The organism is Mesomycoplasma sp. (assembly GCF_056854695.1).
Genome location: NZ_JBXGGF010000006.1, coordinates 1 through 49,256, shown reverse-complemented (window position 1 = coordinate 49,256; position 49,256 = coordinate 1). Strand labels below are relative to the sequence as shown.

At 30.0% G+C, this 49,256-nt stretch carries 53 protein-coding genes; 46 read left to right on the top strand and 7 right to left on the bottom strand.

Annotation, left to right across the window (positions count from 1 at the left end; all coding sequences use genetic code 4):
- Positions 1 to 212: 212 nt before the first annotated feature.
- Both ACJHWB_RS01665 and ACJHWB_RS01660 read right to left on the bottom strand, forming a co-directional pair.
- Positions 213 to 1,238 carry a hypothetical protein gene (locus ACJHWB_RS01665; protein ID WP_483132773.1) on the bottom strand — a complete coding sequence of 342 codons (1,026 nt, stop codon included), beginning with the start codon at positions 1,236 to 1,238 and terminating at the stop codon, positions 213 to 215.
- A 236-nt stretch (positions 1,239 to 1,474) separates the two neighbouring features.
- Positions 1,475 to 3,457 (bottom strand): Mhp366/Mhp367 family surface (lipo)protein, encoded by a 1,983-nt coding sequence (locus tag ACJHWB_RS01660; RefSeq protein WP_483132772.1) that lies wholly within the window; start codon positions 3,455 to 3,457, stop codon positions 1,475 to 1,477.
- Between the two features lie 143 nt (positions 3,458 to 3,600).
- Between ACJHWB_RS01660 and ACJHWB_RS01655 the strand changes: the two genes are divergently transcribed.
- Together ACJHWB_RS01655 and ACJHWB_RS01650 are read left to right on the top strand one after the other, a co-directional pair.
- On the top strand, positions 3,601 to 5,295 hold the full coding sequence (locus tag ACJHWB_RS01655; RefSeq protein WP_483132771.1) for an APC family permease: 1,695 nt from the start codon (positions 3,601 to 3,603) through the stop codon (positions 5,293 to 5,295).
- An 86-nt stretch (positions 5,296 to 5,381) separates the two neighbouring features.
- Positions 5,382 to 6,440, top strand: a complete 1,059-nt coding sequence (locus ACJHWB_RS01650; protein ID WP_483132770.1) for a DUF3137 domain-containing protein — start codon at positions 5,382 to 5,384, stop codon at positions 6,438 to 6,440.
- A gap of 64 nt (positions 6,441 to 6,504) precedes the next feature.
- Here the strand turns inward: ACJHWB_RS01650 and ACJHWB_RS01645 are convergent, their stop codons facing one another.
- From ACJHWB_RS01645 to ACJHWB_RS01635, 3 genes are all read right to left on the bottom strand, one after another.
- Positions 6,505 to 6,627: a hypothetical protein gene (locus tag ACJHWB_RS01645; RefSeq protein WP_483132769.1), complete on the bottom strand. Its 123-nt coding sequence runs from the start codon at positions 6,625 to 6,627 to the stop codon at positions 6,505 to 6,507.
- A 155-nt stretch (positions 6,628 to 6,782) separates the two neighbouring features.
- Positions 6,783 to 7,892, bottom strand: coding sequence for a tRNA 2-thiouridine(34) synthase MnmA (gene mnmA, locus ACJHWB_RS01640; RefSeq protein WP_483132768.1), 1,110 nt, complete (start codon positions 7,890 to 7,892; stop codon positions 6,783 to 6,785).
- Positions 7,885 to 8,784, bottom strand: a complete 900-nt coding sequence (locus ACJHWB_RS01635; protein WP_483132767.1) for an MAGa3780 family membrane protein — start codon at positions 8,782 to 8,784, stop codon at positions 7,885 to 7,887. The genes mnmA and ACJHWB_RS01635 overlap by 8 nt, the downstream gene beginning before the upstream one ends.
- Before the next feature lie 215 nt (positions 8,785 to 8,999).
- On the opposite strand from ACJHWB_RS01635, the gene ACJHWB_RS01630 reads away from it, so the two are divergent.
- The 36 genes from ACJHWB_RS01630 to rplQ all read left to right on the top strand — a co-directional run bounded on the left by ACJHWB_RS01630 (position 9,000) and on the right by rplQ (position 37,781).
- Positions 9,000 to 9,167, top strand: a complete 168-nt coding sequence (locus ACJHWB_RS01630; RefSeq protein ID WP_483132766.1) for a hypothetical protein — start codon at positions 9,000 to 9,002, stop codon at positions 9,165 to 9,167.
- Between the two features lie 87 nt (positions 9,168 to 9,254).
- The gene (locus tag ACJHWB_RS01625; RefSeq protein WP_483132765.1) at positions 9,255 to 10,352 is read left to right on the top strand and encodes an ABC transporter permease; all 1,098 of its coding nucleotides are present in this window, start codon (positions 9,255 to 9,257) and stop codon (positions 10,350 to 10,352) included.
- Complete coding sequence (locus tag ACJHWB_RS01620; protein WP_483132764.1) at positions 10,352 to 11,314, top strand: ABC transporter permease; 963 nt, start codon at positions 10,352 to 10,354, stop codon at positions 11,312 to 11,314. The genes ACJHWB_RS01625 and ACJHWB_RS01620 overlap by 1 nt, the downstream gene beginning before the upstream one ends.
- Positions 11,314 to 12,681: an ABC transporter ATP-binding protein gene (locus ACJHWB_RS01615; RefSeq protein WP_483132763.1), complete on the top strand. Its 1,368-nt coding sequence runs from the start codon at positions 11,314 to 11,316 to the stop codon at positions 12,679 to 12,681. The genes ACJHWB_RS01620 and ACJHWB_RS01615 overlap by 1 nt, the downstream gene beginning before the upstream one ends.
- Positions 12,681 to 14,048, top strand: a complete 1,368-nt coding sequence (locus tag ACJHWB_RS01610; RefSeq protein ID WP_483132762.1) for an ABC transporter ATP-binding protein — start codon at positions 12,681 to 12,683, stop codon at positions 14,046 to 14,048. Before ACJHWB_RS01615 ends, ACJHWB_RS01610 begins: the two co-directional genes overlap by 1 nt.
- The gene (locus tag ACJHWB_RS01605) at positions 14,048 to 20,212 is read left to right on the top strand and encodes a PDxFFG protein (protein ID WP_483132761.1); all 6,165 of its coding nucleotides are present in this window, start codon (positions 14,048 to 14,050) and stop codon (positions 20,210 to 20,212) included. Before ACJHWB_RS01610 ends, ACJHWB_RS01605 begins: the two co-directional genes overlap by 1 nt.
- A gap of 3 nt (positions 20,213 to 20,215) precedes the next feature.
- Positions 20,216 to 22,885, top strand: coding sequence for an ABC transporter substrate-binding protein (locus ACJHWB_RS01600; protein WP_483132760.1), 2,670 nt, complete (start codon positions 20,216 to 20,218; stop codon positions 22,883 to 22,885).
- Between the two features lie 338 nt (positions 22,886 to 23,223).
- On the top strand, positions 23,224 to 23,547 hold the full coding sequence (gene rpsJ, locus ACJHWB_RS01595; protein ID WP_483132759.1) for a 30S ribosomal protein S10: 324 nt from the start codon (positions 23,224 to 23,226) through the stop codon (positions 23,545 to 23,547).
- Entirely contained in the window at positions 23,547 to 24,230 is a 684-nt protein-coding gene (gene rplC / locus ACJHWB_RS01590) for a 50S ribosomal protein L3 (protein ID WP_483132758.1), read from the top strand. The genes rpsJ and rplC overlap by 1 nt, the downstream gene beginning before the upstream one ends.
- On the top strand, positions 24,223 to 24,897 hold the full coding sequence (gene rplD / locus ACJHWB_RS01585) for a 50S ribosomal protein L4 (RefSeq protein WP_483132757.1): 675 nt from the start codon (positions 24,223 to 24,225) through the stop codon (positions 24,895 to 24,897). Before rplC ends, rplD begins: the two co-directional genes overlap by 8 nt.
- A complete protein-coding gene (gene rplW / locus ACJHWB_RS01580) occupies positions 24,897 to 25,367 on the top strand; it encodes a 50S ribosomal protein L23 (protein WP_483132756.1) in 471 nt (156 codons plus the stop codon). Before rplD ends, rplW begins: the two co-directional genes overlap by 1 nt.
- A 2-nt stretch (positions 25,368 to 25,369) precedes the next feature.
- Entirely contained in the window at positions 25,370 to 26,215 is an 846-nt protein-coding gene (rplB, locus tag ACJHWB_RS01575) for a 50S ribosomal protein L2 (protein ID WP_483132755.1), read from the top strand.
- Positions 26,215 to 26,496: a 30S ribosomal protein S19 gene (rpsS, locus tag ACJHWB_RS01570; protein ID WP_022934730.1), complete on the top strand. Its 282-nt coding sequence runs from the start codon at positions 26,215 to 26,217 to the stop codon at positions 26,494 to 26,496. Before rplB ends, rpsS begins: the two co-directional genes overlap by 1 nt.
- A gap of 11 nt (positions 26,497 to 26,507) precedes the next feature.
- A complete protein-coding gene (gene rplV / locus ACJHWB_RS01565; RefSeq protein WP_483132754.1) occupies positions 26,508 to 26,885 on the top strand; it encodes a 50S ribosomal protein L22 in 378 nt (125 codons plus the stop codon).
- Positions 26,885 to 27,565, top strand: a complete 681-nt coding sequence (rpsC, locus tag ACJHWB_RS01560) for a 30S ribosomal protein S3 (RefSeq protein WP_483132753.1) — start codon at positions 26,885 to 26,887, stop codon at positions 27,563 to 27,565. Before rplV ends, rpsC begins: the two co-directional genes overlap by 1 nt.
- A gap of 2 nt (positions 27,566 to 27,567) precedes the next feature.
- Positions 27,568 to 28,005: a 50S ribosomal protein L16 gene (gene rplP / locus ACJHWB_RS01555; protein WP_483132752.1), complete on the top strand. Its 438-nt coding sequence runs from the start codon at positions 27,568 to 27,570 to the stop codon at positions 28,003 to 28,005.
- Positions 27,995 to 28,198: a 50S ribosomal protein L29 gene (gene rpmC, locus ACJHWB_RS01550; RefSeq protein ID WP_022934734.1), complete on the top strand. Its 204-nt coding sequence runs from the start codon at positions 27,995 to 27,997 to the stop codon at positions 28,196 to 28,198. The genes rplP and rpmC overlap by 11 nt, the downstream gene beginning before the upstream one ends.
- Complete coding sequence (gene rpsQ, locus ACJHWB_RS01545) at positions 28,198 to 28,494, top strand: 30S ribosomal protein S17 (RefSeq protein WP_483132751.1); 297 nt, start codon at positions 28,198 to 28,200, stop codon at positions 28,492 to 28,494. The genes rpmC and rpsQ overlap by 1 nt, the downstream gene beginning before the upstream one ends.
- Positions 28,494 to 28,862: a 50S ribosomal protein L14 gene (rplN, locus tag ACJHWB_RS01540; RefSeq protein WP_022934736.1), complete on the top strand. Its 369-nt coding sequence runs from the start codon at positions 28,494 to 28,496 to the stop codon at positions 28,860 to 28,862. Before rpsQ ends, rplN begins: the two co-directional genes overlap by 1 nt.
- A gap of 19 nt (positions 28,863 to 28,881) precedes the next feature.
- The gene (rplX, locus tag ACJHWB_RS01535) at positions 28,882 to 29,202 is read left to right on the top strand and encodes a 50S ribosomal protein L24 (protein ID WP_483132750.1); all 321 of its coding nucleotides are present in this window, start codon (positions 28,882 to 28,884) and stop codon (positions 29,200 to 29,202) included.
- Complete coding sequence (gene rplE, locus ACJHWB_RS01530) at positions 29,202 to 29,747, top strand: 50S ribosomal protein L5 (RefSeq protein ID WP_483132749.1); 546 nt, start codon at positions 29,202 to 29,204, stop codon at positions 29,745 to 29,747. Before rplX ends, rplE begins: the two co-directional genes overlap by 1 nt.
- A gap of 13 nt (positions 29,748 to 29,760) precedes the next feature.
- A complete protein-coding gene (locus ACJHWB_RS01525) occupies positions 29,761 to 29,946 on the top strand; it encodes a type Z 30S ribosomal protein S14 (RefSeq protein WP_022934739.1) in 186 nt (61 codons plus the stop codon).
- On the top strand, positions 29,946 to 30,341 hold the full coding sequence (gene rpsH / locus ACJHWB_RS01520; RefSeq protein ID WP_483132748.1) for a 30S ribosomal protein S8: 396 nt from the start codon (positions 29,946 to 29,948) through the stop codon (positions 30,339 to 30,341). Before ACJHWB_RS01525 ends, rpsH begins: the two co-directional genes overlap by 1 nt.
- A gap of 3 nt (positions 30,342 to 30,344) precedes the next feature.
- Entirely contained in the window at positions 30,345 to 30,884 is a 540-nt protein-coding gene (gene rplF, locus ACJHWB_RS01515) for a 50S ribosomal protein L6 (protein WP_483132747.1), read from the top strand.
- Between the two features lie 2 nt (positions 30,885 to 30,886).
- The gene (rplR, locus tag ACJHWB_RS01510) at positions 30,887 to 31,255 is read left to right on the top strand and encodes a 50S ribosomal protein L18 (protein ID WP_483132746.1); all 369 of its coding nucleotides are present in this window, start codon (positions 30,887 to 30,889) and stop codon (positions 31,253 to 31,255) included.
- On the top strand, positions 31,255 to 31,893 hold the full coding sequence (rpsE, locus tag ACJHWB_RS01505) for a 30S ribosomal protein S5 (protein WP_483132745.1): 639 nt from the start codon (positions 31,255 to 31,257) through the stop codon (positions 31,891 to 31,893). The genes rplR and rpsE overlap by 1 nt, the downstream gene beginning before the upstream one ends.
- A 94-nt stretch (positions 31,894 to 31,987) precedes the next feature.
- Positions 31,988 to 32,434, top strand: coding sequence for a 50S ribosomal protein L15 (gene rplO / locus ACJHWB_RS01500; protein ID WP_483132744.1), 447 nt, complete (start codon positions 31,988 to 31,990; stop codon positions 32,432 to 32,434).
- The gene (gene secY / locus ACJHWB_RS01495) at positions 32,434 to 33,837 is read left to right on the top strand and encodes a preprotein translocase subunit SecY (protein WP_483132743.1); all 1,404 of its coding nucleotides are present in this window, start codon (positions 32,434 to 32,436) and stop codon (positions 33,835 to 33,837) included. The genes rplO and secY overlap by 1 nt, the downstream gene beginning before the upstream one ends.
- Complete coding sequence (locus ACJHWB_RS01490; RefSeq protein ID WP_483132742.1) at positions 33,831 to 34,478, top strand: adenylate kinase family protein; 648 nt, start codon at positions 33,831 to 33,833, stop codon at positions 34,476 to 34,478. Before secY ends, ACJHWB_RS01490 begins: the two co-directional genes overlap by 7 nt.
- Positions 34,469 to 35,224, top strand: a complete 756-nt coding sequence (gene map / locus ACJHWB_RS01485) for a type I methionyl aminopeptidase (RefSeq protein WP_483132741.1) — start codon at positions 34,469 to 34,471, stop codon at positions 35,222 to 35,224. The genes ACJHWB_RS01490 and map overlap by 10 nt, the downstream gene beginning before the upstream one ends.
- Positions 35,225 to 35,446 carry a translation initiation factor IF-1 gene (gene infA / locus ACJHWB_RS01480; protein ID WP_483129852.1) on the top strand — a complete coding sequence of 74 codons (222 nt, stop codon included), beginning with the start codon at positions 35,225 to 35,227 and terminating at the stop codon, positions 35,444 to 35,446.
- Positions 35,447 to 35,454: 8 nt separating this feature from the next.
- Positions 35,455 to 35,568, top strand: a complete 114-nt coding sequence (gene rpmJ, locus ACJHWB_RS01475) for a 50S ribosomal protein L36 (RefSeq protein ID WP_022934749.1) — start codon at positions 35,455 to 35,457, stop codon at positions 35,566 to 35,568.
- A gap of 2 nt (positions 35,569 to 35,570) precedes the next feature.
- Entirely contained in the window at positions 35,571 to 35,981 is a 411-nt protein-coding gene (gene rpsM, locus ACJHWB_RS01470) for a 30S ribosomal protein S13 (RefSeq protein WP_483132740.1), read from the top strand.
- A 13-nt stretch (positions 35,982 to 35,994) separates the two neighbouring features.
- A complete protein-coding gene (gene rpsK / locus ACJHWB_RS01465; RefSeq protein ID WP_483132739.1) occupies positions 35,995 to 36,396 on the top strand; it encodes a 30S ribosomal protein S11 in 402 nt (133 codons plus the stop codon).
- Between the two features lie 9 nt (positions 36,397 to 36,405).
- Positions 36,406 to 37,407 carry a DNA-directed RNA polymerase subunit alpha gene (locus ACJHWB_RS01460; RefSeq protein ID WP_483132738.1) on the top strand — a complete coding sequence of 334 codons (1,002 nt, stop codon included), beginning with the start codon at positions 36,406 to 36,408 and terminating at the stop codon, positions 37,405 to 37,407.
- A gap of 2 nt (positions 37,408 to 37,409) precedes the next feature.
- Positions 37,410 to 37,781 (top strand): 50S ribosomal protein L17, encoded by a 372-nt coding sequence (rplQ, locus tag ACJHWB_RS01455; RefSeq protein ID WP_483132737.1) that lies wholly within the window; start codon positions 37,410 to 37,412, stop codon positions 37,779 to 37,781.
- A 90-nt stretch (positions 37,782 to 37,871) separates the two neighbouring features.
- Here rplQ and ACJHWB_RS01450 read toward each other — a convergent pair whose 3' ends face one another.
- Together ACJHWB_RS01450 and ACJHWB_RS01445 are read right to left on the bottom strand one after the other, a co-directional pair.
- Positions 37,872 to 39,611: an Mhp366/Mhp367 family surface (lipo)protein gene (locus ACJHWB_RS01450; protein ID WP_483132736.1), complete on the bottom strand. Its 1,740-nt coding sequence runs from the start codon at positions 39,609 to 39,611 to the stop codon at positions 37,872 to 37,874.
- Between the two features lie 84 nt (positions 39,612 to 39,695).
- Positions 39,696 to 40,154 (bottom strand): hypothetical protein, encoded by a 459-nt coding sequence (locus ACJHWB_RS01445; protein WP_483132735.1) that lies wholly within the window; start codon positions 40,152 to 40,154, stop codon positions 39,696 to 39,698.
- A 201-nt stretch (positions 40,155 to 40,355) separates the two neighbouring features.
- On the opposite strand from ACJHWB_RS01445, the gene ACJHWB_RS01440 reads away from it, so the two are divergent.
- The 8 genes from ACJHWB_RS01440 to ACJHWB_RS01405 form a co-directional block, all read left to right on the top strand.
- The gene (locus ACJHWB_RS01440; protein ID WP_483132774.1) at positions 40,356 to 41,054 is read left to right on the top strand and encodes a purine-nucleoside phosphorylase; all 699 of its coding nucleotides are present in this window, start codon (positions 40,356 to 40,358) and stop codon (positions 41,052 to 41,054) included.
- Entirely contained in the window at positions 41,054 to 42,349 is a 1,296-nt protein-coding gene (locus ACJHWB_RS01435) for a thymidine phosphorylase (protein WP_483132734.1), read from the top strand. The genes ACJHWB_RS01440 and ACJHWB_RS01435 overlap by 1 nt, the downstream gene beginning before the upstream one ends.
- Positions 42,349 to 43,011, top strand: coding sequence for a deoxyribose-phosphate aldolase (gene deoC / locus ACJHWB_RS01430; RefSeq protein WP_483132733.1), 663 nt, complete (start codon positions 42,349 to 42,351; stop codon positions 43,009 to 43,011). The genes ACJHWB_RS01435 and deoC overlap by 1 nt, the downstream gene beginning before the upstream one ends.
- On the top strand, positions 43,011 to 43,616 hold the full coding sequence (gene upp / locus ACJHWB_RS01425) for a uracil phosphoribosyltransferase (protein WP_483132732.1): 606 nt from the start codon (positions 43,011 to 43,013) through the stop codon (positions 43,614 to 43,616). Before deoC ends, upp begins: the two co-directional genes overlap by 1 nt.
- Before the next feature lie 27 nt (positions 43,617 to 43,643).
- Positions 43,644 to 44,375: an MPN527 family putative ECF transporter permease subunit gene (locus tag ACJHWB_RS01420; RefSeq protein ID WP_483132731.1), complete on the top strand. Its 732-nt coding sequence runs from the start codon at positions 43,644 to 43,646 to the stop codon at positions 44,373 to 44,375.
- 132 nt (positions 44,376 to 44,507) lie between these two features.
- The gene (gene lon / locus ACJHWB_RS01415; protein WP_483132730.1) at positions 44,508 to 47,006 is read left to right on the top strand and encodes an endopeptidase La; all 2,499 of its coding nucleotides are present in this window, start codon (positions 44,508 to 44,510) and stop codon (positions 47,004 to 47,006) included.
- 193 nt (positions 47,007 to 47,199) lie between these two features.
- A complete protein-coding gene (gene tuf / locus ACJHWB_RS01410) occupies positions 47,200 to 48,384 on the top strand; it encodes an elongation factor Tu (RefSeq protein WP_022934762.1) in 1,185 nt (394 codons plus the stop codon).
- Positions 48,385 to 48,615: 231 nt separating this feature from the next.
- Positions 48,616 to 49,256: alpha/beta fold hydrolase (locus ACJHWB_RS01405; protein ID WP_483132729.1), on the top strand; the 641-nt coding region annotated here is incomplete at its 3' end.

Here is a 49,256-nt window from a genome sequence, read left to right as displayed (position 1 = left end):
GATAATACTTCTTTTAAAAAAAGATTATAGAGTTTATAATATATTTTACTATGCTTAAATTAAATATGAATAACACCAAAATAATTCAAATCACTTTTTGTTAAGGATAATAAAAAATCCATTTGAACTCAGAATATTTAATATTGTCTTGAGTTTAAATGGATTTACTATTTTCTAAGATTTGTTACAAAAAAAATTAATATTTTATGTTATTAAATTTTTATTGTGCTACTCTCATTTTTTAATAAATTTGTTTTAGAATGATCATTTGATAATCAAACACTTGCAACTTCGTAATCTCCCTTTTCAAAGGTATTACTTCCATAACTTAGCTCTGAACTAATTACAAATGAGACATTATTCCCACCTTCTTTTGAATAATATAAATAAGTCAAATTATGACCTTTATGATCATCGAATTCAGCTGCTCGATCATTGATTACATTAATAATTCCATCTTTTACATGTTTTAATTCAAATTCGAGTCTATTATTTTTTATTTTATCATATATTGTTTGAGATGTTTGTAATTTTAAGTAAAAATATCCACCACTAAAGTAAAATTTAATAGGAATTAATGTGGATTTTAGACCCGCTACTTTTTCTTTGATAGATTCAATAGAATTTTCAACTGTTTTATTAACTTTTGTATGGTTTTGTTGATCTTTAGTGGCTTTACTTTGTGAATCTACTTGGGATTTCATTGATTTTGCTGTTATACTATTTTCTTCAGTTGTTTTTACAACTCTACTTACAGTTTTAGTACCCTCTTGTTGTTTTTCATTATTACTATTTTGTGAACTTACTGACCCATTATTTTTTTCAGTTTTTTCGTCACTTCCAGTTTTAGTACCCTCTTGTTGTTCACTATTACTATTTGGTGAATTTGTTGACCCATTATCTTCTTTAGTTTTTTTACTATCATCATCTTGTTGTTTTTTGGTGTTGATAAGTTCATTGATTTTATTTATAGCCTTTTGTAAATCATCAGAAGTAGGATTGTTGGGTAATGCGCTCTGAATTGCACTAAGTTCAGGATTGCGCTCTCCAAGTTTATCATTCGCTTCGCTTAATGTAGTTTTATATTCTTTAGTTAATGCAGTAATTTTTTCTTGTTCTTGTTTTTGTTCTGGAGTTAGTTCATTAGTTTTTTGTGACAAAGATACAGCAATACCAGTAATTATTGAACCACCAAGAACTACAGAGCCAACCATAATCAATTTATTTTTTTTATTCATAAATTTCCTTTTTTGAATTTTTTTAAAATATTATTTATTGATATGAAACACACTATATATATGTGTGTAATTTGGTTATTATACTTTATTAAAAAAAAAAAAAAAAAAGCGATTCGTGTCCACCTTTTTGAAACTAAGGTGTAAAAATATTTAAAAAAATAACTTGATAAAGTCAAGTTATTGTTATAAAAGTATAAAAAACATTTAAAGTTAAAAAAATAAATTGAAGATTGTATTTACTCAAAATCTATATATTCACTGTGCATTAAATCATCATCATGAGCCTTAGCGGGAGTATCTTCTATTGTTTTTCTTAAAAGATTTCCTTTACTATCTCTTAAATACAATGCTTGAATTTCTGGTATTAAATTATATTCAGAAGTTGCAAAAACAACACCTCGAGAAAGGTATGATGACATGTTGTTTTGATCATAATATAATTGATTAGTTAGATCTTTATCATTATCTAAAATAATATCAGAATTAATAAAAGCTAAAGAACCATCTAAATTATAAACACCTGAACCAGAAGCTCCAGGACCATTTGTTGCTAAAAAAAGTGGTCTTGGTACTTGTTTGCTATCATATTTAAATTGAACACCTTTAAAAAAGTTTTTAGCACTAGCATCACCAGGATAAAATAACCCAATTTTGGCTGTATAGTCTATATCATCGGGTTTTCACACATGATTTGAAAATTTTAGTGGTAAAAGTTTTGACATTTTTTCTCAAAAACTTTCAAAAGCCTTGAATTGCTCATTAAGTTCATTCATACTCTTTTCTCACTCGATTTTTTGATATTCTTCCGGGAAATGTCAATGAGTTTTTGTTTTATTATAAAAATCTAATGCTTGACTAACATCTGATATAAAATCTCTATATTTAAAATAAAAAGCAGCTACATCTTGTCCATATCTATGAAAACTAGCAACTTCAAAATATTTATTATAAAGGTTTTGTAAATATTTAGTTACTTCCGTTGAACTTACATTCTGAATTTTAGAATCACTTTTTTTCTTATCGTAAATATATTTTTGTTGTCAAAGCTTTACCAAGGTAATGTTATTTAAAGTGTTAATTTTTCCATTGTCATATCATTTTAAAAAAGTTCCAAGCGATTTATCAATGTAATAAAATTTACCATCAGGACTTGTGTTAATAGAATTCATGCTATTTCAAAAATAAGATCCTAAATTTAGCACGTGAAAATTGGTTAAAAAAAGTGCCTCTCTATTATTGTTGTCTAGTAAAATACCTGTACCTGTGGGAAAACGAACATTTCTTTGATAAATACTTTCATATTCTTTGTCTTCATAAGGTTCTGATTTGAAACCAACATATTTCAAATTCAAAATTTTTCTTCAACTTTCTGGGTTTAAATAAGAATTTTTAATGTTTGAAACACCATTGTTACCATAATTTTTTTTAATTTTATCTAATAAATAAATGTTAAGATTATTATTTTGTGCACCTAAAAACATTGAATCATTCTCAGATTTAATAACATTATCACTATTGTCTAGATCAAATCGTCTATAAAAAGGACTAAAATGCACATTTTGTGTAGTTGGAATAGCTTTAGACAATAAATTAGGATTAAAATCAATGAGTGAGCGTGAGTTGATTTGGTCAAAATTTTTTGAAGGATCTAATTTTACAAATTTTTCATCTCGGTTATTATTTGAATCATTTTGTTTATATTTATGAAAATTGGAGTTTGGATTTAGTTTAGAAGGAACAATTTCTGTTTCATTATCTTTTAGATTGTTTTTGAGTGATTTAAAAATTCGAATTAACATATCATCATTGCTATTTTGTTTAATATTTTCTAAATCAGGATGATTTAATTCAAAATCATTATTTGGCTCTAAGTTTAAATTGTATGGATTATTTAAATTTTTATTTTGTTGTTCTAAATAATGAAAAATACCTTTAGATTCTAAGTCATTTTTATCTTTAGAATCTAAATTTGTTGTCGGGTTTTGATTATTATCTTTTAAATCTTTTGAGTTAGATTTTGGTTCTACATCGCTATTATGACTATTATTATTTAAATTATTTATTGACGAAGAATTATTATCATTTTTAGATTCCTTTGAATCTTTTTTTTCATCAATGTTAAGTTTTGGTAATTGATCATTCAAAAAAGTCTGTGTTGAACAAGCAACAAAAAGTGTATTAAGGGGTATTAGAAGTGCAACAACAAATTTCTTTTTCATAATAACATAATTATAAACCTTTAAAATAAAAGAAAAAAATATTATTTATGAGATTTTATAGAATAAATATGGAAAAATTTACTTTTTCCTTTATAATAATAATGTTTTAAATTTATTAATTATATTAAAAAGGAGGTTACATTATGACAATAGCTAAAACAAGAAAATTAGGTTTTTTTGCCGCAATGGCGATGCTTGTTGGTTCAGTTGTTGGTGTTGGTATTTTCTTTAAAAATGGGAGCATCTCTAAGGCAACTGATGGTAATGGGTATGCTTGATTATTTGCATGAATAGTTGGAGGAATTATCTCATTGATGGCTGCCATTAACTATTCTGAAATTAGCTTTTTAAAACCATCTAAATTAAACGGACTTGCTAACTGAGCATATCGTACAGGTGGTAAAAAAGCAGGTTATGCTACAGTTTTTAATTATTCATTTTATTATTTAGTAATTTTGACACTTTTGTTGTCCATTATAGCTTCAGAAGTTACAGTCTTTTTTATCAATCAAGCTAGTGGTGTTGAAATTAAACTACCATTTTGAGTTCATATTCTAATAGCCATTGGTTTTTTACAATTTTTCACAATTTTAAACTGACTATCTGTTAAAGCTTCAGGTTATGTTGCGTTAACATCTACAATTTTAAAATTTGTTCCATTAGTTGTGGCTTTATTTGCAGGTATTTTTGCAGCAACCACCTACAACGACGGTGGACAAAGTGCTTTTGGAAGTGACTACATAAATGGAGTTAAAGATGCAACAGGTCAATTTATTAAAGGTAAAGAATCACATCCATTTGATTTTTCTAAATTAATTTTAGCTTTACCAGCCGTTTTATTTGCATATGACTCATTTTTATCAGTAGGTTCATTGCACAATAAAGTAGACAAGGCTGAAAAAAGAGTTCCTCTTATTATTATTGTTGCAATGATTCTAATTGTTTCAATTTATACATTAATTGCTCTTTCATCTGCTCTACACTCAAAAGGTTCAATTGATGGACTAATTAGAGATGCCTTTCCTAAATCAGCAGCTAAACCTGTTACAATTTTTGTTTTTGCATTTTTATTAATTTCCACATATGGGGTTAATAACTCAATTAATGCATTTTTCATCAATCAAATTAAAGACCTTGTTAAATTAGATTTAATTTTTGGTTCTAAAAAAATTAAACAAAAATTTGGAAAAGATAAAGCTGTGTTATTTTATTTAATTTTTGGTCTTGTAATGTGAGGACTTATAACTCTTATACCATCTATAGCAGCACCACTTCCTAAAGAACACCCTATACTAGGACAAGAGGCTTATGGATATGGTAGTGATGTTGTTGCGGATGCAATGTCTAATTTTCCATCACTAATTTTTTATGGTCTATATATGGCTATTATGGTTTTATATATGATTAAAAAATATAAAAATCCAACAAAATTACATAGTCAACTTACAGGAAAACCAATTAATGCAATTTTGTTTTGAATTTCAGGTGTTATAGCTAGTTTGTTGATTTTGGTTGCAGTTGTAGCTTTTGTTTATTCTCAGGTAGAAGCTGTTATAAAAAACACATTTGGAAACTCATCAGCTGGTATTTTTGAAGATAATGGCTTAATACTAACCAATCTAGGTAGTTTCTTAATCTTTATTTTTCAATTGATAGTTTTCTTTAGTTTTCCAGTAATTAACTATTGATTAATTAAAAGATTTGAAAAAAGATGTGTGCTTAGTGATTTTGAAAAAAATGTTGAATTAAATTCCAATAGTAGTTCATCAACTGATTCTCAAAATAGCAACATAGCTACAAATGTAGTTGAATACTATAAATCTATTAATAATAAATAAAATTTATTATAACAAAACAGAAAACCCAAAAAATTTTGGGTTTTTTTATTTAAAAATTATAAAATTATTAAACAATTAGGATAAATATGATACAAAAAGTTCGCGATTATACTACAAAAGAAACATTTTTAAACAATATTAATGAAAAGCTTAAACCTATAGTTGATGCGAAATTAGATGAAATTTGGAAAAGAGATGATTTTGAGACACTAAGATTGAGAAGAGTGTTAACACTTAGTTTTGGTGCTCTTTTTATACTTTTTTTAATAATTACAGCACTTATTTGGCGAGTTAATATAAAAGTTATTTTGCCTTTGGTAATTGTCGATATGATTTGATTAGTAGCGGCTGTAGTTTCTGGTATTTTTTGATTTTTCAAAAGAAGAGATATAAAATATTCAATTCATTGAGCACTGAATATTCACCAATTATATGAACTAGCTTTTTCATTACTAAATGCTGATATTCAATATATTAGCAGTAAAGAAATAGACGAAGATTCTTTTCCATTTTTAAGTGAAATTGAATTATCATTGTATAATTCACTAGTTCGCCGTGGCTATGATTTTTTTAGAGCACACGGTTCAAATCATCTTATTTTACATTCAAAACACAATGCATGCTTTGAATGTGCAACATGAAGAAAAGAAGTGGTTGTAGAAGATAAAACGGTTCGTGTTTCTTACGCCTACACAACTGTTATTAAAATAGATACTAGTAAAATTAGAAACCCATTTAGTTTTTTTATGTCTAAGTCATCATTATTTGATTTTAGCAATAATTACGCAGGGATGAAAAAGATAAAATTAGAAAATTCAAATTTTAATAAAGAATTTGATATGAGATCATATGACGAATTAAAAACATTTCAAATGATGACTCCCCTTACAATGGAAAATATGGTTCAACGAAAAAAAGATATAGCAGGTGTTGATGTTAGTGATCTTAAAATTTTATCAACAGGTAATTTTCTTTACATTGGTTTTGTTACCCATAAAGAAGAAGTGTTTCGTGATCGATTATCATTCTTTTTAACACTTAACAAAGATGTTATGAGTAAAAGGATAGTTGATGAAATTTCACAAGCAGTTTACAATATCTATTATCCAATTAGCATTATGCAAATCCCAATATATATAGATTAATTTTGCACAAATAATTAAAAAAGATCCCTTTAATTAAATTAAGGGATCTTTTTAAAATTAAATCTTAACCACGATATTCTGAATGGTTAGGATTTAATTGATTTGCGTGATTATCGTTATTATCCTTATAAGCACTGTTATTTGGATTATTAACATTCGCTCTATCATTTGGGCCAAATGTGTTCATATTTTACCTCCTTTTTTTTAATTGTTGGCAATAAATATAAATTATTGCCAACAATTAACATTTTACTTTTTTTTTTTTTTTTTCAAAGTGATTTGTGTCGGTTTTTTGGGAAAAATTAAGAAAGATTTTTTGTAAATTTAAAATTTCAAAACAACTTACAAATAATCTAATTTTTTGTCATTATAAAAAATTTCTTGAATTTGTCCTGAAACAACAACCTCATCACCATCATAAACAACAACTTCTTGACCTGGAGTTACAGCTTCAAAGTCATCGTAGAAAACTCAAAAGCTATTTTTATCAATAAGTTCTATTTTAGCACTAACTGGTGTTTGGCGATATCTAAATTTAACCATTAAATTATTAGGATTAAAATTTTTATTAAGTAAATTTAAACTACTTGCAAGTAGTTTGTTTGATAAAAGTCATTGTCTTTGGTTTTGTGGAGCTACATATAAAACTTTTTCATCCAACTTGTGGCCAACCACAAAATAAGGTTGCTCCATTCCATTAAGACCTAAACCTTTGCGCTGTCCAATTGTAAAATACATCGCACCAGGGTGCTCACCAATTATTTTCCCTGTAGTGATATCTACAATATTACCTGGCATTGTTGGTATGTAGTTTTGTAGAAAATCCGTAAATCTACGCTCTCCAACAAAACAAATTCCAGTTGAATCTTTTTTTGTAGCAGTTGCTAGACCAATTTTAGTAGCTATCTGACGAATTTCAACTTTAGTAAGATTTCCAAGCGGAAAAATAACTTTTGAAAGTTGCTCGTTTGTAAGTTGAGCTAAAAAATAGCTTTGGTCTTTGTTTGTATCTTTTCCAGCAAACAACTTGCCATTTTCAGTTCGAGCATAATGGCCCATAGCTATAAAATCAGCTTTGTGTTCTTTAAAAGCATAATTCAAAAAATGTTTGAATTTAATATTTTTGTTACACAAAATATCGGGATTTGGTGTTTTACCATTTTTATATTTACTAATTAAGTCTGCAAATACTTCATTTCAATATTGTTCAACAAAATCAACTCGAAAAATTGGAATTTCCAATTGAGTAGCTACTTTTTGTGCATCTAGTCAATCTAATTCTTGAGGACAAACATTATTTTGATAACTGTCATTGCCCTTGATATCATTATTTAGCGTTGAATCTCAATTGCGCATAAAAACAGCAATGACTTCATGACCTTGTTGTTTTAATAAATAAGCTGAAACAGATGAGTCCACTCCACCTGATAATCCCAAGACAATTTTAGCCATTATTGTTTCTCACTTTTTTTATGATATAGCTTTTAAAAATCAAGAATCATTGTCTACAAAATCTTCAAAAAACTTTACAATTTTGCCCCACAAAATGACTCATTTTTCACTCACTACTTTTGATACTAAATAATTTAATAAACATTTTTCCAAGTCCATAAGGCATTAAAAATGATAATACTATCATAATTAAATTTAATAAAAATAAAACAAACATTGATCCACCAGAGTAGAAAAAGGGGTGTAAAAAATTTAAAAAAGGATAAATTGTTACACCGGTGTAAAAATAAATAATATCACCATTGTGAGTATATGTTTTGCTTAGTCATTGCTTAACTGTAAACGCATATAATAAGGCACAAAATATCAAGTAGGCAAAAGAATAAATTGATGATAATAACATTCCTTTGGTGCTTACTTGATAATCTTTTCTAAATCAAAACAAACTCACTATAGCTAAAATAGGGTTTAAAAAATGCACAGTAGCTGAAGAAAATAGGCCTTCAAAACTAGAAAAATCTATGTGTCAAGCTATCACTGTTCAAAAAACAATTAAAACCACTGTAGTCATTGAAGTTGCTGCAAAAAGTAATTGAAATTTTTTACGATTTTTTGAAAGTACATATGAAAGTAAAATAAAACCAAATAACAAATTTGATTGATATGTAAAGTAAAAAAGCGCACTAAAGTTACCAAAATAATTAGCAAAACTAATAAAATAATATGCATCTACTAAAACAAATTCAACTTTGTTAGTCAAAATTGAATTAATAACAAGATACAAACTAGTGGCAATAATAAATATTGCAAAAAATAACGCATATTTGCGTGTTTTTTTTCATCTTCCTAGTACTTCCAGTTTTTCTACTAAATAACTTTCATGGTTTTCCATAGTTAGATAATTATAATTTAAATTTATTTTTACCTATAGAAAAGTTAATATTATTTTTATATAACACATCACTAAAATATTAATAACTTATTATAAATTTGTTGTTTGTGAGTTTTTTTTCTTGCAAATAAAAAAAAAAAAAAAAAAGTAAAAAAATTATTTTGTTTTTTCTTATTTTTGATATAATTCAAAACATTAAATTTGAAAGGAATTTTATGCAAGTACATCATTTTAATAATCTTAATCACAAAAATAATCAAAATTTATTTGATGTTTTTGTCATTGCTAAAAATTCCTTTATTAACAAAGTTAATACATTAGATAATAAAATGTTTTGAATTATTAAAAAACAATTATCTGACCATCTAGCCTTGAGTAGCTAAATATTTTACAAATAGTTTCAGTAAAAGGCAGGATGAAAATTCTGCCTTTTTACTTAAAAATTAAATGAATTAAATGAAGGGGAAAAAATGTGAAAAAAAATATTTAAAAGTCCAGAAATAGCTGAACGAAATTATATAGATGAAACGAATATTGACAAAAATGAATCAGGTATTGATGAAAATCATATTTTTTATGTTAAAAAACCTAAGGTTCAAAAGTATGAATGATTAAAATACATAGACTTTGATTCGTTTTTATTTAGATTTTCAACCAAAATTTTAAAAATTTTTGGTGAATTCATAGTGGTGGCTTGAATTGTTTTGACCTTAGTGTTTTTATTAATTGAATCCATCCCAGGTGAACCACACTTTTTAGATGGTTTAACAGAGGCACAAAAAGCCGCTGAAAAACATACATATGGTTTGGATTTACCACTAGCTCAAAGATATTTTAATTATTTATGACACTTCATTAATTTAGATTTTGGAGTTTCATATAGTTTGAGACCTAGAGTTGAAATTAATGATTTTATTTGACAAAGATTTTTAACTTCATTTTCAATTGGTATTTTTTCAGTCTTTTTAACAATAGCTATTGGAGTGCCATTGGGAATTGCTGTTGGTAAAAATCCAGGAAAATTTTTAGATAATTTAGCAACAGTGTGAATTGCGGTTTTCTCTTCTATTCCATCTTTGGTTTTTGCCTTAGTTCTTCTTATTATAGGGCAACGCTCAGGAATACCTTATATTTTTAATATTCAAGATTTTTCAACGTTTGTCTTACCAGCTTTAGCACTATCAATTGGTTCTGTTATTAGTTATGTTCGTTATATTCGTTTTGAACTTAATAATGAACTTAACTCAATTCATGCTAAATTTGCATATTTGAAAAACTTAACTAGAAATCGTTTTGTTTGAACTCATGCGTTAAAAAGTTCATTATTTCCAATTGCAACATTTTTCCCATCAGTTGTTCTAGGTTCGTTTATTGGTTCAATTTTTGTTGAAAAAATATTTCTAATTTCAGGTTCTGGTGGAATTATGATTGATGCAATTCAGTCAAAAGATAATAATATCATCTTATTTTTAGTAATTATTTATTCACTTTTAACTATTATCTCTTATACCTTGCGTGATATTAGTTATGAGTTGTTAGATCCAAGAATTCGTAGGAGAGCAAAATAATGGAAGTTACATCAATTAACGAATATATTAAAAAAGATATTGCTCCAAATATCTTTTTGCAACCCGTTGCTTATCAAATGTGAAAATTGATGAGTGCGCAAGCACAAAATTTGGATAAAAACTTTTTTGCACCAAAAATTGGAAGTTTTAAAGAATTTATCAATCGTTTTTCTCGTTCTTTTTCAGGTGTTTTTGGTGTTGTAATCATTATTTTTTTAATTTTGTTTGCAATCATCATTCCTTTTACAACCAATTCACCAACAGAACTTAGACCAACACTTAAAAATAGAAATTATTTCGATCACAATTTTATTTTAGGAACTGATAGTGAAGGTCGTGATGTTTGGGCATTTTTATGACATGGATTACGTTTTTCATTACTACTTAGTTTTGTTGTTGCACTTTTAGATGTGCTTATGGGAACGTTTTTTGGTGTATTGATGGGTCACTTTGATGTTTTTGATAAAATTTTCACTTTTATTATTAAAGTTATTTCAAACGTACCAACAATTTTAGTTTTAATTTTAATGACATTAGTTTTACGACCAAGTTTTTGAGTTTTAGTTCTCTCATTTAGTCTTACCGGTTGAATTGGACTTGCAAATCAAGTTCGAGCTCAAATTAAAAGAGCTAGAAACTTTACATGAGTTACAGCTTCCAGAGTTCTTGGAACCCCATCATATAAAGTTTTATACAACTTTGTACCAGTTATCATTCCTCTTTTAATCACTAATACAGTCTTTGTTATTCCAGGTACTATTTTAGGTGAGACAGCGCTAGCTTTTATTGGTTTATCCTTGCCAAATGTACCGACTTTAGGAAATGCGATTAACTCTGGAATTCCAATTGTTACCTTATTCCCACGTTATGTTTTAATTCCTGCATTTTTACTAATTTTATTAACATCTTCAATTCAAATGATTGGTAATGCATTACAAGATGCATTGAGAAGGCAACGCTAATGAGTCATAAAGATAATACAATGTTAGATAAAGCTTTAGCAAAAAATGTTGCACATTTTGCTAAAGAATACAAAGAATTAAAAAATAATTCAAAAAGTGAAAATTTTGAAGAAAAATTTTACTTGCTAAAAGAAGAATTTTTAGCTCGTGAAGCTCATATCAAAAAACGTTATAGCACTAAAAAATCTTTTAAATGAAATGATATTATAGCTCGTGTTAAAGCTTATTTCCAGATTAGCCAAAATCGCAAAAATTTTGATTTCGCTAGTTTCGCTAAAAATGCTCCTAAAAAAATTATTAATGGGAAAGAACAAACAGTTGTTGCTCAAATCGAAAATTTACATTTGAGTTTTTTAAATCCAGCTAACCCAAATATTCAAAGCAATGTTATTCGTGATGCTTCTATTGAATTTTATGAAGGTAAAATTCATGCAATTATTGGTGAATCTGGTTCAGGAAAATCGGTTATCACATCCACTTTATATGGTTTGCCAGGTGATAATGCTGTTATCCAAGGTGGATTGATCAAACTTTTTGGAAATGAAGTTCAAGATTTTACTTTTAGAGATTGAGAACTTTCTAACTATCGTGGTAAAGTAGTTTCAGCAGTATTTCAAAACCCAATGTCAACATTAAATCCTACTAAAAAAATTGGTCCACAAATTATGGAGGGTATGCTTCTAAATAAAATTGTTAACAACAAAAAGGAAGCTTACGAAAAAGCTCTTCAATATTTAAAAATGACAAAAATAGCTGAGCCTGAAAAAGTTATGAAATTGTACCCACATGAGCTTTCAGGTGGAATGATTCAAAGAGTTGTAATATCTGCTATTTTATCATTAGAACCTAAAATTATTGTTATGGATGAACCAACAACAGCACTTGATACAACAGTTCAAGCTTTGGTTCTTGATATTATTCGCGACTTACAAGCTCGCTTAAAAATGACAATTATTTTTATTACTCATGATTTAGGTGTTGTGGCTTCGCTAGCTGATTACATAACCATTATGTATGCTGGACAAGTTATTGAAGAAGGAACTCGTGAGGAAATTTTGCAATTTCCACAACATCCTTATACTTGAGGTCTTATTTCATCAATGCCTGATGTTAACAAAGGTGAGCGTTTACAATCTATCCGTGGAGTTGTTCCATCTAGTTTGAATAACATTGTTGGTGATGCTTTTGCAGTTCGTAATGACTATGCTTTAGAACAAGATTTTTATGAAGAACCTCCATTTTATCAAATTAGCGAAACTCATAGAGTTAAATCGGCACTATGCGACCCAAAAGCACCTAAAGTAGAACCACCAACAATCATTGCTCAAAAATGAGCTAATTGAAAAAAAGCTAAAGGAGAACAATAATGTCTAAATATTTTTACCAACGTAAAACTAGTATTTTTGGTAGTTTTTTTGATAAATATTTTGCACAGTACCTTGGTAAATATTTTCCTAAAATTTTTAATAAATATGAATACCGTCGCATTACTGATGGCACTGAAGAAATGTTAAATAACGGTGATGCACCATTGGTTAGTTTTAAAAATATTGATATTATTTATGGGCATGGTCGCCAAAAAAACAAAGTTATTCATGATTTATCATTTAATATTTATGATGGTGAAGTGCTTTCATTTGTTGGAGAATCTGGTTCAGGTAAATCAACCACAGGTAGTGCTTTAGCAGGGCTTGTATCTCATCATTTTGGACAAATTAAAATTGGAGATTTGATTTTACCACAAAATAAATCAGAAATTCGTGGTGAATTACTAACTTCTCTTGTTAAAACAGTACAAATGATTTTTCAAGATCCTTTATCTTCACTAAATCCTTATAAAAATATTTACACTGTAGTAACAGAAGGTATTGATAATTTAGAACTAAAAAACAAAGGTGCTATTAAAAAGCTTTTTTTTCAAAATTTTTTAGAATCTACTTTTTACCAAATAAGTAAAATTTTAAAAGAAAAATCTAGTTTAAGTGATCAACAAATCACTGATCTAAAACAATTATTTTCAAAAGAAATTTCAATTGATATTGAACAAGGATCAAGATTTTTATTTAAATCTCTTCAAGATTTATTAAAATCTAAAAATTCTTTTGATATAGAAATTAAAAACTTACTTGAACAAAAAAATAAGGAATTTATTGATAATCAAGACAAAAATACATCACAACTAAAACGTCAGTTAGTAGTTGAATTGTTAGCTTCTGTTGGTCTTGATGAATCAGTGCTTGATCGTTTTCCACTTGAATTTAGTGGTGGTCAACAACAACGTATTGGAATTTGTCGTGCACTTCTTGTAAGACCAAAGATTTTGATTGCTGATGAGCCAATTTCAGCATTGGATGTTTCTATCCAAGCTCAAATTATTAACATTTTTAAGGACTTAAAAGAAAAATATAATTTAACTATTTTGTTTATTTCTCACGATTTAAGAATGGTTGAATACATCTCTGATCGAATCGCTGTAGTTCATAGAGGACGTTTGCTTGAAATTGGACCAACTCAGGAAATTATGAATAACTTTTTACATCCTTATACAAAAAGTTTGATAGAGGCTATTCCAACCATCGAATCAAATCGAGAATCATTAGTCGGATATGTTTATAATCTACAAGTGCATAATTATACAAAAGACACTCAACCACACTGAATTAATTTAGGTAATAATCATTTCATTTTAGCAACTGAGCAAGAAGTTGCTAAATGGCAAAAAGGAGAATACTAATGAAACTTAGCAAACCGTTAAGTCGTTTTTTAATTGCTAGTGCCACTGTAGCAGCTAGCACTGGCGTTTTAATTGGAGGAATCAAACTATATTCTATTCACAATGAGCTTGGTGTTTATCCAATTCAAATTAAAGATAAAGTTTCTGACTTTGTTGCTAAAAAAGATCAAATTTCAGAGGCTGAATTTGTTAACACTAAAGGAGAAAAAGTTGCTCATTTTGATGTTGAAGCTTTAACAGATAAATCAATAAAAGAGCCTATTGTACTTGAAGATAATATCAAATCAAACAAACGTCGTTTTTCAATAAGTGAGTTTGAAAAATGGTTTGGTAAAAATTACAATAGACAAACTCCAATTTTTAATGTCCGTGTTGGTGTGATGAACTTTGTTAATGAATATTGGGATGCCCTAGAACCACAAGAATTTTTAGAATACGCTTTATGATTTATTCATAATGTCTCTTGAGGACCAGATGCAATTACCCTTCAACATTTTGCACTTAAAAAAGGTGTTACACGTCAAGGTAATAATTTATTACTAGGTCAACACTCAGGTGTTCGTAAAGAAGAAACAAAAATAGAGTTTTACCCTGACTCATTTTTTGGTTCATTTCCTATTTTTTCAACTTTATCAGGAAAAGGAAATGCGCTTGATAAATTAACCTACAAGATTTTTAGCAAACCAATTTCTAAAGCTTCTCTTGATGAATACTTAGAAACAATTCCACAAAAACAAGTTTTAGCTAACTGAAATAAAAAAGATAACTTAGCAGGTCTAGCAGGGATTAGTTTGCTTAATGGGCAAAAGGTTTATAAGTATAATCTTATTCAACTTTTAGCAGAAGCTGCGGGGATTTCTGACTTTTCAGATTCAAATAATTTGATTGCTCAAAAATTATTAAAAGCATCTCGAGAGGGTCAGTATGATTTTGTAGTTTTTGATCATCCAGGGCAAGATATTGAACAAGTTAAGCACAAATTTCAAGCAGCAGCTTTACTAGCTGCTAATGATTTAAATTTGCAATTGCCAAGTAATTATAGTTTTAAATTTGATAAGTTACAACTTCAACCAAAAATTATTTCTAGTGCTCAAATTCGCAGAGGTATTGATAAATATACAACAAACACTGGAGATGATAATTTTCCACAAGGTGTTTTAGAATTAAGTTTTCAACAAGAGACAGAATCACCTTTAAATCTATATTTAATGCATAGTTTTAGTGCATCTACAATGACTTTAGAAATAGCTGAATTAGCATCATCTATTAAAGCAAAAGTTGATGAAATTGTAAAAAATGGTTTTTATGATCTTTACAACATACATCAAGGTGATGGGAAACAAATAGGACTTTATGAACCAACAAATACTGGTGAGATAAGTTTTTTTGCTATTGATAACAGATGAAATCCTAGTCCATCCAGTTATGCTCAGTATGAATATTTAAGCAACTTTAATTCTGATTTCTGAAGCGTTTGAACCATTAGAAGTCTAAACAAAGTTAGCCCAACCCTTTTAGAAGTTAATTTAGAAAAAACTGATAACTCTACTGATAGCGCTAATAAAACAGTGCAAACTAGAAAAATTACTTTTGATCTCGATCCTAAAAAAACAGATTATCAAAAACAACTGCGTGAGTTTAGTTATTTTAAACAAGCAATTGATTGATTCGATCGTTCAACACCAAGAATTATTCAAGAAGTCGATCAGTTAGTAAATGGAAAAAATGAAACATATTATGAATTATATGCTGATGTCTATGATGGTTTAATTGACACTGTTTTAAGAAACAAACCTTTAACTGGCGAACAACTTCAAGGAACTTATTTAACTAAAATAGTAGATCCAAAAAGTGGAATGCTTTCTTATTCAAGTATCAAAGGAGAGTATATTGGTTTTTCACCAACTTCACGTATTTCCTACATTTCTCTTCTTAAAGCTTCATCACCATTTTTTAAAACTACAGGGATCAACTATTTAAAATACGTTGGAACTCATGAGTATGGACATCACCAAACTTTAACTTATGCTCAAGATAATTCAGATCCATCAACCAATGTTATTCTTAATGCACTTTCAACTATTACTCAACCACAAGTTCAATCTTTTTATAATTTAAAAACCTTGCAACTATATCTAGATGCGCGTTCATCCGGTTTAAAAATACGTCGTAGTGACCCTGATTTAAATAGTTCACTAACTGGTGTTTTTCCAAACTTTAGTTACAAAAAAGGTGGGAAAAATAGTTATGAAACTGAAAAAGAAATTTATGGTTCAAAACAAAACCAAGATATAGGTGTATTATTAGCAGACCCATCTCGTCGTTTTTTACAAAGTTTTAGTGGATTGGAAAAAGCTGCTCAGTTGCGTGATCTAAAACTTTATGACCTATTTTTATTAAACTCATTTGATACCGAATCTGGAACAATCAACCCTTCAACAGAAGATAAAGCTGAGTATTTTCGTCAAAGCCAAAAACTACTTAACCAAATTGTTCCAGGTTCAGTTGCAGACAACACACAATCTACTACAGAAAATAAAGAATTAAGTAGTTTTATTAGTGGTTCAGATATTCAAGATCTTTATAGCAACTCGATCACAGATGGAAAAGGTAATAAAATCCAGTTTGATGCAAACCGTAGACCAATTATAGCAACTTATAAAGTAAATCCAGATAGAACAACTTTTAGTGATCTAGATGTTAAAGTATTTTATCCAAATGGACGCCCAGTTATTGATGTTAAAACTTTTAAACAACCAAATAGTTTGGCCGAATTAACTAGTGCTATTAGCGAAGTACAACGAAACTTTTTAAACCAATTAGTAGTTAAGTTTTCTGACAATGGTTGAAATGGTTCATCAAATAATAATACAAATAATGTTGAAAAATTTAAAGTAAGCAATCCATATTGGTCTGGCATTTTAACAGAACTTCTTACCAATCCTGTTGAAAAACAGGCTCTTTTAAATAATGATTTAAATAATAATCGAGTTACTTTTGAATTATCAAATCGTTTAGTTAACAATATTGATATTAAAACACTTTTACTTGATAAAAACAATGAAATTGACCCAAGCATTAAAAGTGAACTTGTTAAACTAATTGAACAAGATGATAATAAAAAAATGATTGAAGCATTAAATGGTGAATTAAATAAAGTGTGAATTCAAGCATCAAGCACAAGTAATTTTGCCACAAGTAATGTTGATCTTTATGATCAATTAAAAAACATTGGAAATTTAAAAAATGCTTTTTATCAAAAAATTAGTGATGCTATTTTTGAAGGTTTATTAAAATATACAAAAGTTTTTGATGAAAAAATTAAAGGTTTAGATTTTTCTAAATTATTAGATGCAAAAACTCAAGAAAGTAAATTAACTCCAAAAACAGAAGTAAACAAAAGTGGTCAAGCAAGTGAGCAAAATTTCAAATCAATTATTTTAACAGAACTTGTCAATTTATTTAGAAGCAAACTTTATCAACAAGTTGCTAATAAGTTAGACAATCTTTTAACATTTAAAGTTTATGGCGAAGTAAAGCAAGCACCTAATTTATTAGGGCAACTGAAAAAAGATATTTTAGTAGCTGGTAACGCAGGAAATACTGCAGATGAATACTTTAAAGAAGCTTTTAGATTCCATAACTCTGTCGAATTTGGTTCAACCCCATATGCTAAAATTATCAAAGTTGGTGAAAATAGTTATTATCAAAATCCTAAATATGACTTTTTTGTTAATATGAATAAATTGGACCAAAATGGGCAATATATTAATTCAGGAGCTATTGCCACAATAACAGATAATTCAGAAATTGATCCAACATCATATGATAAACCAATTCATAAATCTTCACTTGCAACTTTATTGAAACTAGATCAGTTAAGTGATTCTAACAAGTTATTTGGAATTGCTCAAGATTTTTCTTTTGGAAAAACATCATCAGCTATTTCAAGTAGTTCTAAAATTTATTTAGATGCATGAGATTCAGATTTATTCGGCTTTGACTATCAACATAATTATTTTGTTAAAAATGGTCAAGATACTTCATTCGATACAATTGCTGCTTTTTTAGATTTTATTTCAATAGATCCATTTAATATGGTAATTGAGAAAAAAGATGATGATTATATTCGTAATTGAAACCTAGATTATACAATGACTAAATTTGATTTATTTAGTTATGCTTTTGATCAATTAAACAAAGATAACAAATCACAAATCACTAAACCAAATAATAAAGTTCAAGATTCTACAGCACTTATTGATACTTTATCAAGTATTTTTAAAATTGATAAATCTGAAATTCGAACTAAAGTTCAAGATTTTGCTAATACTTTAATGAATGCTTTTGAACAATCTACTTTAAATGTGCTTTTTAAAAACCCTAATATTGATGACAAAAATATTGATCCTTTATTTTTATCATCAGTTGGGTTTAAAGGTTTTACTACTTACAAAGGTAATCCATCAGAAAATCCAAGTGGTTTATTTACAAAGTTTGGTCTATTTAATGCTAATTTACCAAAAGAAAAAACAGAATACAAAAAACTCGCATTTAGATATAGAGCTATTAGTGATGTTAATTCGGTCTCATTTGCAAGCGAAGCATTTGTTGGCGATGATTTAAACCATTCAAGCAAGTCACAAGTGTTGGATTGAATTAAAGATTTTTTAAAAGAAAATCACATTGGTTATAATGGTATTAGTCTTTATATGTTACAACATATTGTTGGTTCTAAAAACTACTATTATCCAAATTTAACTCAACCAATAGTTTATACTCGAAGTGACATTGAATTAACTAATTTACGTAATAAAAACCAAAGTAGATCAGAATCACGTCCTGATGATTACTTTACTAACTATGTTTATAATTTTCCAGAATCACTAACTCGTGATTTTGTCCAAATTCATTATGTTCCAAGTCAAAAGAATTTAGATAATATTCCAAGCGCTTTTGCAAATATTTCTGAAAATAATACAGGAAATGAATATTTTGTTGACGGAAATTTAACTAAACGTTGATACCGTTCATATATGCCAATTTTTGACATTAGTCAAGGTCGTAACCAAACTGCAATTACTCCATTTACTAACTTTTATCTAACTTCATTAATTGCTGGTTTAAAAACTGAAAAATTAAATCATTTATATAATGAACTTGAAGGAATTTTTGAAAAAAGTCAAAAAAATAATGCTTACTCACGTATTAGTGATCTTTTAGAAAAACGTGCAAAAGAGCTAAGTTCTATCACAAGTGATTATACTGGAACTAAATTTATAGACAAAGTTTTAGCTGATAATAAAGTTCAAGAAAAACAAAAACAAATAATTCAAAAATATAAAAATCAAATTGATGAAATTTCAGGTCCAATTGGTATTAATTTACAATCTGCAATTGAAGAATTCCAAGGCGAGCTACAAAATTGACACCACTATTATGACAAAACTATTTCAGCATTTATTAGCAATGGATATTGAAGAACAGGTTATATAGGTCAAAACAATTCTACAAATAACGGTTTCTTTAAAGATCGTTTCCAAAGAAAAGTTTTAGGTTGAGAACTCTATGATGAAAATCGTGAACCTGTAAAAGATGATACTCTTTCAATCACTAATCTAAAAGGCAAAAGAGTAACAAATAGGCCAGAAGCTTATTGATACTATCTTTTAAAATCAGAAGGTGTTGGTGAAACTACTGTTAGTGGTATTTGGCGTGATTCTAAACGTGACCAAGTTGTTTTATGAGGATTTGTTAAAAAAGATCAAGCAGATAAAATTAAATATTTAACTTTTGAAGATGAAACAGGTAAAACATTTTCAATCTCAGTAAGTACTAAAAATAATGATAATTTATTTTATCTTAAACGTCAAGCCGATCCAACAACAAAACACACACTAGAAGATGAAGGTTATACCAGTTGGATGACTTCTTGAAGTATTATAGGTGATTTCAAAAATGCCTTATTACGTCCAACAGAAGCTGGATCACGTGAATTTAGAGTATACTTTAGTGATGAGAATCATAAAGAAATTAAAGATTTATTAGATTTAGGTCACTATGAATTTGTAGCTGAAAATGGTAAAAACTACAATACAGCACCAACATTTTTAACTAAAAAAGGAGAGCAAACATATTTTGTCGTTCGGACACAATTTAGCTAAAATATGAAAAAGTTGTTTAAAAAATCTTTATTTTTTATTAGTTCCTTATCTCCGATAATGCTTTTGGCGAGCTGTGGAAATCTTATAGAACAAAATCGAGATGATTTTGATTTTGGTTTTGCAATTCCTCCAATCAACGACCTTAACTATGTAACTAATAAATCTTCTGAACCTATTATTAAGTCATTGGTAGAATCTTTTTTCAAACCTGGCCCTTCAGCAGGTTCTAGTTATGGAGCTAAGCTTAATTTACCAACATCATCACTTACAACTTATAGTATTAGTGGTGGTTCTTATAACACAGCAAGTGAAATTTTTGATCACATTGATTCAATTGCAAGTGATAATGCTTCTTACAATTTAACTGATTTTGGTTTAACAGTAGGTACAATAAATTCTGGAAGTGGTAATTTTACATCTATTGAAAATAGTTCAGGTGGCGAAGTTACAGTAACAATTCCACTAAACAAAGGTGCTTCTAAATGATCAAATGGTGATGAAGTCACCGCTCAAGATTATATTGACTATATTTTGTATGTTTTAAATGCTAATGTAGCTTCACCAAAATTAATTGAGGTTTTATCACTTAATATTAAAAATGCTCAATCAATCGTTTCATTACAACAAGATTATGTTAAAAAGTTTGGTAATTTATATAGTAATCCTTTTGGTCAACGTCGTTTTATTAAAAATAAGGATGGCAAAATTGTCCAGGATTTAAGTCAAAAAGTATTTCAATCTCAAAATAAAGGTGATCAAGAATATGTTGATAAATTCAAAAAGCTAACTCAAGGCTTTGGGATGTACACAGGTCGTATTTTTATGGAATATAGCAATGCGGAAATTGTTAAATTAATTCAAGAAAATGCGGTTTTTAACCCTAATTTTAATTACAAAAGTGATTCTTTTGTTAGACTAGTGGATGGAAAACAAGTCACCGAACATCTTACTCATAATCCATTTTTAGATCCTCGTCAAGTTTTTGTGGGCCCACAATTGCTAGCTAAATATGACTTTTTACCAAAATCAGGTTATGATTTGCGAATTGAATTTGAAGACTATGGAATTAAACAGTTTTCAAATATGTTTCAACAAATTTTATATCCAAGAATTATGTTACCAATTAATCGTAAATTTGTTGAATACACCGTTGGAGGAATTGGTAATTTTGGAACAGACCTTAGCAAATTTATTTGAAATGGACCTTTTGACATTTCCGATTTAAGTTTAGGTCAACAAGGTTATATGATTTTGAGTAAAAGACCAAATTATTATTCATCTGATAAAACTGTTCCAAGTAAGATTAAAGTCTTTTTTGCAGACCAACCAGAACTTTTATCTTCATTATTTAGTGATGGTTACATTGCTAAAACTAGAATTCCTTCTAGCTTTCAACGTAAATTTTGGTCCAATGCAAAAACTCGTCAATACATGACTAAACAGCAAGGTTATGGGACAATTGGAATTCAGATTAATTTAGATAATGTTAAACGTGGTGATTCACCACTACAGGATCCTGATTTAAGAAAGGCATTATTCTATAGTATAAATCGAGTTGATCTGTTAAGACTATATGGTCTAGATTCATCTTTTCCACAGACTACTTGAACTAGTCCAGACAACATTTCTACTAACAAAGGTTATCCATTAGAGACCTTCTTTAGTAGTCAATATTACTATTCAGAAGATAAAGATGCTAATGGGAATTTTAAAAAATTTCCAATTTCATCAGAAAGTTATCCATCACATCTTGCCAAAGCTGTTTGATTTGAATCCGTGCCGCGAATAGATAAGTCGTATGATTTAGATGTCGCTAATTTTTATTTGAATCGATTTAAAAAGAATCATCCACAAATTAAGCACGTTAAATTAAGTTTTATTTACAAAGAAAATAATGAAGAAAATGCGGCAATTGGACTTCAAGATGCTCTTTCTCGTCAAACTAATGGGTTTATTGAAATTGACCCAATTAGGTTGCCAGATGGAATCTACTATCAACGTTTAATTACTGGTGATTTTGATCTTACTATGAAAAACTTCGACTTTTTCAATATTGGTGGTGGTGAGCCTCAAAGTTATATTAGAGCCTTTTTTAATACTGATGAAATTAGTCCACTCGATAGCAAATTAATCGGATTTGTGTATAATCCAACCGGATCACTCACTTATAATAGTTGGTGAACTAGTATGACTAAAGAACAACAAGATGCTGTGATGAAAAGACTTAAAATTAATGCCTTTTTTAGACAAAAATTTGAAGAATTGATCCAACGTAAAGTTAAATATGATGAAAATGGTAAAGTAAAAATGCATAAAGTTGCCCTTAATAAAGAAGGAACTGAATTTGCCAAAGATTTAAATGGTAACTTTATTATGGAACCAGAATTTGCTGAAACAAGTGATGAATATACTAGTAGAATTAACAATTTTTTCAGTGGTAACTTTTCAGCAGCTGAGAAAGATGCTGGTTGAACTCAAGATAATGTGTTTAAACTAGTTGCTATTTTTGAAGAAATTATTCGTGAATTTGTACCCGTTATTCCACTTATGGAAGTTGATACTTTTTGACTTATCGATAGAATTCGAGCAGGAAATGATGGTTCATTCCAATATGCATTTGATGTTGAAAATATTAAAAATAGTTTCATCACTCCTGAAGATGGTAAGGAATAAAAACATTAATTTAACAAAAAAACCACTATTTTTAGTGGTTTTTTTGTTACAAATTATTTTAAACAATATTTATATTTGTTTATTTTTAATTAAAAAAATATTATTTATTTTAGTTTGTATTTGTTCTAATATATACTATTTTTTTCTAAATTTAATTTTTGATTCAAAATAAAAAAATATTTTGCTTGGTTTTTTTAAAAAAGATGATAGAATAATAATGCTTTTATACGGCAATGAGACATAAGGTTGCGATACACAAGAGTAAGTTGTTATTGTGTATCGGTTTTTATGGGGAGCCGGTTCAAGTATGAACAAGGAACAACTTTTAATTATAAATAATGAGCAAAAATGCAATTAAAATTAAATTAAAAGCCTTTGATCATCGTCAAATAGATCAAACAGCACAAAAACTTGTTTTGTTAGCTCGTGAGCTAAATGTCGATGTTAGAGGTCCAATCCCTTTACCTACAAAAAGGGAAGTTTTTACAATTTTACGTTCAGTTCACATCAACAAAAAATCACGTGAACAATTTGAAAGTAGAACTTACAAACGCTTGATTGTTTTAGATGTAGATTCAAGTAATGAAAAAGCAGTTATTGACAAAATTAAAAGAACTCAACTACCTGCAGGTGTTGAAATTGATAAATTAGAGGTTGCATAATGAAAGGTATTTTAGGTAGAAAAGTCGGAATGACTCAAGTATTTGGTCAAGACGGCCAAGTTATTCCAGTTACTGTCATTGAAGCACAACCAAATGTCGTTACTGCGGAATTAACACAAGAAAAAAACTCATATCAAGCTATTCAATTAGGTGTTTTTGACAAAAAGACATCTCGTATCAATAAACCTGAAAAAGGTCATTTTGACAAAGCACAAACTGTTGCTAAAAGATTTGTTAGAGAATTTCGTGACTTTGAAGGTTACAAATTAGGTGACAAAGTTGACTTAAGTATTTTTAGTGAAGGTGAATTTGTTGATGTAGTTGGTACTTCAAAAGGAAAAGGATTTGCCGGAACCATTAAAAGATACAACCAAGCAATTGGTCCTCGTTCTCATGGTGGTGGAGGTGGTTCAAAACCTATTCGTCAAACTGGTTCAATTGGTGATATTTCTGGAAACAAAGTTGTTAAAGGAATGACAATGCCAGGACATTTAGGTCATGAAAGAGTAACTATCCAAAATCTTGAAGTTATTAAAATTGATCTTGCAAACAATGTTTTACTAGTTAAAGGTTCAATTCCAGGACCTAAAAAATCATATGTAATCATTAAACAAGCAAGTAAAAATTCCACTGCTAAAACACCTATTAATTTAGTAAATTACTCAGAGGTGCAAAATGGCTAAGAAAATAGAAACAAAAACTATGGAAACTAATCAAGAAGTTAAAATTGAACAAAACTTAAGTGCTCCAAAAGTTACATTTGAAAATAACTTTGAATTACCAAAAATTTTATTTGGTTTAACTGAGGCGCATTCACAAGCAGTTTTTGATACTATCTTATACGAACGTGGTTCACGCCGTTACGCAACTCATAAAGTTAAATCACGTGCTGAAGTTAGTGGAACTGGAAAAAAACCTTGAAAACAAAAAGGAACTGGTAAAGCTCGTGCAGGTTCACGTCGTTCACCTATTTTTGTTGGTGGTGGTCGTGCTTTTGGACCTACAACTTCTCGTAATTACAACACTAAAGTTAATAAAAAAGTTCGTAAATTAGCATTTGTTAGTGCTTTATCACAACTTGCAAATCAAAAACAAGTTTTAGTAGCTGATTTTGCAATGAGTCAAATTTCAACTAAAGAGTTAGTACAAAAATTAAATGCTTATAAAGCAAGCAAATTAAAACATGTTTTAATTGCTTCGACTGATGAAAATTTATTTTTATCAGCACGTAACTTACAAAATGTTGTAGTTACCAAACCAACTTCATTGTTAGTTGAGCAATTGATTTGAGCAGATGCTCTAATTATTGCTGAAAATGATATTGTTAAAATGGTCGAAAGGGTTAAATAATGAATTTTACAGAAATTATTAAAGCACCAATTTTGACTGAAAAAACTTATGAGCAAATGCCTTCACGTGTTTACACATTTGCAGTAGACAAAAGAACCAATCGTTCAGAAGTTAAAAAAGCTATTGAATATATTTTTGATGTTAAAGTTGAAAAAGTTAATATTAGCGTAGTTGATAGAAAAGCTAAAAAATTAGGACGTTTTGCAGGGTTTGTACCAGGATACAAAAAAGCATACGTTACTTTAAAAGATGGATATTCAATTAAAATTAATGATGATGAAAGTCCAATTCTAGAACAAGATCCACAAGAGTTACCAAAAGATCAACTAAGCGAAGAACAAAAAGCAGAAAAACAAGCACGTTATGACCAGGTTCAAGCTAAAGTTGCAGAAAAACTTGCAAACAAAGCTAAAACAACAAATAGTAAAAGTGCTAAATCTGATGAAAAAGAAGTTAAAGGAAAAGAGTAGTTATGGCGTTAAAACATTACAAACCAGTTACTAACGGTAGACGTCATATGTCAGCGTTAAATTATCGTGAAAATTTAACTACTGATAGACCTGAAAAATCTTTAGTTGTTATTCTTAAGAAACATTCAGGCCGTAATAACCAAGGTAAAATTACTACCCGTCACCAAGGTGGACGTCAAAAACGTAAATATCGTTTAATTGACTTCAAACGTAATAAAGATAATATTGTAGCAATTGTTAAAACTATTGAATATGATCCAAATAGATCAGCTAACATTGCGCTTGTAAGTTACAAAGATGGTGAAAAAAGATACATTTTAGCACCTAAAGGATTACAAGTTGGTCAAGAAGTTGTTTCAGGTGAAAATGTTGACATTTTAGTGGGAAACACATTACCACTTGCAAATATTCCAGAAGGTACTTTTGTACACAACATTGAATTACACCCTGGAGCAGGTGGGCAATTAATGCGTTCAGCTGGAACTAGCGCACAAATTCAAGGGCGTGATGAAGATGGTAAATATGTTATTCTTAAATTAAAATCAGGTGAATATCGTCGGATTTTAGCTCGTTGTCGAGCAACTATAGGAGTGGTTGGAAATGAAGAACACTCACTTGTTAACATTGGTAAAGCTGGTCGTTCACGTCACTTAGGTATCCGTCCAACTGTTCGTGGATCAGTTATGAACCCAAATGATCACCCACATGGTGGTGGTGAAGGGAAACAACCAATTGGACGTAAGTCACCTCTTACTCCATGAGGTAAAAAAGCTCTTGGTGTTAAAACACGTCGTAACAAAAAAGCATCTACTAAATTGATTATTCGTCGTAGAAAGGATAGTAAATAATGGCACGTTCACTTAAAAAAGGGCCTTTTGCTGATGAGCATTTGCTAAACAAAGTTGCTAAAGCAATTGAATCCAAAAGTAAAAAACCAATCAAAACTTGGTCACGTCGTTCAACTATTTTTCCTGATTTTGTCGGATTTACCTTCCAAGTTCACAATGGTAAAATTTTTCATGATGTTTATGTTACCGATGATATGGTAGGGCATAAACTAGGTGAGTTTTCACCAACTCGCACCTACACAGGTCATGGTAAAGATAAAGACAAAGGTAAGAAAAAATAAGGTAAGTCACTATGGAAAATAAAAGTAAAATTATTGAAGCAAAAGCTCACGTAAAAACTCAACGTATTTCTGCTCAAAAAGCTCGCCTAGTGGCAGCGCTTATTAAAAATCGTTCAACAACAGATGCTTTAGCGATTTTACACAACACTAACAAAAAAGCAGCTTACTTTTTTATAAAACTAGTTAACTCAGCTGTTGCAAATGCAGTAAATAACTTTGGTCTTTCAGGAACAAATTTATATGTAAAACAAGCTATTGTTAATGAAGGGACAACTTTAAAACGTTATCAACCAAAATCTAAAGGTGTTGCAGCTTCAATTTACAAGCGTACTTCTCACCTTTCAGTTTTTGTAGTTGAACGTTCTAATGTTGAGCAAGGAGATCTATAATGGGACAAAAAGTTAATCCAAATGGTTTTCGTTACGGGATCACTCGTCAACACAATGCAATTTGATATGCTGAAAAAGCTAATTTTGCAGATAAACTAATTGAAGATGTTAAAATTCACCGTTTTTTTGAAAAATTAACTCGTGAATATAAAATTGCTAATACACAAATTCGTCGTGACAACAAAGGAATAATTACTGTTGTTGTCCAAACAGCAAAACTTGGATCATTTTTAGGTCAAGGTGGCGCAAACCTAAAAAAAATTATTGATGATCTTAAAAAAGCAATTCGTAACAAAAAAGCTCAAATTAATATCGATGCTGTAGAGATTAAAAATCCAGATTTAAATGCTAAATTATTAGCAGAAGACATCGCTATTAAATTAGAAGCTCGTGGATCATTTAGAATTGCACAAAAATTTGCAATTCGTAGTGCTATGAAAGCAGGAGCTAAAGGTATTAAAACCAGAGTAAGCGGACGTCTTAATGGAGTTGATATGGCTCGTGCTGAAGGTTATGCAGAAGGTGAAATGAAACTTCATACCTTGCGTCAAAATGTTGAATACGCAACAGCGACCGCACGTACCACTTATGGTGCTTTAGGTATTAAAGTTTGAGTTTCATTAGGTGATCAATATAATCAAGTTGAATCCAAATCAAAACCTAAAGTGGAAAGGAACTAAAAATGTTACAACCCAAAAAAACAAAACACCGTAAAACCTTTCGTATCAAACACAACAAACGTGCCGCTTTTCGTGGAAACACTGTGGCATTTGGTGAATTTGGATTACAAGCTGTAACTTCTAACTGAGTAAGTGCAGCGCAAATCGAAGCAGCTCGTATTGCCATCACTCGTCGTATGGGTCGTGAAGGACAAGTTATTATTCGTATTTTCCCTCATCTTTCTTTAACTTCAAAACCAATTGGAGTGCGGATGGGATCAGGAAAAGGTTCAGTTGATAGATGAGTTGCTGTTGTTAAAGAAAACACTATGATGTTTGAAGTTAAAGGTGTAAAACCTGAAATCGCTCGTGATGCATTACGTTTAGGTGGTCACAAATTACCACTTAAATGAAGAATTTTAACTAATAATAAAGTTGAGGAGACACAAGATGGAATTTAAAGAACTTGCAAATAAAAGTGTTAGTGAATTACAACAAATGCTAGTTGAATATCGTTCAGAACTTTTCACCTTGCGTTTTAAAAATAAAACTCAACGTCTTGATCAAAGTCACAAAATCGCTGAAATTAAAAAAGATATTGCAAGAATCCTAACTGCAATTCGTCAGCAAGAAATTATTAAGGAGGCCGACTAATGAGTTCAACTGGTATTGCAAATGCAACCCCAACTTTAGTGCGTAATTCTCGTAAAACTTTAGTTGGTGTAGTAGTTTCAACAGCATGTGAAAAAACAATTACAGTTGCTGTTGAAACCCATGTTAAACACCGTTTATATGGAAAACGTTTTAAAAAAATTAAAAAATTTGCTGTGCATGATGAAGCAGCTAAAGCTCAAATGGGTGATAAAGTTAAAATTGCTGAAACTCGGCCAATTAGTAAAACTAAAACATTTCGTTTGGTAGAAATTATTAAAAAACAAGGAGAGCACTAATGGTTCAAGAACAATCACGTTTAGTTGTAGCTGATAATTCAGGGGCTAAAATCGTTGGGGTTATCCGTAATTTAGGTGGCTCTGTCAAAAAAAATTCTAACATTGGTGACATTGTTGTTTGTTCAGTGAAAAAAGCACTGCCAAATGGTATTGTCAAAGAAGGTCAAGTAGTAAAAGGTGTAGTTGTTCGTAGTGTTTACGGGCTACGTCGTGCTAATGGATCTCATATTAAATTCGATGACAACGCAGTTGTGTTAATCAAAGAAGATGGTTCTCCTCGTGGAACTCGTGTTTTTGGCCCAATTGCTCGTGAAATTCGTGATAAAGGTTATCTCAAAATCGCTTCATTAGCGCCTGAGGTTTTATAGGAGCATAGTTATTAAAGTTATGAAAATTAGAAAAAATGACGAAGTAGTAATTATTGCAGGTGATGACAAAGGTAAAGTTGGTGCTGTGCTAGAAGTTTTTCCTAGCAAAAACCAAGTTATTGTCAAAGATGTTAATAAAATTACCAAACATAAAAAACCAAATCAACAAAACACTAAAGGTGAAATTGTAGTTAAAGAAGCACCTATTCACGTTTCAAATGTAGCATTACTTACCAAAAAAGCAAGCAAAGACAAACCAGCTGAATATAGCAAAATTGGTTACAAAGTTGAAGATGGTAAAAAAGTTCGTTTTGCCAAAAAAACTAAGAAGGTGGTCTAATGAATCAATTACAACAGTTTTATCTTGAAAAGGTTGCTCCTAGTTTAAAAGAAGAATTTAATTTATCTTCTGTAATGCAAATTCCTCGCATTGAAAAAGTTGTACTTAATATGACAGCGGGAAATGAAGTAACTAACTCAAAAGCTATTGAAGAAGTGTTAAATGAATTATCACTTATTTCAGGACAAAAAGCTTATCAAAACACAGCTAAAAAATCACTGGCTTCTTGAAAATTACGTAAAGGTATGCCAGTTGGTGGGAAAGTTACTTTACGTCGTGATGCAATGTGAGAATTTTTATACAAATTAATCAACATTGCTATTCCACGTATTCGTGATTTTCGTGGAATTAGTTCAAAATCATTTGATGGACGTGGTAACTTTGCACTAGGAATTAAAGAGATCATTGTTTTTCCAGAAATTAGTTTTGATAAAATTCGTAAATTACGTGGGCTAGACATCATTATTGTGACCAGTGCACCTAACAATCAACAAGCAAAGGCATTACTTTCAAAAATGGGATTCCCTTTTGCGAAAAAAAGTTAATTAAAGGATTAATATGGCAAAAAAATCATTAAAAGTAAGAGCGGAAAAACATCCAAAATTTGCTGTTCGCGCCTATAATCGCTGTCAACTTTGTGGTCGTCCACGAGCAGTGATGCGTAAATTCAAAATTTGCCGGATTTGTTTCCGTACATTAGCACACGAAGGACGAATTCCTGGTATTAAGAAAGCGAGTTGATAATGGCATTTATAACCGATCCAATTGCAGATATGCTCACCCGTATTCGTAATGCAACTATTCGTAAACACGAACAAGTTACTTTAGGGCATTCAAACAAAAAAGTAGCAATTTTAAATATTTTTAAACAAGAAGGCTACATCAGTGGCTTTAGTGTTTCAGGTGATATTAAAAAAGAAATCACTATTGATTTAAAATACAAAGGTAATACAAGTGTAATTTCAGGGCTAAAACGTATTAGTAAACCTTCATTACGTGTTTATGCTCCAGCTCACAAGTTACCATCAGTTCTTTCAGGATTTGGAACAGCTATTGTTTCAACTTCAAAAGGACTATTAACTGATAAACAAGCGAGAAAGGAAAATGTTGGTGGTGAAATCATCGCCTTCATTTGATAGAATATGTCACGTGTCGGAAATCGTATTTTAACTATTCCAGCTGGTGTTGAAATTATCTTTAACAACAATGAAGTGACTGTTTCAGGACAGCTTGGTAAATTAAGTCGCACTTTTGCGCCACAAATCAATATTGAAGCTCGTGATGGTAAAATTTATACCACTCGTTCTTCTGAGTTAAAACAAGTTAAACAATTACACGGAACTACTAATTCACTACTTCAGGGAATGCTTACTGGAGTTTCAGTTGGTTTTAAAAAAGAACTTAGAATCAAAGGGGTTGGATATCGTGTGGCACTTAAAGATCAACAATTAGAACTACTTGTTGGTTATTCACATCCAGTGCTAGTTGATGTTCCAACTGAAGTTAAAGTTGAACTTCCAAATGCAACTACTATTATTGTTAGTGGAATTGATAAACAAAAAGTTGGTGAATTTGCTGCTCAACTTCGTGCTGTTCGTAAACCAAATGCTTACTCTGGAAAAGGTGTGAGTTATGCTGATGAAGTTCTTAAACTTAAAGAAGGGAAAAAAGCAAGTAAATAATTATGGCAATCTCTCGAAATCAAGCTCGCAAAATCAAACAAAAAAGAGTTCGCAAAAACATTACTCAATCACTTTCAGCTCAGAAAAAATATCGTATTGGGGTTTACAAATCACTACAAAACTTTTATGCTTTTGTAGTTAATCCTGAAACCAATCAAGTAATTACATCAGTATCAACTTTATCTGAAGATAACAAAGTTTATGGTGGGAATATTGCAGCTGCTCGTGACTTAGCACCTAAATTAAGCTCTAAAATTACTGAATTAAAACTCATTGATCAAGATTTTATCTTTGATCGTAGTGGATACCTTTACCACGGACGTGTTAAAGCTTTTGCTGAAGAGTTAAGAAAACAAGGAGTTAAATTCTAATGGAAAAAGAATTGCAAAAAATGCAACCAACTGAACAAGTTGTTGTTCCAAAAGCAGAAGCTAATAAAGCTGAAGAAAAACAAGCTCGTAAACCAATGCGTCGTCGTGCTCCACAAAATAAAGATCGTCAAATCAAAACTGAATTTGAAGATCGTGTTGTTAGCATTGCGCGGGTAACAACTGTTGTTAAAGGTGGAAGAAGATTTTCTTTTTCAGCTTATGCAGTTGTTGGTAATAAAAAAGGAAAAGTTGGTTTTGGTCACGGAAAAGCTAATGAAGTTCAAGATGCAGTTAAAAAAGCAGTTAAAGATGCTCAAAATCGTTTAATTACTGTGCCAATTATTAACAAATCAACAATTCCTCATGAAATTAATGACAAATTTAATGCTTCTAAAATTCTTCTAAAACCAGCACCACGTGGAAAAGGAATTGTAGCTTCAGGAACAGTGCGTGCTGTTGTTGAATTAGCCGGATACACCGATATTTATAGTAAAACTTATGGTTCACGTACTAAAATTAATGTTGTACGAGCAACCTTGAAAGCACTTGCTAAATTACGCACTGCACAACAAATTGCAGATATGCGTGATATAGATGTACGTAGTTTACAAAGTGGTAAAAGTGTTTTTGTAAAATAAGATTTATCAATTGTAATTACAAAAATAATTTTGTGCTACAATAGTCAAGTCTTAACTATTTAATTAACTAAACAAAAACAAAAAAGGAATTATTATGGCAATTAAATTAGAAAATTTGCAATATACTCCAGGATCTCGTCCAGAAAAACACCGTAAAGGTCGTGGACACGCAGCAGGTAAAGGAAAACAAGCAGGTCGTGGACAATCTGGGCAAAAAAAACGTTCAAAAGTTAGATTAGGTTTTGAAGGTGGACAAAACCCATGATACCGTCGTGTACCTAAAGTTGGGTTTAACAATGTTAACACTGTAAAATATGAAACTTTTTCACTTGCAGATCTTGAAGCTAAATATAATGATAGTGATGTAGTTAGTTTAGAATCACTATACATAAACAAAGTTTTGCGTCGTAAAAATTTACCTGCTAAACTTTTAGCTACTGGTAAATTAACTAAAAAGAATTTAACTATCACTGTTAATGCAATTAGTGAGCAAGCGGCTAAAATTATTGAATCCTTAGGAGGAAAAGTCGAGGTTCGCTAGTGTTCAAATTATTAACTCGACTTTTTGATAAAGCCTCTAATAGCTATATCAAAACAAAAAACCACATAACCCTTGTCTATAAAGATAAGGTTTTGTTACGTAAAATATTTTATACATTTTTTTTGCTCACAATTTTTGTGATTTGTGGTACAATAACTATCCCTCGTTTAAAACTTCTTAATTTCCAATTAGATAACAATTCTTTTTTAGGTATTATCAATACAGTTGGTGGAGGAGGATTGCTTAATTTTTCTATTGTGGCTTTAGGAATTGGTCCTTTTATTACTGCATCACTTATTATGATGATTGCACAAACTAAATTAGTGCCACCAATTCATCGTTTATCACAATCAGGACCTCATGGTCGTCGAAAAATTAACATAATTACAAGAACATTAACTTTAGTTATAGCTTTGGTACAAGCTTTAATTTTAGTAAGAACCGTTATAACTAATACTCAACTTCGATTTGTAACTATTGAAGATAACTCTTTTGGTTATTTATATGTTGGTTTACCATTGATTTTAGTTGCAGGTTCGATGTTTACCTTATTTTTAAGTGAACAAATTACTGACAAAGGTGTTGGTAATGGAACTTCGCTAATTATTTTTTCAGGTATTGCAATTGGTTTACCAAGACGTTTTAATTATGCTTTTGATTACATTGTTTCTCATGATTCTGTGGCAAAAATTAGTGAAATTTTAGGATTTTTAGCTTATGTTTTTGGTTTTGTTTTATTAATTGTTCTTGTTACTTATATTTATTTGGCAGAGCGAAAAATTCCAATTCAACAAACAGGATCTGGGATGACTAAAAACATTAAAGAAATTTCAACTTTACCAATCAAACTTAATCCAGCAGGGATTATGCCAATTATTTTTTCATTAATTGTCGTTTCATTGCCATCGTTGTTTACAGGTTTTTTGGACCCAAATACTTCAGCAACTAGCAATTGAATTCAACATAATATGAGAATTCAAGATCCACTAGGACTAACTATTTTTATTTTTTTCAATATTATTTTTAGTATAGTGATGTCATTGCAACAATCAAGAGTTGATAAAATTTCAGAAGATTTTGCTAAAAATTCAACCTTTATTCCTGGAATTCGCCCAGGTGAACAAACAGAAGATTATTTAATTGGTGTGGTGTTGCGTTTATCAGTTTTTAGTGCGATTTATTTAACAAGTATTGGAGTTCTTCAACCACTTGAAATTATTTTTGGAATGCCACAAGCAATTACTTTTAGTGGAACTTCAGTGATTATTTTAGCTACTACAGCACTTGAGACCTTATCACAAATTAAAGCACGTCACGATGCTGAAAAAATTATTGTAAAAAGAAAAAAAATCAATAAAAATATGGAAAAAGGAATTATTCACGATCGTGATTTATTATGGTAAATAGTTTGGAGCAAAAAAAATTCATTTTTTTAGGAGCACCAGGAAGTGGTAAAGGGACTTTAGCTAAATCATTAGTTGAATTAGCTGGTATTGAACATATTTCTACAGGTGATATTTTTCGTCAAAAAATTGCTACAGATCTAGAATTTGCTCAAAAAATTAACACTACCATTTCTAGTGGTGGTTATGTAAGTGATGATATTGTCAACTCATTGGTTGCTGAAAAATTAGAAACTTTAGGTAATAAAGGTTTTATTTTAGATGGTTACCCACGCACACTTAATCAAGCTGAGTTTTTACTAAAAAGTCAAATCAAAATCGATGGAGTTATTTATTTAGAAATTGACAATGAAATTATTTTTAATCGTCTTTCACTTCGTCGTTTTTGTCCAGAGTGCAAACAAATTTATCATTTAAAAAATTTACCACCAAAAGATGGAAAATTTTGTTATAATGATAACAGCGAAGTTATTCAACGCAAAGATGACCAACCAGATGTTATTGCGCATAGACTTGACGTATTTGCCAAAGAAACTAGTTTGCTAATTGATTATTATGAGCAAAAAGGATTGCTTTTTAGAGTTGATGGTAATGAGGATCCTAAAATTTTAGCAGAGCAAATTTTAGCAAAATGTCATTAATTAAAAAAGATTTTGAGATTGCTTTGCTAACAAAAAGCGGCGCAATTCTGGCAGAGGTAAAACAAATTATTTATGACCTTGTAAGACCAGGAATCTCACTTAAAGAATTAGACACCATCGCTTTTGGTGAGATTGAATCTCGTGGTGCAAAACCAGCTTTTTTAAATTATCATGGTTTTCCAGCCACAATTTGCGCATCTGTTAATGCTACTTTAATTCATGGTATTCCAGATGATTATATAATTAAAGATGGTGATGTTGTTTCAATTGATCTTGGACTAGTTTATCAGGGTTATTACTCTGATAGTGCCTTTACTAAAGCTGTTGGTTTTGTAACTGAAGATGATTATAAAATCATCGATGTTGCTGAAAAAGCTTTTGCTGCAGGTCTTGCCGCAATTCGCCCAGGTGCATATATAAATGATATTAGTATTGCAATTGGCAAAGTAATTAGCGATGCAGGTCTTTATACCACTGATATTTTTTGCGGTCATGGTATTGGAACTGCTTTACATGAAGATCCTAATATTTTTAATTTTAGCATCGGTAGACGTGGTCCAAAATTACAAGATAATATGGTTTTATGCATTGAACCAATGATTTTGCAAGGTTCGAAAAAAGTTAAAATTTTGTCAGATAAATGAAGTGTTGTGGCCGCTAATGGTAAAAACACTGCGCATTTTGAACAAATGGTTTTAATTAAAAATGGTAAAGGCATAGTCTTAACAGGAGAAATCAAAAAATAAATGTCAACAAAAGAAAATAAAATTGTCTTTGCAGGTGAAGTCACTCAAGTTTTTAATGCTCAAGAGTACGAAGTTAAACTGGAAAATGGCGTAAAAATTAATTGTCATGTTGCTGGTAAAATGAAGTTACATCGTATTAAAATTATAGTTGGTGACCAAGTTAAGGTGGAAATGTCACCTTATGACCTTAGCAAAGGTAGAATTGTTTATCGCATTAAATAAGGAAAAATATGAAAGTTAGAGCAAGTATTAAACGCATTTGTAAAGACTGTAAAGTTATTAAAAGAAAAGGTGCAAATAGAGTAATTTGTATCTTAGCAAAACATAAACAAAGACAAGGATAACTATGGCTAGAATATTAAATATTGAAATTCCTAACAACAAGCGTGTTGTTATTGCACTTACTAGCATTTTTGGAATCGGACGTTCCCTTTCAGCTGAGATTATTGCCAAAGTTGCTAGTTTACAAACTGAAAAATTAGGTGATAAATACCCAGTTCTTACTCAAGAAACTAAAGTTAAAGACATTCCAGAAGATATTTTGCAAATTATTCGTGATGTTGCAAAAGAGTATAAAACTGAAGGTGACTTGCGTCGTGAAGTTCAAACAGATATTAAACGTTTGGTTGAAATTAAATGCTACCGTGGAATTCGTCATCGTCGTGGGCTTCCTGTGCGTGGGCAAGTAACTCAAAAAAATGCACGTACTCGTAAAGGTCCACGTAAAACCATTATGGGTAAAAAGGCTAAAAAATAATTAAGGAGGAATCATGGCTAAAAAAGAAAAAGTTAAAAAAGTAAAAAGTAAAAACATAACCACTGGTATTGCTCATATTCACTCCAGTCACCAAAATACTATTGTTAGCATCACTGACAAACTTGGAAATGTTATTTCATGAGCTTCATCTGGTTCAATCGGATTTAAAGGTACTAAGAAAAAAACTGCTTATGCAGCTACTTTAGCTACCAACGCGGCTTGTGAAAAAGCTAAAGAACATGGAATTAAAGAAGTGTATGTTGAACTTCGTGGTAGTGGGCAAGGTAAAGAAGCAGCTCGTAAACAAATTCAAACTGCAGGAATCAACATTTTACAAGTTAAAGACGTTACTCCAATTCCTCACAATGGAACTCGCCCACCTCGCAAATACTTCAAACGTCTTGAAAAACGTTAGGAGATACAAGTGAAAAAATACGCTAAAGTTTATTATAATGAAAACACTAACAAACAAATTAGTGACTTTAATACTATATTTGAACTAAAACCTTTGGAACGTGGTCTTGGTAATACCATAGGAAATGCACTTCGTCGCACTGCCTTATCATCAATTACATCCGCTTCTGTTTTTGCAATTAAAATTGCAGGTATTGATCACGAATTTAGTGTGCTAGACAATGTTGTTGAAGATGTTGTAACCATTTTAAACAATCTTAAAAAAATTCGTTTTCGTTTTAACGAATCATTATTTGAAGCAAACCCTATTCAAGTTGTAAGTTTTACAGGATCAAAAGTAGGTCAATTACGTGCTAAGGATATTACTAGCACTGGTGGGCTTGAAATTGTAAATATTGATCAACATATTGCTGATGTTTCTAAACAGGGAGCATTGCAATTTGAATTATTTATTTGTGCAGGTAAAGGATTTGTAGACTTTGAAACTAACAAGAAAAAAGTCTCTGAATTAGAAGGTCAATTGCATAGTAGTTTATCAAGTGGAACTATATTAGCAGTTGATAGTGATTTTTCACCAGTTGTAAGTGTTAACTATGAAGCTAGTGAAATTAACTCATCAAATCCAATTGTTGAAGAAAAATTAGTTCTTTCACTAAAAACAGATGGAACTGTTTTTGCCAAAGATGCAATTGCAGAAGCTGCAAAAATTTTAATTGCTCATTTACAAATAGTAAGTAACACTGAGAATCTTAACATTAGAAGTGAAGATTTTTTTGAAGAAATTAAATTCAAAGAAAACACACCTAAAAAGAATTCTCTTGATCTTTCATCACTTGATTTATCAGTTCGTTCATTAAATGCGCTTCATCGCGCTCATTATTACAAAGTATCTGATATTCAAGAATTAACTCGCGAAGAACTTGAAAATATTAAAAATTTAGGAAAAAAATCAGTTCAAGAAATTATTGAAAAACTTCGTGAACACAATATTGAACTTAAATTAGGAGAATAATTATGGCAAATCCACATCAAATTTATCGTCGTGATGCAACTTGAAGAAAACATGTATTACGTTCTCAAGTTTCTTCACTAATTTTGCATGGTCACCTTACAACCACTTTGCAACGTGCTAAAGAGTTACGTAAACATGCAGAAAAGTTAATTACTAAAGCTAAAAAAGATACTCTAGCAGCTCGTCGTTATGTTCTTGCTTTTGTACGTCCAGAAATGGTTAAAGAAGGTAAAAAAGAACAACACATTATGCCATATATCTTTGAAACTCTAGCTCCTCGTTTTAAAGATCGTAACGGTGGTTACACTAGAATTGTTAAATTACCTGCACGTCAAGGTGATAGTTCTAAAATGGCAATTATTGAATGAGTTTAGTTTAATTAACTATTACAATAATTAAAAACACCAACCTAGTTGGTGTTTTTTTATTTATTTATATATTTATATTTAACCTTATTCAAAATTTTATTTAACATAAAACTTTTTAATTTCATTTGTAAGATCAATCTTTTTTGTCTTTAATACAACTCCTGATGAAAGAAAAGCGCTTAAGTTGAAATTATCATATGTAAGATGTTTGAGTGAATCATTACCTAAAATAATTCGATTTAAAAAAGCCAGCGAACCATCAGTATTATAAACTCCCGATCCTGATGCTCCGGGTCCATTAGTAGAAAATCAATAAGGAACAACGTCAGAAGGATCGTTGGGATTTGGAGCAAAATAAACACCTTTAAACATATTTTTAGCAGAAGCATTTCCAGGATAAAAAGTTCCCATTTTAGTTGAATAATCAACATCTTGATTAGACCAACTTTGGTTGGAAATTTTTAAATCTCCTAAGCTTTCCATTTTAGTTCAAAAATCTTCGTAATCAGGCAATTGATCAATAACTTTTTGAAATTTATCATGCCAAAGACTATTAATGCCAGAGGTATTTGAAAACATTTCATTTTTGTGTTCTTTTCAATATTGAGCAAGTTCTTTTATATCACTAATAAAACTTTTATAATTAAAATAGAAAATAGCTAAATCTTTACCCTTATTGTCAAAATTTGTAGCTTCTGTAAAATATTTGTCATAATAATGTTTCGCCCAATTATTTATAACTGTCTTATTGGGTAAGGTTTTAAAATTGTGACTTGAATGGTTTTGTCAGATAATATTTTGAGAATGTTCAAGAGCATATTTTTGTGATCAAATTTCAATTAATGGGGAATTACTTAAAGTATGGAACTCCCCATCTTTATAATAACGCATAAACTGGCTTAGTGTTGGTATTCTACCACCACCTCTTGACGCTTGTGCATCATTCATTAACCTTCAAAATTTTTGGTTTTTAGCATTAACGACGTGACTGTTAGTTAGAAAAGCAGCTTTGCCATTTTTTGCATTTAGTAAGACAGCAGTTCCTGCAGAAAAGCGTATATTTCTTTGAAAAATTGGTTCGTATTTGCGATTTTTAGGATCAATTGATCTAAATCCAAAATATTTAAGCAAATAGGTGTTTAACACTTTAGATCTATTGTAATATGTGAAATTATCTTTATCAACTTCGCGGCCGCTAACTAAATTTAAATTTAGTTTGTCTAAAAAATAAATGAAAAGATTTTCGTTTTTTTGTCCTAAAAATGCATTGTCATTTTCTTCTTTAATTCCACCTTTGCTATAGTCAATGTTATATTCAAAATAATTCTTAGATCAATTGAGTTTTGGAGCTATGTAATTTTGTATATTAGTTAAACTATCAAATTTAGACTCAAAAAATTTATCCTTTGCATTAATTAAATTAATGTTGACAGGTGTATCATCATAGTCTATTTCATCAGTTTTTTCAACTTTATTAATGTTTGAAGATTCTTTTTGTTGATTCAATAATTCTTTATTATTTTTGTTAGTTAAATTAATTTGATTTGGCTGATCTACTTTTTGTTTTTTATTAGCATTAAGATCTACATGTGGCAACTCTTTGTTTTCTACCTTTTTTGGTTTAATATTATTATCTTTTGAGTCTGTGTTTTTATTTGACTTTGCAACTTTTTTGTTTTCTACCGCTTTTGGTGGGTTTATCTCCTTGGTAGTGTTAGGATTTTTGATAACAATATTCTTACTTGGGTCATCAGGATAGTTGATATTTGGACCACAAGAAAAAAATGTAACAAGTGGCAATAATGTAATTAGTAGTGCTTTGCCTTTTAATTTCATAATAGCAAATTATATTTATTTTTTTAACGAAATATCTATATTTGTTTAGAAAAAACAAAACCAAATAATTAATTAAATTTGATTTTAGTGTTTGTAAGGACAATTTTTTACATTTTTAGTTGATTGTCCTAAAGATGTTAGTTTTTGTTCAAAAATAGAAGTTATATCTTTAATTGAATTAACAGTTGTGTTAATAGATTCCATTTTATTTGTAAGCTCTATTAAATTATCAATAAGTGCTTCTCATTTTTCAAAACCATATTGAAGCTGAAGATCTAAGTCTTCTTTAATCACATTAGTTTTATTATCATCTATAGATGTTTTTGTATTTAAAGAAGAAGTTTTTTTAATCCAAAAATCAAGATTAAAAATTTGTTCAAGTACTAAAGGGATTCAATGTTTGATTTCATCAAGTTCACTATTTAGTTGTTTGAATTCATTAGTTGCTTTTAAATTAGTTAAACGAATCAATTTAGATTTAAACTCGTTAATTAAATCTTGTTGTTTTTTTGTGTTACTAGGATTGTTAGTAGATAATTTCATTTAAGTCCTAACTGTTGTTTTCAACATTAATTTCAAATTGCTTATAAAAACTATAAATTGCAATATTTTTTAAATATAAAAGTATATATTTTTTATTTAAAAAACATTTAAAGAGTAATTAAATTAGTAAAAAATAATTTGCAATCTACTTAAAAACTAGTAAAATATAAGAGAACATTCAAAATGAAAGAAGGTAAAGTTATGACTCCACACATTAATGCTCCTAAGGGTTCGATAGCAAGTTTGGTTTTGATGCCTGGTGATCCTTTGCGTGCAAAATTTATTGCTGAAAACTTTCTAACAGATGCTGTTTTAGTTTCATCTGTTAGAAACAATTTAATTTATACAGGATTTTACAAAGGTAGAAAAGTTAGTGTGGCATCCTCAGGAATGGGGAGCGGTTCTATTGGCATTTATGCTTATGAATTATTTAAGTTTTATGATGTTGAAAAAATAGTTCGTCTTGGTTCCGCAGGAAGCTACACAAAACGACTTAATGTTCATGATGTAATTCTTGCAAAAGACGTGTATTCTGAAAATTGTTCATTTTCTGAACTATTAACCGGTAAAAAAACACATAAAGCTCAAGCTCATAATGATCTTATTGTAGATATTTTAGGAAAAGCGATAAAAGAAGGCCAACAGTTAACACTTGAAACTGTGCATTCAACTGATGTGTTTTATGCAACACGCCCACTTGAACAAACTATCGAAATTACCAAAGCCTCAGCTGTTGAGATGGAAAGTTATGCTCTATTTACAGTTGCTAATTTCTTGAACAAAAAAGCTGCATCAATTTTGACTATTTCAGACAGCTTAGTAACAGGTGAATCACTTTCTTCTCAAGACCGTGAACAAAGTTTTATTAAAATGATGAAATTAGGACTAGAACTTTCATAATGAATATTGTTGAAATTATTGAAAAAAAATCTCAAAATCAAAAATTAACTAGCCAGGAAATAGAGTTTTTTATTAAAGGTTTCCAAAATGGAACTATCAAGGATTATCAAGCTTCAGCTCTTTTGACAGCTATTTGTATTAATGGAATTTCAGATCAAGAAATTTTTGCTTTAACCCAAGCTATGGTAGAATCTGGAAAAAAATTGGATTTAAGTTCAATTTCTGGATTTAAAATTGATAAGCACTCAACAGGTGGGGTAGGTGATAAATTATCACTTATTATAGGTCCAATTTTAGCTGCTCTGGGTTATAAGTTTCCTAAAATGGCTGGTCGTGGTCTTGGATTTACAGGTGGTACTATAGATAAACTTGAGTCGATCACAAACCTTAATACAGCAATTACTGTTGATAAATTTTTAGCTCAAGTTGATAAAATAGGTCTTGCTATTATTTCACAAAGCAAGCATTTAGTTCCAGCAGATAAAAAATTATATGCTCTTCGTGATGTGACAGGGACTGTGAATTCAATTGGATTGATTGCATCATCTATTATGTCTAAAAAAATTGCAATTGGTTCTGATTTAATTTTGATTGATGTCAAGTTTGGTGATGGTGCATTTATGAAAAAACTTTCAGATGCTAAATTGCTAGCTCAAAAACTTGTTGACATTGGAAACCATTTTGGTAAAAAAACTTTTGTTGAAATTACTAATATGTCATTACCATTAGGAAAAATGATTGGAAATAAAAATGAAGTGATTGAAGCTCAAGCTATTTTAGCTGGTAACCAAAAAGATTCACTATCTAAATTTGTTTTTTCAATGGTGGAACGCTTATTAATCAATTGAGGTTCTCATAAAGAAAGTGAGGCAAAACGGTTAATACAGCAAACTATTGACTCAGGGTCCGCTTTGGAAAAATTCAATCAAATGATTATAGCTCAAGGTGGAAACCCAAAAGAAATTACTTCTTTTGATTTTTGAACTCCAGCTCATAAATATGAGGTTCGTGCACAACAAGGTGGATATGTTAAATGAGAATCAGCGCTTGCTTTTGGTAAAATAGCTCACCAACTTGGAAGTGGTCGTAGTTTTAAAGATGATGAAATTGACAACGATGCAGGGGTTCAATTGTTTTGTGAGAACGGTGACTATGTTGTTGAAGATCAAGTTCTTTTTGTACTATATTCATCTAAAGAAATTCCCATTGATCAACTTCAACCTTTAATTGAACAATCATATTCTATTATTGACAAACCACACAAAGCAAAAATGTTTTGAGGGAGTTATAGTTAATGGATTTAAAAAAACTAGTTGATCACACTTTGCTCAAAGCAGAAGCAACTTCTAAGGATATAGCAACCTTAGTATCACAAGCAAAACAATACGGTTTTGGTCATATTTGTGTAAATTCGGGCTGAGTTAAATATGCAAAAGAGCAACTTGGCGATGCACCTATAGGCATTGTAGCTGTTGTAGGATTTCCATTGGGAGCAAACATAACTCAAATTAAAGTCCATGAGGCTGAACTTGCCATCCGTCATGGAGCTGATGAAGTTGATATGGTTATCAATGTTGGTAAACTCAAAGAGGATAACTTTGAATATGTGCTTAATGAAATTAAACAAGTAAAAAAAGCAATTGGCACTAAAATTTTAAAAGTTATTGTTGAAACTGCTTTGTTAACTCAACAACAAATTATCAAGGTTTCACAATTGGTTGCAACAAGTGGCGCTGATTTTGTTAAAACATCAACAGGTTTTTCTTATCGTGGAGCAACTTTGGAAGATATCCGAATTATTAAAGAAGCTGTTGGTGATAAAGTGGCAATTAAAGCGGCGGGTGGAATTAAAACTTTAGATGATTTGAAATTATTTTTTGAAAATGGAGCAACTCGCTTTGGAACTTCTTCTTCACTTGCTATTTTTGGATTAGGGAAATCTGAAGGAGGTTATTAATGTTATCAATCATAAATCATCCTTTAGCTCAAATTAAGTTAACAAAATTACGACAGCCGAGTTTGCAAACTGAATTTCGCCAATTAATGCATGAAATTGGTTTGTTTTTAGCAATAAAAGTTTTTGAAAAATATCAAAGTCGTGATATAATTGCTAAAAGCAAAATAGGTTATGAATTTGTAGGACAAAGTTTTACTAAATCAATTTTATTAGTACCTATTTTACGAGCTGGTCTTGGTTTGGTTTCTGCTTTTACAGAAGTAGAACCTAATGTCCGAATAGCGCATTTAGGACTAGAACGCCAAAGTGATTTGAACATCACCACTTATTTAGATAAGTTACCAGTTAGCAATGATGATTTTACTGTAGTACTTGATCCAATGCTTGCAACAGGTCATTCTTTAAAAGTTGCAATAGATAGATTGAAAGAATTAGGACACAAAAATATTGTTGTTGCAAGTGTGATTGCTGCTCCTGAAGGGGTTAGGTATCTTGAACAACATCATAGTGATGTAGATATTTATACTATTTCTCTTGATCAAAAATTAAATGAAAAAGGTTACATTATTCCTGGATTGGGTGATGCGGGAGATAGACTTTATTAATTTATAAATTATATTAAAGGAAAAAAAATGAGTGCAATTTATTATCACCGGAACATCATTTTTAAAATGAGTGTCACTGGAATCTTGCTATCAATATCAATTTTATTTCTTTATTTTTCACACACATTCCTCACTTGACCAATATTTTATCAAATAGGACTTAAAGTTGATTTGTCAACTTTGTTTATTTTACCTATTTTTATGCTTGCAGGTTGAGAACTTGGATGAATAGCCTTGATTATTAGGTTTTTGTTGGGGCCATTTATTATACCAATGCCCTTGCATATTGGTTATTTTTCTCATTTTGTTTTTTTATTAGCATCTATTTTTTTTATTTTTATCTTTTTAGGTTTAGATTTCTTATTAAATAATATATTTAATAAAAGAAATAAAACTAATCAAGAAAACAATATTGTAATGAAGAAAACTAAAATTAAAAGAAGACACATCAATTTGGCAATTTCATTATTTGGGACAACATTGTTGACATCTTTTATCATGACATTATTAAATGGTTTGTTTATTAGTCCAGTTTTTTTCAATCTTTATGGCGTTTCAAATAGTAATAGTTTTTTATATGTGCAAAATCAATGGTCTAATATATCGAAAATCATGTTTAAAAGCGATAATTTTAGTTATTGAGCATTTGTTTTTGTTTTATATTTTCCATTTAATTTAGTTAATTTTTCAATTAGTTCTATTTTGGCGATGCCGCTTTATTTTGTAATAAAAATTTTTCAAAAACGTAATGGTTTTTAGTTTAGTTATTCATTTTATTAATTAGTATTTGAATAATAAAGAATGAGTTCAAGAATTTTGTTTTAGTCAAAGATGCTATAATTTTTAATTTGGACTTTCAAAACAGATATAACAAAATATAAGGAATTTATCATGACACAAGAAAAAGATAGTTATCTTAAATACAAATTTATACCAGTAAACAAAAATGTTTATTTTAATGGTACACACGAAACTTTTCATACCACTTTCGATAAACATTCAATAATCAAACATTTTAAAGAGTTAGAGGAATTTATAGGAATAAGTGGTTTAAAAAATACCAAAGCAGTTTTTATTTATCCAAAAAATGAAACAAATAATATAAATTCTTTAGATGATATTTACGAATATGGTTCATTAATTGAAATTGTTGAATTTGAGGTAAAAACAGATTCAAAAGGTCAATGGAACTCTGTTGATATTAGTTTTGTTGTTTTGAATAAAGTAAAAATTATTAGTTTTAGCAATAAAACAATGAATAATTTATTATTAGGTAGTGTAAAAACTGCTCGTGAAACAACAAGTCAAAGAGATATTACAATTCAAGTTTTAAAGTCTATGATTGACTCAGTAAAAAATAAAAGTAATTTTTCAGATTCTTCAGTTTTAACACATATAATCAAAAATTTTGAAAGTTTTGCCCAAGCAACAACAACTCCCGAACTAATTAAGGAAGTAATTAACTTATTGGCTAGTTCAGATGCATTTAGTTATTTGCAAAAATGCGATATATTCTCTTTTAATAGTTATGTTTCAAAAATAAAATATATTGCAAAAGCTATTCATGCTTTAGAGCAAAATGCCGATTTAGAAGAAGAAATCAATACAATTTTGAAGTCTAACTTAGATCGTCAACAAACAGAATTTATTTTAAGAGAAAAAATTAAAGCAATTCGCAAACGTTTAGGTGAAGACCAGCGTTATGATGATATGCTTGAAGATAAACTCAATTCAGACTTAGGTCGAAAACAATATCCAATCGATACACACGAAACTGTAAGGCGTGAAATTCAAAAATTAAAGGGTATGATGTCATCTTCTCCTGAAGCTGGAATTACAAAAAATTATATAGATTTAGTGATGCAGTTACCTTGAAGAAAAGTATCAATGGATCATCTTGATTTAGAATCTGTTAAAAAACAACTAGACAACGATCATTTCGGACTGACAGAAATTAAAAAACGGATTGTTGAATATTTGGCCACTCTAATTCATCGTAGAGAGAGTCAAAAATCTACTGGTTTTAAAATTGAAACTATTGGTGATGAAAATATTGATCACTCTTTGTTTGTGAATCAAAAACGTAATAAATTAAAAAAAATGTCATCAATGCCTATTTTAACTTTGGTAGGTCCTCCTGGAACTGGTAAAACATCTATTGCACGTTCAATCGCTGATGCTTTAGGTAAAGAATTTGTCAAAATTTCACTTGGTGGTGTAGGTGATGAATCAGAATTACGTGGACATCGCCGTACTTATGTAGGAGCAATGCCTGGCAAAATTGTGCGAGCTATTAAAAAAGCTGGAGTTTCTAATCCTTTAATTTTGCTTGATGAAATCGACAAATTAGCGCCTGCTAGCCATCGTGGCGATCCAGCAGCCGCTATGTTAGAAATTTTAGATCCTGAACAAAATCGTTTTTTTCAAGACAACTATTTAGAAATTGAATATGATTTATCTAAAGTTATGTTTGTTGCTACAGCAAATTCATGAGAGACCATTCCAGAACCATTATTGGATAGGGTAGAAATTATCGAACTTTCTTCTTATACATTTTTAGAAAAAATTGATATTGCTAAAAATTACTTAATTCCACAAGTTTTATCTGAAAATACATTAGATTCAAAATATTTTCAAATTAGTGATAAAACCATTGATTATGTTGTAAAACGTTACACTTATGAACCTGGAGTTAGAGAATTAAAACGTGTTTTTGACAAAATGGCTCGTAAAATCATTGTACTTTTACTAAATGGTGAAATTAAAGATTCTAAATATAAAATTAGTCAAGATAATGTCGAACAATTATTGGGTATTACTAAATTCGACCCAGATGATCTTGACAAAAAATCACAACCCGGAGTTGTAAATGGTCTTAGTTATTCCACTTATGGTGGTTCTGCTTTACAAATAGAAGTTGTTATAAGTCCTGGTCAAGGTGATATTAAATTAACCGGACAACTAAAAGATGTGATGCAAGAATCTGCTAGAATTGCTTTATCATATGTGCAAGCTAATTCTAAAAAATTTGGAATTAATTTTGACTTTGGAGCAAATCAATTTCATATTCATGTTCCAGAAGGTGCTGTTCCAAAAGATGGGCCTTCAGCTGGTGTCACCTTTACAACTGCAATTATCTCTGCATTACTTAATAAAGCAGTTCCATATGAAATTGCAATGACAGGTGAAATTACCTTACATGGAAAAGTTTTACAAATTGGTGGTTTAAAAGAAAAATCACTTGGTGCCTTTAAAAGTGGTATTAAAACTATTTTTATTCCAAAATCTAATGAAAAACATCTTCCTGATATTCCAAAAGAAGTTCATAAAACTATTAAATTTATTCCAGTTACTAATTATGAACAAATTTACAAAAATATTTTTAAATAATTTCGTTTATTTTGGTTCTAAAAAAGCGCTTTTTGAATAAAACACTATTAATTATTTTATTTTTTAGTGTTTTTTTGTTAAAATTTAGCACTTAAGACTTAATGTGGATAGGAAATAGTTGAAAGGCTATTCTTTGGTGGTTTTAAGTACTTAAAGACAATCAAAATAAATCATTTATAAGAAAGGATTCATTATGGCAAAACAAGATTTTGATCGTAGTAAAGAACATATTAATATTGGTACCATTGGACACGTTGACCATGGTAAAACAACTTTAACCGCAGCTATTTCAACTGTGCTTTCTAAAAAAGGATTAGCTGAAGCTAAAGATTACGCTTCAATCGATGCTGCTCCTGAAGAAAAAGCTAGAGGTATTACCATTAATACCGCTCACATCGAGTACAGCACTGATAAAAGACACTATGCTCACGTTGACTGTCCAGGTCATGCTGACTACATTAAAAATATGATTACTGGGGCTGCTCAAATGGATGGAGCAATTCTAGTTGTTGCTGCAACTGATGGACCAATGCCTCAAACTCGTGAACACATTTTGCTTTCTAAACAAGTTGGTGTTCCAAAAATGGTTGTATTTTTAAACAAAGTTGACATGCTTGAAGGTGAAGAAGAAATGATCGACCTTGTTGAGGTTGAAATTCGTGACTTGCTTTCATCATACGACTTTGATGGAGATAACACACCTATCGTTCGTGGTTCAGCGAAATTAGCTCTTGAAGGAAAACCTGAATGAGAAGCTAAAATTCACGAATTAATGGATGCAGTTGATACTTGAATCGACTCACCTGTGCGTGAAATGGACAAACCATTCTTAATGGCAGTTGAAGACGTTTTCACAATTACTGGTCGTGGAACTGTTGCAACTGGTAAAGTTGAGCGTGGACAAGTTAAATTAAACGAAGAAGTTGAAATTATCGGATTTAACAACGAACCTAAAAAAACTGTTGTTACCGGAATTGAAATGTTTAACAAAAACTTACAATCAGCTATGGCAGGGGACAATGCTGGTGTTCTACTACGTGGTATTGATCGTAAAGACATTGAACGTGGACAAGTTATTGCAAAACCAAAAACCATCGTTCCTCACACTCGTTTTAAAGCAGCTGTTTATGTTCTTAAAAAAGAAGAAGGTGGACGTCACACTCCATTTTTCAAAAACTACAAACCTCAATTTTACTTTAGAACTACTGACGTAACTGGTGGATTAGAATTTGATGCCGAAATGGTTGTACCAGGTGACAATATTGATTTAACTGTTGAACTTATTGCACCTATTGCTGTTGAGCAAGGAACCAAATTCTCTATCCGTGAAGGTGGAAGAACTGTTGGTGCTGGAACTGTTACCGAAATTCTAAAATAGTAGTTTTTTCAAAATCATATAATACAAAAACCAAAGTTTTACTTTGGTATTTTCTTTTATTTTTTTAAGAATCTGTTAAAAATAAAAACTAGTAATTTCAAATTTTTAGATTTTCAATTACTAGTTTTTGAAGAAAAACCTTCAAAATGCTTTGACTTTTTATTTTAAAATTAGTATAATTTAAATTAATAAACTAATTTATTTTTTTAAAAACAATTAATAAAGGACAATATGAATCAATTTAATTGAGATTACCCCTATGTAGTAAATTATGATAAAAACAATAAAATTAATATTGTGTTTTGTCATGGTTTTAACTCAAATCACAATGTTTTTTGATCTGCTGTGGCAGATTTAAAAGATGTTAATTATTTTTCATTTACTTTACCAGGGTGCAATATGACACCTGCAATGCCACACCAGCTGAATATGGAGTATTATGCTCATGAATTGGTACGCTTTATCAAAGCTCTCAATCTTAAAGATGTAATTTTAGTTGGTCACTCTATGGGAGCTGGTAATGCTGCCTTAGTTTATAAATTAATTCCTGAATTAATTAAAAAAATTGTCTTTATTGGTCCAATGAATAAAGCAAATATGCCATTAGCTCAATTATTTAAAGACAATTTTTTTCCAAAAACACCTCAGCAAATGTTGGATTTTATGACTATTTATGAATATGACAAAGAAAAATACAAAGATCCAAAATGACTTGAATGAGCAACAGCTACTTTTGATTATGAATATCATAATAATGACAACATTGTGGCCTTAGGGATGACTTTGCCACAAGATTATATTATGGACAAAATTGACGAAGGTCTTAAACAAGTTAGTTGTCCAGCGTTACTAGTTCTTGGTGAAAATGATGG